Consider the following 45,752-nt stretch of genomic DNA (forward strand, 5'->3'; position numbering starts at 1 on the left):
GCGAAAGCGGCAGAAGAGGCCGAAGCTCAGGCGGCGGCGAAAGCGGCAGAAGAGGCTGAAGCGCAGGCGGCGGCGAAAGCGGCAGAAGAGGCCAAAGCGCAGGCGGCGGCGAAAGCGGCAGAAGAAGCTGAAGCCCAGGCTACCGAGCATACGTCGCAAGAAGCGGTTGTCGGTGAAACCACTGTTCACGAGCAGGAAAAACCGAAAAGTGAAGGCTTCTTTGCCCGCCTTATGCGCGGCCTCAAGAAGACTAAGACAAACTTTGGCACCGGTTTCATAAGTCTGTTCCGTGGCAAGAAGATTGATGACGATCTGTTCGAGGAGCTGGAAGAGCAGCTGCTGGTGGCCGATGTCGGTATGGACACCACGCTGAAAATCATTGAAAACCTGACTGAAAAAGCAGATCGCAAAGATCTTAAAGACGGTGAGGCGCTCTATGGATTGCTCAAAGACGAGCTGGGTGAGATGCTGGAGAAAGTCGAGCAGCCACTGGTCGTCGATACCAGCAAGAAGCCTTACGTGATCCTGATGGTCGGGGTCAACGGGGTGGGCAAAACTACCACGATTGGCAAGCTGGCCAAGCAATTCCAGGCTGAAGGCAAGTCTGTCATGCTGGCGGCCGGTGATACCTTCCGTGCAGCAGCAGTTGAGCAGTTGCAGGTATGGGGTGAGCGAAACAATGTGCCTGTCGTGGCCCAGCACACCGGAGCCGATAGTGCGTCAGTTATTTTTGATGCGATTGAGTCGGCCAGGGCCCGCAATGTGGATGTCGTGATTGCCGATACGGCAGGCCGTCTGCAGAACAAGGGCAACCTGATGGAAGAGCTGCGCAAGATTGTGCGCGTGATGAAGAAGGTTGATCCGCAGGCTCCGCATGAAATCATGCTGACCGTCGATGCCGGTACCGGCCAGAATGCGATCAGCCAGGCCAAATTGTTCAGCGAGGTTGCTCCGGTATCGGGGATAACGATCACCAAACTGGACGGTACGGCGAAAGGTGGGGTGATCTTTGCCGTGGCAGATCAGTTCAATATCCCAATTCGCTACATAGGTATTGGCGAAGGGATCGATGATCTGCGTCCGTTTGCTGCCAATGAGTTTATTGAAGCACTGTTTAGTGACGAGGAATAAGTCGTGATTCGGTTTCAGCAGGTAAGTAAGGCTTATCGTGGCGGGCGCCAGGCCCTGCAAAAAGTGGATTTCCATCTGCAACAGGCAGATATGGCGTTCTTGACCGGCCACTCCGGCGCCGGTAAGAGTACCCTGCTGAAACTGATCTGTGCGATTGAACGGCCGAGTGATGGCCAAATCTTTTTCAACGGTCATGAAATTACCCGGATTGATAATAAGCAGATCCCTTTTCTGCGCCGTAATATCGGGATTATTTTTCAGGACCACAAGCTGCTGATGGACCGCAGTGTCTATGACAACGTTGCGATGCCGTTGCGGATCGAGCTGGCATCGGAAAACGAGGTCAAGCGGCGAGTTTCGGCCGCGCTGGACAAAGTGGGTTTGCTCGACAAGGCTCGCTGCCTGCCGATGCAGCTGTCCGGCGGCGAGCAGCAGCGGGTGGGCATTGCCCGTGCGGTGGTAAACAAGCCGCGGCTGTTGCTGGCCGATGAACCAACGGGCAACCTCGATGCGGCACTGTCTCATCAGGTGATGCAGCTGTTTGAAGAGTTTAACCGGGTAGGGGTGTGTGTATTGATGGCAACCCATGATACTTCCTTGCTCACAACCCATAACTATCGCCGCTTTGATCTTCAGCAGGGGCATTTGAGGGAGGTAGCACGACGTGGCGCGTAAGCAAACGGGTTTCTTTGCGGTGCACAAACAGCAATGCAAGGGCGCACTGGTCGAGTTGATGCGACGTCCGCTTGGCAACATTCTGACCCTCGCAGTGCTGGCCTTTGCACTGACGCTGCCTGCCAGTTTTTACCTGCTGGCCAAAAATGTCACCCTGGTGGCACAGGCATGGCAAAACCCGACTCAGCTGACCCTGTATCTCGAACAGGGCACCCCGGCGTCGGCTGCTGCCCAGTTCAGTGAGCAGTTGCAGGGCTGGCCGGAGGTGGATTCGGTAAATTATATTTCTCCCCAGCAGGGGCTGGAAGATTTTCGCGAGCATGCCGGTTTTGATCAGGCACTAACCCTGCTGGACGAGAACCCGCTGCCGTCGGTGGTTGTGGTTCGCCCGGTGGCGGCATGGCAAAGCAATGACAAGGCGGTGGAGCTGGCAGCCAAGATCCGCAGTGAGCCGCAGGTCGATGAAGTGAGGCTGGACAGCGACTGGCTGCAGCGGCTGGCGGCCATTAAAGATCTGGCAATCACCATGGCATTGCTGATGTCGGGACTGATGCTATTTGCCGTTTTCCTGATTGTCGGCAACACATTGCGACTACAGGTGCAAAACCAGAAAGACGAAATTCAGGTGATGAAGCTGGTCGGTGCGACCGACAGTTTCATTCTTCGACCTTATCTCTATACCGGGGCCTGGTACGGCCTGATAAGCGGGACCGTGGCTTGGGTATTGACGGCGATTGTTACTATACTGCTGGATGGCGCGGTGGCAAAACTGGCGGCGCTGTATGACAGTAGTTTCCGCCTGGTAGGATTACGTTGGGACGAAACCCTGATTTTACTGATGATTGCCTCGTTCCTCGGTCTGCTTGCAGCACGTTTGTCTGCCGGACGCCATTTGAAAGAAATTGAACCTATCTGACGTTTTTGAATCTATAAATGGTGTAAATTACGCGACCGACTTGCAAAGGTGGCTGTTTTCTGGGCATCATTGCAGGTTCAGGTAATTTCCCATTGGTTTAAAAAACACACGAGGTTTGTTGAATGGCACAAGAGATGACTTCAATGGCTTTAGTTTCTGCCGATAGTCTGGATGGGTATATCCAGAGTGTTAACAGCTATCCGATGCTGTCGGCCGAGCAGGAACGCGAGTTAGCTGAGCGTCTGCATTATGATGGTGATATTAACTCGGCGAAAAAGCTGGTTATGTCCCACCTGCGCTTCGTTGTGCATGTTGCACGTGGCTATTCAGGCTACGGCCTACCAATGGCAGATTTGGTCCAGGAAGGTAATATCGGCTTGATGAAGGCGGTAAAGCGCTTTAATCCTGAAGTCGGGGTTCGCCTGGTGTCCTTTGCCGTCCACTGGATCAAGGCTGAAATTCATGAGTACGTGCTGCGTAACTGGCGTATCGTGAAAGTCGCAACCACCAAGGCTCAGCGTAAGTTGTTCTTTAACCTGCGTAAGTCCAAAAAGCGCCTCGGCTGGTTCAACAATGATGAAGTTCAGATGGTCGCCGAGCAGCTGGGTGTCGAGGCAAGCGAGGTCCGTGAGATGGAGTCGCGACTGGCGGCGCAGGATCCGACCTTCGAAATGCCGTCTGAAGATGATGATCGCGATAGCGGTTACACGGCACCGGTGTATTACCTCGAGGACAAGTCGTCCGATGTTGCCCTGAGTTATGAAGAGAACAACTGGGAAGCGCATGCCAATAACCGCTTGTCCCTTGCTTTGGGCAGTCTGGATGAGCGTAGCCAGCATATTGTCCGATCTCGCTGGTTAGATGAGCAGAAGACCACCTTGCAGGAGCTTGCTGATCATTATGGGGTTTCTGCCGAAAGGATCCGCCAGCTGGAGAAAAATGCGATGAAGAAACTGAAAGAAGCGGTCGGAGAGGCGATCTAAAGATCCTCGCAAACTATCCACAAAGATAAATTTTTGAAAACCGGCCTGGAGCCGGTTTTTTTCTGCCTGATTTCTGAGAGATACCTCACATTTGTGGGTAGAGCTGTGCACTACAAGGCTAGTTATCCACAGCTTTCGATCGGATCCGATCTACATGTAGTGGATCCAAATGCCGAGAAACACATTATCAACGCTATTCACAGTTTTTTCCACAGCTGGTGGTAAATTGATCAGTTGCTGGGGGCAGGGTTGTGGACCGTTGATCTGACGCCTTGTGGTGCCTGATGTTGCAGTGGGTTGCTAATGGCGGTTAAAGCCCTACTTTCTGTGCAAGGTTGTGAGTAACTTTGTGCGGTACAATAAATAGCAGCAAAAATACGGCTGGTATTTTTTGCCAGGATCCTGAACCGGGACGATCGTCACGTTTTCGGGGCTGTCGAGAAGATCCGGTCATTTGGATCAACAAAATAACCAAGCAGGCTATTGCGATAGGTAGCTTGCGCCAGACAGAGTGAGGCAGTCGATGGAACAGTTTGAGCATATTTCGGTAGAGCAGGCATATACATTATTACAACACGCCGATTCAGAGGCTGTACTGGTCGATATTCGCGATCCGCAGTCATTTGCCTTGTCACACCCGGAGCCTGCCTTCCACCTGACCAACGATACAGTGGTCGAGTTCATGAATGAGGTCGATTTCGAGCAACCTGTGATTGTCATGTGCTATCACGGTATTAGCAGCCAGGGGGCGGCACAATACTTGATTAATCAAGGCTACGAAACAGTGTATAGTCTTGATGGTGGTTTCGAGGCCTGGCGACGTCAGGCGTATCCTTGTATTCAGCAGGCGTAGTCTCTCAGAACGGAGTAATAGATGCATCGGTTAGCCGGATTAAACAATGCCCGCCAGGCCCAGGCCTTTATCGACTATATGGCGTCCCGCGGAATCGCCTTGGTATTGGCCCCGGAGCCGGAGGGAATGGTTGCTATCTGGCTGAAGGAATCCGAGCATCTGGTGGAAGCACAGGCTGAGCTCAATATGTTTTTGGCCAATCCGCACGACAGGAAATACCAGGCTGCTTCGTGGAAAGTCGCCGAATCGCGGACAGCGAAGTTTTACTACAATAGCCCGGGCCTGCTGGCTCTGGTCAAGTCCGGGGCAGGCCCTTTTGGCCTGATGGTCATGGTCGTTGCCATTGGTATCTACGGACTTTGGCTGTTCGGGTTACAGCAGCCAGTCTTCGAGCTGCTTCATTTTCCGGTTATGAATGGCGATCAGTGGCAGGTATGGCGTTTTTTCTCCCATGCTCTTATCCATTTTTCGACGGTGCATATTATATTTAACTGTCTGTGGTGGTGGCTTCTGGGCGGGCAGCTCGAGCGCCACAGCGGGAGCTCAAAACTGATTCAGGTGTTTCTCGTTTCAGCTCTGATCTCCGGTTTTGCCCAGTTTTGGCTCCATGGGCCGAATTTTGGCGGTCTGTCTGGTGTGGTCTATGCGTTGATGGGCTACATCTGGTGGATGGGCTGGCTGGCACCGCAACGGGGATTGGTGCTCCCTAATTCATACGTCGTTTTCATGTTGGTTTGGCTGGTACTGGGCTTTGCCCAGCCGTTTGGGATGTCAGTCGCCAATATGGCACACTTGTTTGGCTTGTTCAGTGGTTGTGGTTTGGCGCTTGTCGATGCCAAGCTGCATAAAAAGGCGAATAATTAACCACTATTAAGATCAAGCCTGTCAGCCTTAGTTAACTTAATCTGTTGATCGGCCTGCCTGTATCAATTTTTTATGAAAAAATTAGAGTAAAAGCACCAAAGCTGGAAATTAAATCTTCGTTTTTGATTCTTTTCACATTTATTTATCTTCATTCGCGCAATAATTTGCATACCTTGAGCGATATTGCTTATTTTCGCTCGCCCTATATGCGTTTACGCAAACCATCGCTAAAACAACAACAACATTTTTAAGGAACATCTTATGTTTGGCATTTTTAAACCCGCCTTGCATACGGAGCGTCTGGCTGATGGCCAGGTCGATCCCGTCTACAAGCGACTCCGTTGGCAACTATTCGCTGGTATTTTCTTTGGCTATGCCGGTTACTACCTGGTTCGTAAAAACTTTAGTCTGGCAATGCCTTTCCTGATTGAGGAATACGGCTATAGCCGTGGTGATCTGGGTGTGGCTCTGGCGGCTGTTTCCATCGCCTACGGTTTGTCTAAGTTCTTGATGGGTAGTGTCTCTGACCGCTCTAACCCAAGGTATTTCCTTGCTGCCGGTTTGACGATGTCGGCCATAGTGATGCTGTGCTTCGGCTTTATGCCATGGGCGACCGGCAGTATTGCCGCCATGTTCATCCTGTTGTTCCTTAATGGCTGGTTCCAGGGCATGGGTTGGCCGGCCTGTGGGCGGACAATGGTGCACTGGTGGTCACGCAAAGAGCGTGGTGAGGTGGTATCGGTATGGAACGTTGCCCACAACGTGGGTGGTGGTCTGATTGGTCCTATGTTCCTGCTTGGTTTGTGGGCATTCAATGATGACTGGCGTACGGCCTTCTACGTACCGGCTTTCTTTGCCTTGCTGGTGGCAGCCTTTACCCTGTTGGTGATGCGTGATACCCCGCAGTCTTGTGGCCTGCCTTCGATTGAAGAGCATAAGAATGATTACCCGGACAACTACGATGAATCTCATGAGAAAGAGATGACCGCGAAGGAAATCTTCTTCAAGTATGTGTTTAACAACAAGCTGTTGTGGTTCATTGCGATTGCCAATGCGTTCGTTTACCTGATCCGCTACGGTGTGCTTGACTGGGCTCCGGTATACCTGAGTGAAGTCAAAGACTTCACCGTTGATAAGTCTTCCTGGGCTTACTTCCTGTACGAGTGGGCAGGTATTCCGGGTACGCTGCTGTGTGGCTGGATGTCGGATAAGTTCTTCAAGGGACGTCGTGCTCCTGCCGGTATTCTGTTTATGGCGCTGGTTACCGTGGCTGTCCTGGTCTACTGGTTCAACCCGGCCGGTAACCCGATGATTGATATGATGGCACTGGTTGCTATCGGCTTCCTGATTTATGGTCCGGTAATGCTGATTGGTCTGTACGCACTGGAACTGGCTCCGAAGAAAGCGGCGGGTACTGCTGCAGGCCTGACTGGTTTGTTTGGTTACCTGGGTGGTGCGGTCGCTGCGAATGCGATTCTGGGCTACACCGTTGACCACTTCGGTTGGGACGGCGGCTTCCTGGTACTGACCTCGGCTTGTGGCCTGTCTATCTTCTTCCTGACACTGGCATTGATCGGTGAAAGTAAGCTTCACAAAGAAGCTATTGCAGGACAAGTAGAGCAAAATGCGTGATTGAGATCGCCATCATTGGCATCTTGGTAACGCTCTAGGTAATATGACAAGGCTTCGCATTCGCGGAGCCTTGTTGCAACTAGGAGCAGCGTTAGTCGTGAAGCAAAGCAAACGTCACCAGGAAATCATCGATCTCGTTAAAACCCAGGGCTACGTCAGCACTGACGATCTGGTAGAGCGTTTTAATGTCAGCCCGCAAACTATTCGTCGCGATCTCAATGAATTGGCAGCAGATAACAAAATTCGCCGTCATCATGGAGGCGCCACCATCCCGTCAAGCTCGGTAAACACGTCATACAGCACCCGTAAAGTGATGCAGCTGGCCGAGAAAGACTGTATTGCCAAGGCCATGGTGGAGCATATTCCTGATGGTGCCACCCTGTTTATCGATATCGGGACCACACCTGAAGCCGTAGCCCGTGCTTTGCTTGAGCATAACGACCTGCGCATCGTAACCAACAACCTGAATGTTGCCAGTATCCTGACCGGCAAAGATGACTTTCGCGTTATCTTGGCGGGCGGAGAGGTCCGTAACCGGGACGGTGGTATTGTTGGTGAGGCGACGCTCGACTTTATTTCGCAGTTCAGGCTGGACTTCGGCATCATGGGGATCAGCGGGATTGATCTGGATGGTTCCCTGCTGGACTTCGACTACCATGAAGTGCGGGTAAAGCAGGCAATTATCGAAAACAGTCGTTGTGTCATGCTGGGTGTCGACCATACCAAGTTTGGCCGTAATGCGATGGTCAACCTTGGTGATATCAGTCAGATCGATATGCTGTTTACGGATCAGAATCCGCCTGAAGAGCTGGCTAAGCGTCTGGTTGAAAATGAAATTCACATCGAAATTATCAATTAGGTGGGATCAGCCTAGTCGCTGACAGCTAATTAAATCAACATCATAGCTGCGGGCTGCCATAATGGCAGCCCGTTTTTTTGTGTCAAAATTGTTACTCCCATCGCTTCGGTGTAACAACTCGAAAATAAAAATGATGATCTTCCGCAAAATCTCGTCTATTATGCTCGATAACGAACATTTATGAGCGTTTGTGAACTTTTTATTTTCGATTGAGGTGGTGGTATGAGGGTAGCAGCAACTGAAGTATTGGATCTGATTGTCGTCGGTGGCGGGATTAACGGTGCAGGTATCGCGGCCGATGCGGCCGGACGTGGCTTACGGGTCGGGCTGTTTGAGGCCAGTGACTTTGCGTCTGCAACGTCATCTGCCAGCTCCAAGTTGATCCATGGCGGCTTGCGCTACCTCGAACATTATGAGTTTCGTTTGGTGGGTGAGGCACTGGCAGAGCGCGAGGTGTTGCTGCGCAAAATTCCGCATATTGCCCGTCCGATGCGATTCCGCCTGCCACATCGTCCCCACCTGCGCCCGGCCTGGATGATCCGTGCCGGTCTGTTTCTTTATGATCACCTGGGCAAGCGGACGACACTGCCGGCGAGCCAGGGGCTGAAGTTTGGTCCGGAGTCAGTATTGGTACCTGAAATTACCAAGGGGTTCGAATATTCTGATTGCTGGGTTGATGATGCCCGCCTGGTGGTACTCAATGCGATGGAAGTGGCTGCTCGTGGTGGTGAGGTGCGTAACCGTTGCAAGGTGGAGAAGGCTGAGCAGCATGATGATCTTTGGCAAGTCACCATCCGCGATATGCTGACTGGCGAGACATTCGAGCGTAAGGCGCATGCACTGGTTAATGCCGCAGGCCCGTGGGTGAAGGCATTTTACGATCAGAGTCTGGAGGCGCCGTCTCCGCGCAATATCCGCCTGATCAAGGGGTCGCATATTGTCGTTCCCCGTGTTCACGACGAACCTCAGGCGTATATTCTACAGAACGAGGATAGCCGCATTGTTTTTGTGATCCCTTATTTGGACCGGTTCTCGATTATCGGCACGACTGATGTCGAGTATCAGGGTGATTCGCGTGAAGTGGCGATTGACGATAATGAGATCAACTACTTGCTTGAAGCGTATAACCATCACTTCGTCAGCAAGCTCAAACGTGAGGACGTGGTCTGGACTTACAGCGGAGTAAGGCCGCTTTGTGATGATGAGTCAGACTCACCGCAGGCCATTACCCGTGATTACACACTGGAGCTGGAGCAGGAAGGTAACCAGCCGCCGCTGCTGTCGATCTTCGGTGGCAAGCTGACGACATACCGCAAGCTGGCTGAGGCGGCAATGACCAAGCTGGCACCGTTCTTTCCGCGTATGGGTAAGAGCTGGACGGCAGAGTCCTATCTGCCGGGTGGCGAGGCTGATTTTGACGGTGAGCAATTGGCAACCCACCTGAAAATGCAATGCCCGTGGCTGTCGCGTTTTACCGTGGAGCGTCTGGCAACCAACTACGGTAGCTATGCGGTTAAGGTCCTTGAAGGGGTGACGTCAGAATCTGATATGGGGCGGCACTTTGGCGAAGGGCTGTATGCCCGCGAGCTGGACTATTTGATGGAGCATGAATTTGTTCAGGTTGCCGAGGATGCACTGTGGCGCCGCAGCAAGCTTGGTTTGTACCTAAGCACCGAGCAGCAACTGGCCGTGGCAGACTATATTCAGGCAAAGCGGCCATCACACACGGTAGCTGCGGCATAGCCAACAGTTCCGAATAGTAAAAAGGCGCTCGATGAGCGCCTTTTTTAGTTGGAATTCGGGGTAACGGCTTACTGATACAGGTACTTGGTAAACAGTAGCTCGGTGAGGATACGTTGTCTTGTTTCCATGATCAGCAATTCATTGACTTTGTTCAGGCAGGCCTGGCGAATTTCCTCTCTGCCGGCTAAGGATTTGATCCTGGCTTCGGGCTGCTGACCGATAATGTTGATAATGGCATCGCGGATCAGCGGTGCATGGTGCTCCAGCTTGGCGATCAAATCCGGATCGGACACCATCAGGTCAACCTGTAGTCTCAGGTAGCCGATTTTCTTCCCTTGGGTGACATAGTTGGTGGTGATGTCAGGCTCAAGAGTAAAATATGTATATTGAGGGGTTGCCGTTTCGGCATCTTCAGCCGAGGCATAAAATGGGGCCAGCAGGGCTGCAATAAATAGGGTGAAGCCAAAGATTGTCGGTTTCATTATTTTACTCATGGATTTACAGCCTTTTCAGGCAATGAATTACTTTCTTTCGATCGTAACGATATTCGTACCCGTTACAGCTTGCTACAATAGTGTTTCCTTATGGTAATAAATTAACCTGATTCTACCAAGTGTTAGATAACAGTTTGGTGGGGTTTATATTAGAAAGATGTCGAAATTCAAGCAGTTGTATAAGCCCTTGCTGGATCGTGCCCAGTGGCAGGCACCGGAAGAGACAGCCTTGGAAGGGACAGGGTTTGGGCATTGGTTGCTAGAACCGGATTCATTGTCACGACGTTTTCAGCGTCATTGTGACCACTTCACGGTGTCTTTGATTGAACAGACAAGAATTCATAAGTCACAGTTATCGGACGATGAAAGGGCATTGATCGGTGATGTTGACTGCCTGTTGCGTAAAGTGGTGCTGATGGGAGACGGGATCCCCTGGGTGTTTGCCCGCACGCTGATCCCGGCGTCGACGCTGACCGGACAGGAGAGTGATTTGGAACAGCTTGGCGAAATGCCGCTAGGGCTTCGGGTGTTCACCGATCGTAGTGCCCGCCGGGATGCACTGGTTGTCGCCAACGTCGGTACTTGTAACGACCCTCTATGGGCCCGACGCTCGAGGCTGTGGATTAACGAAAAACCGTTACTGGTCGCGGAGCTGTTTCTGGAAGCGGCCCCGGTCTATGCAAAGGAGAGTCAGAGTTGGAACTGAGCAAAGCAAAAGCGTATTGGCAACTGGCACGGTTTGACCGCCCCATCGGCAGTCTGCTACTGCTTTGGCCGACGCTATGGGCATTGTTTCTGGCGGCTGACGGGTTTCCCAATCCGCAGGTCTTGGTCGTATTCGTTTTCGGCGTGATTTTTATGCGGGCGGCAGGTTGTGTGATTAACGATTTTGCGGATCGGAATTTTGATGGGCACGTCAAGCGTACGGCCCAGCGCCCGATGCCTTCAGGCAAGATCACGGAGCGGGAGGCGCTCGGCCTGTTTGGTTTGCTGGTTCTGGTTTCGTTCTTGCTGGTGCTGACCATGAATAAGCTGACCATTATGCTGTCGGTGGTCGGTTTGCTGCTGGCTGCTGCCTATCCGTTTATGAAGCGCTATACCCACTTGCCTCAGTTGGTACTGGGGATGGCGTTTGGCTGGTCTATCCCAATGGCCTACGCGGCGCAGGCCGGCGAGTTGCCTGCCGTTGCCTGGCTGTTGTTTGTTGCCAATATTTTGTGGACCGTTGCCTATGATACCCAGTATGCGATGGTGGATCGTGATGATGATCTGAAGGTCGGCATTAAGTCGACGGCAATTTTGTTTGGCCGTTCCGATAAAATCATTGTCGGGCTGCTGCAGCTCGGGGCCTTGGTTCTGCTCATTGCGATAGGTGCCATGATGGGATTGCATCAGTTGTACTACTGGTTTTTGCTCCTGGCTGCTGGCCTGTTTGTCTACCAGCAGATGCTGATCCGCGAGCGCGAGCGCGATCCGTGCTTCAAGGCGTTTCTCAATAATAACTATGTCGGTATGCTGGTGTGCATCGGTATTGGTGCCGGTGTGAGCCTGGGGTAATGCCCTGTTACGGATGATAAAAAGCGCCGAAAGGCGCTTTTTTTATGTCTGGATTCTAGTGGGATGAGGGGGCCGCTGTGGCGGAGCATCTCGTGGGAAGGTTTTTGACTTCAGGTGACCCAAAAGCTGTACAAGCTGTCAGGGGGCAGTTTGCTTTATTGATGTGTTGTCTTTGCTATGTTTAAAAACAATAACTTAGAATTTTCCTTGCCGTCTGAGCAGCTTTTCGAGCAATTGTGCTACGGTAGGTAAAAAGCTGTTCATGCTGCACTCTTTTCTCTGTCATACAAGTTGGCGGGCTTTGGGATAGGTAACATGGCTTAGGTAACATGGCTGCACAGTGTTGATGGCCTTGGCCGTTGTCGGCAAAGCTAAAAAAAGCTGGCCTGCGAGGCCAGCTTTTTGTCTGTGGGATAAGTTGGGCCCGATGCGGGTTAGGCGCTCGGTTCAACCTCTTCGACTTTGTCTTCCCGGTTCATCACGGCCTGAATGGTCAGTTTGATTTCCGGAGAAACCAGGGCGGCGAGTAGTTCGGCCAGGGTTTCAACCGGGCGGGACACCGCATGGCATTCATCGTTGAGATAGCCTTCGCTACGCAGCGTCTTGACCAATGTGGCGAATACCCCTTTGTCAAAGAATTCCGGTGCATTGATACCATGGAGTCGGCTCAGGCGCTGGGCCATCATCTGGCTTTGCAGTTCCAGATCGCTCTTCATCAACTGAGGCTCGGAACGCAGTAGCGTAAGGGCGATAGCATAACGCTGAAGGGTTTCCGAGATGGTACGTGCCAGTAGCTGCAGCGGACCGATACGGGCATTGTTCAGCTCAATGTACTCACCGTCACTCAGTACCAGGCGCTGGCGTACCAGTTCCGCTACCTGACTGTCGATGATCTCACCAAGCGATTCCTTATCGTGACGCAGGAAGAGCTCGGCCTTGAGGAACGGATACAGCAGTTCGACCTGCTGGCGGAGCGCTTGCAGGCTCAGGCGCTGGTGCTGAACCACGATATGGGCGATCAGTGACGGCAGGGCGAACAGATGAATAATATTGTTGCGATAGTAAGTCATCAAAATCGATTGCTGACGGTCAAGGGAGATGATATCCCCAAGGCTGTCACGCTCGACAATAAACTTGTCCATTTCGACGGCATGCGCAACCAGGGTCGCTGCGTCTGACTCCGGCATGGTGCATTGCTCGGAATACGGCACATTGCGCAGTAGCTGCAGGTAGCAGTCGATTTGCTGTTCCAGTTCCTCGCGGCTCAGGGCACGTTGGCGGGCTGCCAAGAGTGCCAGTGCACACAGGGTCAGGGCATTGGTTGCCGCTGCATCATTGATGTGGGTCATCATCTTGTTGGCCAGGTCGTTGACCACCGGGTTGAGCCATTGTGGTCGCTGCGGTTCAATCGGATCGATGTCCTGGTGCCATTCCGGAGCATTCTCGTTGAGGTAATGGTTCAGGGAAATTGGCTCACCGAAGTTAACATAGCCCTGGCCGAGGTTGCGCAACTTGCGCAGGGTACGTAGTACCTGCCCGACATTTTCCTTTTCCTTGCGCTTGCCGCGCAGTTCCTTGGCATAGGTGGCTACTTCCATTACGTGCTCGTAGCCGATATAGACAGGGACCAGGGTAACCGGGCGGTTCAGGCCACGCAGCATTGCCTGGATGGTCATCGACAGCATACCGGTTTTGGCCGGCAGCAGGCGCCCGGTGCGAGAGCGGCCGCCTTCACTGAAGTATTCAACGGAATAGCCCTTGGCAAACAGCTCTGCCAGGTATTCGCGGAACACGGTTGAATACAGGCGGTTGCCCTTGAAGCTGCGGCGAATAAAGAAGGCGCCGCCACGTCGGAAGATCGGTCCGGCCGGGAAGAAGTTCAGGTTGATACCGGCTGCAATGTGCGGCGGTACCAGGCCTTCGCGGTAAAGCACGTAGGACAGTAGCAGGTAGTCCATGTGGCTGCGGTGGCAGGGCACATAGACAATTTCGTGGCCGTCCTGGGCCAGCTTCCTGACGCGCTGGGCATTGTGGATGTTCAGGCCCTGATAGAGCTTGTTCCACAGCCAGCCGAGGAAGCGCTCACCGCGCTTGATCAGCGAGTAGGAGAAATCTGCCGCAATTTCTTCCATCATATCAATGGCTTCTTTGCGGACCTTTTCAACAGGAACATCGCGGCTTTGGGCTTCTTCAGCCACGACCTTTTCAATGGCCTTGGAGGCCAGCAGGCGTTTGAACAGCACATGGCGGTCCGGTAGCTTAGGACCGGAAGCGGCCAGCTGCTGACGCGAGAAGTGGATTTTGGCCACCCGTGCCAGTTTGTGGGCGATGGAGTCATCGGTACCGTGGTGATCCGCCATGTAACGCAGGGAAACCGGGGTGCTCAGGCGCACCATACAGTCTCGGCCGCGACCCACGATAGTGAAGAACTTTTCCGGACCGTTGAGCGGTCGCAGAATCGGCTTCTGGTTTTCTTCCTTGCCGGGTTTGCGGCCCCAGAGAATCGCCGCCGGAACCACCTGGAGATCGAGCTCGGCATCCTGCTTGTGCTGTTCAAGCAGTGCGGTAAACAAATCGATGGATTCTTGCGGGAGCTCGCCGTCTGAGCCGAATACGCTTGGACCGTCGGAGATATAGACATAGCGTTTGTACGGCTTGCCGTCGATTTCCAGCGGTGCCAGCGGATCGGGCAGTCCCAGCTCCTCGGTACTGCTGCGCAGCGTCATCAGATCGGTATTGGAACGAAACGGTAGAATATAGATAATCGGTCGTTCTAAATCGAGTTCCAGATCAGCGACCGGATCAGAAGGTATTGAATGGGTTTTAACCAGCAGAGAAAGCGGCAAATTCAATAATTTTCGATAGATTTTCTGCCAACTTGACATATCTTTTACTAGCCTCGAATTCTTAATGCGAGGCAAGGATAGCAGAAAATGCGTGTCGTTTTGCAGCGATATACCACATACTTGCAGTTAAATATCACTTTGAAAGACATTTTCTACTAGGTCGCCGGGTTAGTTTTTGCCTATTTGTCGGTTAACCGGTTTTGACGGCAAACCATGACGAAAACCGGGCCTGTTGACCCCAGGTCAGACTTTCTGGGCAGGTAACGGAATCGAGGAAAATTGCTCTTTTCGTAAACAATTGTCTTTTCAACTTTGTTAACACTGGATATACTCACAGTGAACTGTATAAAAAGACAGGGTGAGTCATGAAGCCGTTAACGCCGCGCCAACAAGAAGTCTTTGATTTGATCAAAGCAAAAATTGAAGATTCTGGAATGCCGCCTACACGCGCTGAAATAGCCCGTGAACTTGGCTTCCGTTCTGCCAATGCTGCCGAGGAGCACCTTAAAGCACTGGCCCGCAAAGAAGTGATAGAGATTATTCCGGGGGCATCCCGCGGGATCCGCCTGCTTGTTAATAATGACGATGTCTCAGAGCAGGGCCTGCCGCTGATCGGCCAGGTGGCTGCGGGTGAGCCTATTCTGGCTCAGGAGCATGTCGAGACACACTACGAGGTGGATCCGGCGCTGTTTAAGCCACGTGCCGACTTCCTGCTTCGGGTCAATGGCATGAGTATGAAAGATATCGGCATTATGGATGGCGATCTACTGGCCGTGCATAAGACCCAGGATGTCCATAATGGCCAGGTCGTTGTCGCCCGTGTCGAGGATGATGTGACTGTAAAACGCCTCGAGAAAAAGGGTGCCCAGGTACTGCTGCATGCGGAAAACGAGGAGTTTGCCCCGATAGTCGTTGACCTGAACCATCAGCAGCTATCGATTGAAGGCATTGCTGTTGGTGTGATCCGCAATGCTGACTGGATGTAGTTTTTTGTCCGGTAACAGCCTCTGCCAGCAGCATATAATTCACGAATATTGCGCTACGTGAAAAACGGCTCATTATTTGTGTAGAATACTTTGCAATAGCTAATGATAGTCATTATCATCTCCGAACGATCAGATGGAGGTGATAATGACCAACTCTTCCCGGTACCACATACCTACTGCCTTGCTCCAACCTCTCTGGCTGCGTAGCCGCGAGAGCCTGGAGGATGATGGTCTGATCTATGATCCAGTTGCTGCTGCCGCGTGCAGCCAGTGCTACCTCAAGCCGGACTGCCTGTCGGGTAATGTCACCGAGCGCCAGCTGCTTCATGCGACCCTGACCCTGCAATGTGACCGTCAGGTGCAGCAATTCTTGCGCCGTCACCCCAACGGCTGGATCATCAATGTCGGGGCCGGTCTCGATACCCGTTTTTATCGTCTCGACAACGGCCGTTGCCGCTGGTTCGAGCTAGACACTGACGAGAACCTGTTATGGCGTGAACGCTTGTTCCACCGCAGTGAACGCTACACGATGCGTCCCGGCTCTGTGACCGATCTCTCCTGGCTTAAGTCACTGCCTGCAATGAATAATGCGCCGGTAATGCTGCTTTGCGATCAGGCCCTGCTGCAGTGCAGTGGCAGTGAGCTGGTGCATTTTGTCCAGCGAATTGGCTGTCATTTTAGTCAGATTGAGGTTTGTCTGGTGGTTGCCGGCGATCGTTGTGGCTCGGCAATTGCGACCAGGATGGGAGCGGGCGATTATCGTCATGGCTATAAGGATCCGGTCCGTCAGGTCTTGAACTGGCTGCCCTGGGCAGAACTGATCAGCAGCCACAGTCCGCTGGACCACGACTGTACTCGTTGGCGGTCATGGCAGCGCTGGATCGCAAAAATTCCTAGTTTAAAATATCGCCTGACACCGGTATTGGTACATTTCCGCTTGTAGATTCGTACTTTGTCCTACGAACACCCTCTCTACGCCTGTCTTTTGACTGTGATACCTCTTTTGCGCACTTGATTTTTTTCCGTGTAATTTATTGCTCCTTTTTTCGATCCTGTCCTAAGTTAAATGTAAACAAAGTGTTACTTGGTTCGCACTATTTTGCCCATCAAAAGAGGGACCAGTGCATTTATTGACCTGCTCTTGAAGTAAATCAGGACGATGGAAAGGAGGGATCCGGGTGAAGAATCGCCATTTGATCTGGGGATCACTGGTTGCGGCGCTGTCGCTGCCCGTGGTAGCCGAAACCGAAACAATGCGCTTGAACATGACGCAGGGTGTCACTGAGGTGAGCCAGCGTGTGTTTGATCTCCATATGACCATTCTCTATATCTGCATTGTCATTGGTGTGGTGGTATTTGGTGTGATGTTCTGGGCCATCATTCACCACCGCAAATCCAAAGGGGCCGTGGCCGCCTCCTTCCATGAAAGTACCAAGGTCGAAATCCTCTGGACCATCATTCCCTTCGCGATCCTGATTGTGATGGCGATACCGGCTACCAATACATTGCTGGCAATGGAAGATACCTCTGAATCCGATCTGACTATTCAGGTCACTGGTTCGCAGTGGAAATGGCACTATAGCTATTTCGGCGAAGATGTTGAATTTTACTCGCTGTTAGCAACAACAACAGCACAGATCGAGAACCAACGTGAAAAGCGGGATAATTACCTGCTCGAGGTCGACAGGCCGTTGGTGGTGCCGATCGGCAAGAAAGTGCGCTTTTTGATCACCTCGCAGGACGTGATCCACTCTTGGTGGGTGCCTGACTTTGCGGTGAAGAAAGATGCCAACCCGGGCTTTATCAACGAGGCCTGGACCCGGATAGACAAACCGGGCATCTATCGCGGCCAGTGTGCCGAGCTATGTGGCAAGGACCATGGTTTTATGCCGATTGTGGTGATTGCCAAGCCGCAGGCCGAATATGACCAGTGGCTGCAGGCAACTAAAATCGCCCAGCAGGAGGCGTATGAAGAAGAACAACGGTTGCTGGCAATGGAAATGTCGATGGACGAGCTGATGGAGCTGGGTGAACAGGTCTACGGTACCCGCTGTGCGATGTGCCATCAGATCAATGGTAACGGGATCCCCGGTGCCTTTCCTGGCCTTGCCGGTCAGGGCGTGTCTGTCGATCCGGCGAAAAAGCTCGAGCATATCAGTGTTGTCGTCCACGGCAAGAGCGGTACGGCCATGCAGGCCTTCGGGCCGCAGCTGAGCCTGAAGCAGCTGGCGGCGGTAATTACCTATGAGCGTAATGCCTGGGGCAACAATACGGGCGAGACGGTTCAGGCGGCAGAAGTTCAGGCTGTCCTCAATGGTGAAGAGCTTTAAGGGAGATTGAGAGAATGACGGATATGCTGCGTGAACAGACCGAGGTCGAAGAGACTCAGACCCATCACGAACACCATCAGACCGGGCTGAAACGCTGGCTGTTCACTACCAACCACAAAGACATTGGCTCGCTGTATCTGATCTTTAGCTTTGCGATGTTTCTGGTCGGCGGTGCCATGGCGATGGTGATCAGGGCCGAGTTGTTCCAACCGGGTCTGCAGCTGGTCGAACCGAACTTTTTCAACCAGATGACGACAGTTCACGGCCTTATCATGGTATTTGGTGCCGTTATGCCAGCCTTTACCGGGCTGGCCAACTGGATGATACCTATGATGATCGGGGCGCCGGATATGGCGTTGCCGAGGATGAACAACTGGAGTTTCTGGATTTTGCCCTTTGCCTTTTCGTTGCTGCTGGCTTCGTTGTTCATGGAAGGGGGCGGCCCTAATTTCGGCTGGACCTTCTATGCGCCGCTGTCGACGACGTTTAGCCCGGAAAGTACCGGCTTGTTTGTGTTTGCAATTCATATCATGGGGATCAGCTCCATCATGGGGGCCATCAACGTCATCGTCACCATAGTTAACCTCCGGGCGCCGGGGATGACCTATATGAAGATGCCGCTGTTTGTCTGGACCTGGCTGATCACCGCCTTCTTGCTGATTGCCGTGATGCCGGTGCTGGCCGGGGCGGTGACCATGGTGCTGACTGACAAGTACTTCGGTACCAGCTTCTTCGATGCGGCCGGTGGCGGCGATCCGGTAATGTTCCAGCACATCTTCTGGTTCTTCGGTCACCCGGAAGTCTACATCATGATTTTGCCGAGTTTCGGCATTATTTCCGCCATTATTCCCGCATTTTCTCGTAAGAAGCTTTTTGGTTACAGTTCGATGGTGTATGCCACGGCCTCGATAGCCGGTCTGAGCTTTTTGGTATGGGCACACCATATGTTCACCACCGGGATGCCGGTGGCGGCCGAGTTGTTCTTTATGTACTGCACCATGCTGATCTCGGTGCCGACCGGGGTCAAGGTCTTTAACTGGGTGGCCACCATGTGGCGAGGATCGCTGACCTTCGAGATACCGATGATGTTTGCCATTGCCTTTATCGTACTGTTTACCATCGGTGGTTTCTCCGGCCTGATGCTGGCCATTACACCGGCCGATTTCCAGTACCATGATACCTACTTTGTGGTTGCACATTTCCACTATGTCCTGGTGTCGGGGGCGATTTTCTCCATCATGGCGGCCGCCTATTACTGGCTGCCCAAGTGGACCGGCTACATGTTTGATGAAAGGCTGGCGAAATGGCACTTCTGGTGCTCGATTGTCTCGGTCAATATTCTGTTCTTCCCGATGCACTTCCTTGGGCTGGCCGGGATGCCGCGCCGGATCCCGGATTATGCGCTGCAGTTTGCCGACATCAACGCGGTTGTCAGTATCGGCGGATTCCTGTTTGGCCTGTCACAGCTTATTTTCCTGGCCGTGATCATTAAATGTGTCCGTGGCGGCGAGAAGGCGTCGGCCAAGCCGTGGGACGGGGCAGAGGGCCTCGAGTGGACCGTGGCCTCTCCGGCGCCGCACCATACTTTCTCCACACCACCGAAGGTTGACTAGGGAGTATTATGAGCAAGCCGTCCGAGTCGTCACGGGAAACCAACAACACCCGCCGATCTGCCTGGTCGCTGGTGGGCATGGCTGTTGCCATGTTCGGCTTCGCTTTTGCACTTGTGCCGCTGTATGACGTGTTCTGCGATATTACCGGCATCAATGGCAAGACGGCGGATACCCCGGCAGCATCCAGTATGAAGGTCGATACCCAGCGGCAGGTGACGGTGGAGTTCGTTGCCTATATCAACCCGGGAATGGAATGGACCTTCGAGCCCGAAGTGCGCCGGATGGTGGTCCATCCCGGTGAAACCCAGACTATCAACTATGCCGCCCGCAACCTGACCCGGCAGGCGAGCATCGGCCAGGCTGTGCCTTCGGTCACCCCGGGCCTCGGTGCCCAGTACTTTAACAAGATTGAATGCTTTTGCTTTAACCGTCAGCCGCTTGAGGCGGGGGAGTCGGCACAGCTGCCTCTCATCTTCTATGTTGACCCGGCTCTGCCCGAAGACATCAACACCCTGACGTTGGCATATACCTTATATAACGCCCAGCCGACAGCCACGGCACAAACGCAATGAGGTAGAAAGATGGCGAATCCTTACACTGAACATGATCAATCAATGAAAGCGCCCCATGAAAACTACTATGTGCCCGAGGCCAGTATCTGGCCCATTGTCGGTGCCGCCGCCCTGTTTCTGATTGCCCTTGGTGCCGGTGCGACGGCTGGCGATCTGTTTAACGGCCAGGGGCCGTGGATCCTGCTGTCAGGCGTCGGCTTGTTGCTGCTGATGCTGGTCGGCTGGTTTCGGGATGTTATCCGCGAGTCCATGGGCGGGCTGTACAGCAGCCAGATGGATCGTTCGTTCAAGCAGGGGATGAGCTGGTTCATCTTCTCGGAGGTGATGTTTTTTGCCGCCTTTTTCGGGGCATTGTTCTATGCCCGGATGATTGCCGTCCCCTGGCTTGGCGGCGCGGGCAACAATGCGATGACCCATGAGGTTTTGTGGCCGGAATTTATTGCCCAGTGGCCCTTGGTGCTGACGCCGGGGGGAACAGAAACCCAGGGGATGGGGCCGCTGGGACTGCCGCTGTATAACACGATGATCCTGCTAACCTCGTCGGTGACGGTCCATATTGCCCATACCGCCCTGGAGCAGGGTGACCGCCAGCGGCTGACGCTGTTCCTGCTGCTGACGGTGTTGCTGGGCTCGCTGTTTGTCTACCTTCAGGGGGTGGAGTATATCCACGCTTACCAGGATATGGGATTGATGCTGGATTCCGGTATTTACGGCAATACTTTCTTCCTGCTTACCGGGTTTCACGGCCTTCATGTGACACTGGGAACCCTGATCCTGTTTATTGTCTGGCTGCGGGTGTTAAGGGGCCATTTCTCGTCCGAGAAGCATTTTGCCTTTCAGGCCGGAGCCTGGTACTGGCACTTTGTCGATGTCGTATGGCTCGGGCTGTTCGTCTTCGTCTATATCCTGTAGGGCGCTATATAAGGACATCGGCGCACTATGCTTTCGGGGATCAGTACGGCCTTGGGTTTGGCGTGATGTACCCGCTGGCGATTGCGAGCATCAGCAGGGCGAAAACGATGACAGAAATCATCACTCGCCGTCCCAGAAAGTGACTCATCGGCTGTTTGCCCTGGTTGTTGAGCATTGCCGGCAGGGCACGGAACAGATTCAGAACAATAAACACCAGCAGGCAGATAATAATCGCTTTTAGCAGCATAGGTACTCCAACAGATCACAGGTGAACATGCGAAGGATAGGTTTCATACTATTTACTGTGGCGGTACTGGTGACATTGGTCAAGCTTGGTATGTGGCAGTTGTCGCGGGCGCAGGAAAAAGAGGTGTTGAGTTCGGTACTCAAGTATCGCAGCGACCAGGTGTATTACAGCCTGGCCAGTCTGCCCGGTGATCCGCGCTGGTATAGCTTGATCCTGCATGGCGAGTTTGATCACAGCAAGGCGGTGCTGCTGGATAACCAGCTTTATCGTGGCAGACCGGGCTATCATGTTTTGTATCCCTTTGAGGCAGATAACGGCTGGGTGTTGGTGAATCTCGGCTGGATTGCAGCCCCAGATTATCGGGAGCAAATCCCGGTGCTGCCCGAACACCATGGCGAGTTACGAATTTCCGGGGTGATCGCGCCACCGTCGTCATTGCTGGAATTGCGTTCGGCCCCGCTGGAATCTGACTGGCCGCTACGGGTGCAAAATCTGCATATCGACCAATTGAGCGAAAAAATGGCATTGCCGCTCAAACCTTGGATATTACAGATCGACCCTGACAACTCGGTCGCCCTGCAACAGACATGGACCCCGGTTGTTGTCGGCCCCCAGAAGCATTACGCCTATGCGGTGCAGTGGTTTTTGATGGCTGTTGCTATCACCGGGCTGGCCGCCTGGTGGTTGAAACGGAGCAAGGTATGAAGAAACACGGAACGTTGTTGTTGCTACTCAGTGCGTTTTTGCTGCCTGTGGCACTGGCCAAGCTGGTACTCGATTTGAACTGGTACCAGGGCGGGGTGACCAATCGTGGTGAATTACTGTCGACACCGGTCGCCGCCGACTGGCTTGGCCAGAAAGGCAAGTGGCAGCTGGTCTACCTGATGCCGGATGATTGCGATGAGCTGTGTGCCGGAGCACTGTTTAACCTGAGGCAAATTCCGCTCGCCGTCGGGGCCGGGCAGGATAGGGTGGGGAGCGTGCTGCTGGTGACTGAGGCCAGCCAGACCGCAGGCGACCAGCTGCAGGGGGTGGAACAGGTGCTGGCACCAGATCATGTGATAGAGCAGCTCCGGACGCTGGAATACGGTGCCCGGGCTATCTATATCGCCGATCCCCTCGGTAATGTCATGATGGCCTATCCTCTGGTCAAGGGGCGTGCTGCGATTCTCGCTCAGGGCAAGGATTTGCTGCGTGATCTGAAGCGGTTGTTGAAGGTATCGAAGATTGGCTAAGGAGTGGCTATGGGGTTGTTTCGTTTTAAATATCTTGTCTATGTCACCTTTGCGCTCTCTCTCTGCGTGATTGCACTGGGGGCCTATACGCGGCTTACTGAAGCCGGGCTTGGCTGTCCGGACTGGCCGGGATGTTATGGCTTTGCCACCGTTCCCCAGACCAGTGAGCAGCAGCTTCAGGCTCTGGCGGCATTTCCCGACAGCCCGGTCGATATCGAGAAAGCCTGGAACGAGATGCTTCACCGTTATCTGGCTGGTACGCTGGGGATCTTTATTCTTCTCGTTAACCTGATTGCCTGGCGGCGCCGGAATACCCCGCGGGGTTTGCCGGCGCTACTGCTGGGTACGGTGATCTTCCAGGCGGTGCTCGGAATGTGGACGGTGACGATGTCATTGATGCCGGTGGTGGTGATGGGGCATTTGCTGGGAGGATTTACCACTGCGGCCTTGCTGCTGTTGCTGGCGCTGCGAGTACGCCGTCGCGAAGCCCGGATTGTCAGTCAGTTTCACCGGCATTCCTCATCCCATTCACTGACGGGGGCATCACTGCTGGCTGCCGCGGCCTTGGCGGTGACTATCGGCCAGGTAGCGCTCGGGGGCTGGACAGCAGCCAATTATGCGGCTGTTGTCTGTACCCAGTTGCCGATATGTGAAGTGGACTGGCAGCAGCATTTCGATGTGTCGGCCTTCAACCCGATCCAGCCAGAGCACGACAGCTACCAGTACGGCGTCCTGAACTTTCCCCAGCGCGTCTCGATTCATGTCGCACACCGGCTGGGGGCGGTGATAACAACCGTGGTGCTGCTGGTACTGGTTTGGCGGTTGTGGCAGTTTGCCATTCTGCGCGGGCTGGCACTGGCTGTCAGCGGCGTCTTGCTGCTACAGCTGTCACTGGGGATCACCAATATTGTTGCCAGCCTGCCGCTGTTGGTGGCTGTTGGGCATAACGTAGTCGGGGCAATGCTGCTACTGACGCTGGTGGCAGCAAACTACCAAATTTACAGCTATCGGACACCGCTTCGAAGTCATTGGAATAATGCTAGGGAGGGCTGAAATCATGGCTAAAGTACAGTTGGCTGGCAGTGCCAGCCTTAAAATAACCCGTCATCGCCAGCGGGTCTGGCAGGATTACCTGACCATGACCAAACCCAAGGTGGTGGCAATGCTGTTACTGACGGCTCTGGTGGGGATGTGCCTGGCCGTCTCCGGAATTCCGCCGCTGAAAGCGGTGGTGTTTGGCCTGGCGGGGATCGGTTTGCAGTCGGCTGCGGCAGCAGCCTTTAACCACGTGCTTGATCGTCGCTTTGATGCCAAGATGGCCCGGACCCATCATCGCCCTCTGGCCAAGGGGCGGATTGAAACCCCCAAGGCAGTCGCCTTTGCTTCTGTCCTGATGGTGGCCGGTTTTGCCTTGCTGTGGCAGTTGAATGCGCTGACGGCCTGGCTGACCTTTGCCAGCCTGATCGGTTATGCCGTCATTTATACCGTGTGGCTAAAACATGCGACGCCGCAGAATATCGTGATCGGCGGTCTGGCCGGAGCGGCACCGCCGCTGCTGGGCTGGACGGCGGTAACCGGGCAGCTTGACCCGCATGCCCTGTTGTTAGTGATGCTGGTGTTTACCTGGACCCCGCCGCATTTCTGGGCGCTGGCTATTCACCGCCGGGATGACTATGCCAAGGCCGGGATCCCGATGTTGCCGGTTACCCATGGGATTGCATTCACCAAGACCATGGTGCTGCTCTATACCGTATTGCTGGCGCTGGTTGGTTTGTTGCCGTGGCTGACCGGAATGAGCGGTGCCCTGTATCTGATCGGTAGTACGGTGCTGAATCTCGGTTTCGTGGCCTATGCTGCCAAGTTGAAGTTTGCCGACTCTCCCGGCCACGCATGGGCAACGTTCAAGTATTCCATCTGGCACCTGCTGGCGCTGTTTGTGGTATTGCTGGCCGATCACTGGTTACAGGCCTGGTGGTAAAACTTGTTTGTAGACATCTATGTAAGGCTTTGCTGATACTGGGTGATATTTGTCTACAAGCGATAAAAAAACTTATCCATGGCGTATCAGGAAGCTGTTAGCGCAAACAAAGAGTTATATTTTTTCAACTCTAATTGGTCAATTTTGCGGCAAAAAAGGGCTACACATGGGGCAGGCTATTTGTTTAAAATGCGCTCAATTATTGAACAGGTAGTGTAAATGAAACAAGCAATAGTTGGCTTCATATTGGCCGTTATGGCGCTGGGCTGGGGAACCTCCGCACTGGCGAGTATGCAGGGCAAGACGCTAAAAGTCACCGCGACGGCCTATAATTCGGTACGGGCTCAAACCAACAGTAACCCCACTATTGCGGCCTGGGGGGATCGCCTGAAGCCGGGGATGAAGGTGATTGCCGTATCCCGTGATCTGCTGAAGATGGGGATCACCCACGGTACCAAGGTAAAAATTTCTGGCCTGCCTGGGGAGTACGTGGTGCTGGATAAAATGAATAAGCGCTGGAGCCGTAAGATTGATATCTATATGGGCAAGGATATTCAGGCAGCCAGAAACTGGGGGCGCCGCTCGGTGACGATTACCGTCATTGAGTCGTAACAACCAGGTGCCAAGCCATTAGGCGAAGAACGAAGCAAAGTACGACAGATATAAAAAAGCGAGAACCTCGGTTCTCGCTTTTTTATACTGCGGTTGGGCAGTTAGTAGTAAGAGTGCTCACCACGGGCGTGCTCAGTAACATCACGCACACCGGTCAGCTCACCGCTGAACTGAGCCAGCAGCTCTTTCTCGATCCCTTCCTTCAGGGTGACATCGACCATTGAACAGCCGTTACAGCCGCCACCGAACTGAAGGATAGCGACACCCTCTTCCGTGATCTCTGCCAGAGAGACATGACCACCGTGGCCTGCCAGCTGCGGGTTAACCTGAGTCTGGATAACGTAGTCGACACGCTCCATCAGCGAGGCATCGTCAGACACCTTGCGAACTTTGGCGTTTGGCGCTTTCAGCGTCAGCTGCGAACCCATTTTGTCGGTGACAAAGTCAATTTCCGCATCTTCAAGAAACGGTAGGCTTAGCTCGTCGATAAAGGCTGAGAATAGCTCAAGTTTAATCTCAGTATCGCTGGCTTCGACGGCTTCCGGTGGGCAGTAGGACACGCCGCACTCTGCGTTTTGAGTACCAGGGTTAACCACGAATACTCGGATGTTAGTGCCTTCCGGCTGCTGGGCAAGAAGTTTGCCAAAATGCTGTTGAGCACTTTCAGAAATAGTAATCATAGACACGACGTAATACCTGACTTATTTAGTAAGACTAATTCTATTCTACTCTTAGACGCCCTTTGTATCACCCCCTAATCGTTGTGACTATGCTTTAATCACATTTCTGGCTACTTTCTGCGATTATTTCCGTGGCGGGGTATAGCAGAGACAGTAGATATCGACCTGCCGGACCCCGCCGCGCTGGAGTAGGCGCGTCAGCTCTGCCACCGTACTGCCTGTGGTGACGACATCGTCGACGATGGCGACATGCTCAGGCAGCTGCTTTGCTTTAAGTATAAAGGCTTGGTTGAGGTTTTTCTTACGCTCACTTTTGCTCAGCTGGCGCTGGGCCGGGGTATGGCGGGTTCGGCTTATCGCATTGTGCAGGCACAGACTGTCTGTTTCACGGGCCACCGCCCGGGCCAGCAAGGTACTTTGGTTGAAGCTGCGGGAAAGTCGGCGCAGCGGGTGAAGCGGAACCGGGATGACGACGGGGGCCGGGTGGGTGATGTGTCGGCCAAGCAGGCGTCCGAGCGGCTCGGCCAGCCAGAACTTACCGCCGAACTTGAGCTGGTGTACCAGCTGGCGCAGGGGAAAGTCATACTCGCCGAGCCGGTAGAATTGCTGCCAGGGCGGCGGCTTCGACAGACAACGGCCGCACTGGCTGGATGGCTGCAGTGTGGTGGCGCCGCATCGGGCGCAATAGGGAGGCCGGGGAAAGCGGCCAAGACAGTGCCGGCACCAGAGTTGTTCATGTCGGCATAGCGGCAAGTGGCATAGCTGGCAGTGCTGGTTGGGCCATTGAAAGATTGATCTTAGCGAGAAAGGGGATAACATCCTAACTATCCTGTCGGGCTGATTATTGCCTGTTCGTGCGATTCATAGAGGGAAGTGTAAATGACAGCCAAGCTACACTGGCAAACTGAAGGCCAAGGTTCGGATCTGGTTCTCATTCATGGCTGGGGCATGAACGGGGCCGTTTGGCAGCAGCTATTGCCATTGCTGACGCCACATTTTCGGGTTCACTTGGTCGACTTACCCGGCTATGGTCACAGTCGTGAACATCATGCAGGCAATATTGAAGAAATGGCATACCAATTGCTTGAAAATTCACCAGAGTCTGCAATTTGGTTGGGCTGGTCCCTTGGCGGGCTGGTGGCTACCCAGGCTGCCATTCAGGCACCTGAACGGGTAAATGCACTGGTAACGGTTGCCAGTTCCCCGCGTTTTGCAGCCGAAAACACATGGCGAGGTATTAAGCCCCAGGTACTGAACGATTTTCAGCGCCAGCTGAGTGATGACTTCCAGCTGACTGTCGAGCGCTTTATGGCGCTGCAGGCAATGGGAAGCCCGACGGCAAGGCAGGACATCAAATTGCTGAAGCAGGCGGTGCTATCGCGTCCCCTGCCCAATCCCAAGGCGCTGGCGTCCGGATTGCAGTTGTTGGCTGATGTTGATTTACGCGAGCAGCTGGATCAGATTTCGCAGCCCTGGCTGCGCTTGTACGGGCGGCTTGACGGCCTGGTACCGGTGAAGGTTGCTGCCGAACTGGATGCGCTGGCGCCCCGGTCCGAGCGGCAAGTGTTTGCCGCGGCATCGCATGCTCCGTTCATCTCGCACCCCGAGGAGTTTGTGAAGGCACTACGTACCTTCATCGGATAGGCTTAACGGAATACTGGTCATGTGTGGCGCATCGGTAACATTTTATTAAACTTTTCGAAAATGATGCCGATACATTAAAAATGGAGTTGCTCTGTAAAGGAGAGAGGCCATAATGACAGTAGGAAGTGTTGCGAATACAAATGTTTATTCGCCTGCGACGCTAAAAGCGTCGGCTGCAGCTTCAGCCAAGACCAATGAAGGGAGTCAGACGGCTGAGCAAACCCGTTCCGTGAAAACCGGCGAAAGCTCCGTATCGATCTCCGAGGAGGCGAAACGCATGCAGGCGGCAGACACGGGCAAACAGAAAACTGAAGCTGATGATGGTACGCAAACGACGCAGCTCGCTGAGTCGTTCGCCTATGGTGCATTGGGTATGGATCACCCCGATGAAGTGAAGCAAAATACCGATGATTTCTATACTGCAGGGCAAGTGCTGTCAGCCCTGGGTACGGTAGCGACGGTGTTGCTTGCAATCGCCTGATTGACCCCGTCAGCTGATGCCCGGAGAAGAGCGTCAGCATGATTGTTTCCCCAATACAGGTAGGAGCGCCAACCGTAGCTCCTTCAGTGAACCCGCCTACCGAACAGGTCGCGCGGGATAATCGTGTTCGTGAAAAAATCGTCCCACCGACCCAAACCGCCGAATCTGCGCGGGAGAAACCACTCAGCAGCGATGAAAAACAGTTAAAAAAGCCTTCCTGGGATCCCAGCGAGCATCCTGACTATCATGAGCTTGCCGTCACCGAGCAACAGTACGGCTATCAGGAGGATTTCGAGCAGCTGGTCAAGGCGCTGTCAGCCGATAGCTATATGGCTGATGTGAGCGAGCTGGGCTATTCCATGCACATTCAGCTGCCGAGAGATTTGCTTGAGGAGCTGGAGAAAATCAGCCAGGTCGAGCGAACCAAGGGGGTTGTCGCCCACCGCTATGCACAGGCCACCGTGCCTAACCCGCCGACGGAATATCTGGTGGTGTTGTAGGCATTGATTCCGCCCCTAGAAAGAGCAGGTCGAGGAAAAGCAAGAGCAGAGTACTTCTTGAGACTGTGAATCTTGGTCTGCAGACCCTATAAAAAAAGAGCCAGCATGAGAATGCTGGCTCTTTTGCTTTCACTCGAGGCTTGTTTCTAGCCCACCGTTACTATTTACTTCTTTTTCGCGTTGGCAAAGGCCGCGGCAAAGGCACCCCCCATCGCACTGTTATTGCTTTGACCCTGGTGACTGCGGTTGCTATTGCCACGCGGCTGGCGTTGCTCGCGAGGTTGCTGGCGCTGGCCTTGCGGTTTGCGGGCAGGCTTCTCCTGTCCCGGCTCGTCATTGAGGCGCATAGACATGCCGATCCGCTTACGTTGCAGGTCGACTTCCATCACCTTCACCTTGACGATATCACCGGCCTTGACGACCTCGCGCGGGTCTGACACAAACTTGTCAGACAGTGCCGAGATGTGGACCAGTCCGTCCTGGTGGACACCGACATCGACGAAGGCCCCGAAGTTGGTGACATTGGTGATCACGCCTTCCAGAACCATCCCCGGGATCAGATCTTTGACCTCGTTGACGCCTTCGGCAAATGTCGCCGTCTTGAACTCCGGGCGCGGATCGCGGCCCGGCTTGTCCAGCTCGCTGATGATATCGGTGACTGTCGGCAGACCGAACTTTTCATCGGTATATTCGGCAGGCTTGAGTCCGCGGAGGAAATCGCTGTTGCCGATAATGGCATCGACCGGCTTGTCGTTGCTGGCGGCAATGGCTTTGACCACCGCGTAGGATTCCGGGTGTACCGCCGAGCTGTCGAGCGGGTTCTTGCCGTTCATGATGCGCAGGAAGCCGGCACACTGCTCGAAGGCTTTCGGCCCGAGGCGCGCCACTTTCTTCAGGGTGGTACGGGCATCAAAACGGCCGTTCTCGTCGCGGTAGCTGACAATATTCTGGGCAATGGTGGTGTTCAGGCCTGCAACCCGGGTCAGCAGCGCCGGTGAGGCGGTGTTGACATCGACACCAACGGCGTTTACACAGTCTTCCACTACCGCATCCAGACGCTTGGCCAGCATGCTTTGGCTGACATCGTGCTGGTACTGGCCGACACCGATGGATTTCGGGTCAATCTTCACCAGCTCGGCAAGCGGGTCCTGCAGGCGGCGGCCGATAGACACGGCACCACGCAGGGAGACATCCAGGTTAGGGAACTCGTTGGCTGCCAGCTCCGAGGCCGAGTAGACCGAGGCACCGGCCTCGCTCACCATCACACTCTGGACTTTCAGGTTGTTGTCTTTGAGCAAGTTGGTGACAAAGCTGTCTGTTTCACGTGAAGCAGTGCCGTTACCAATCGCGATCAGGTTGACGTTATGTTTGGTGATCAGTGCTAACACCGTCGCTTCTGACTGGGCAACCTGACGCTGCGGCTGATGCGGGTAAATAGTGGCTGTATCGAGCAGCTTGCCGGTTTGATCGACAACGGCTACCTTACAGCCGGTACGCAGGCCCGGATCCAGCGCCAGGGTGATACGCGGCCCGGCCGGCGCTGCCATCAACAGGTCTTTGAGGTTGTCGGCGAAAACCTGCATGGCACCGTCTTCGGCTTTCTCGCGCAGTGCGCTCATCAGCTCGGTTTCCATGTGCATCAGGATTTTTATCCGCCACGCCCAGCTAATCACCTGTTTGCGCCAGGTATCGGCAGGCTGGCTGCCGAGGGTCACGCCATAGTGATCGGCAATCATGATTTCGCAGTAAGAGCCGCGGACACCTTCTTCCTGCTGGGGATCGGCGTTCAATGATAGCTGCAGAAAACCTTCGTTCCGGCCGCGGAACAGGGCCAGGGCACGGTGCGACGGAATGTTTTTCAGCGGCTCGTTGTATTCGAAGTAATCCTTGAACTTGGCGCCTTCCTGCTCTTTGCCATCAACCAGGCGGGAGGTCAGCTCGGCATTGCTTTGCAGGTGGCGGCGAACTTTGTCCAGCAGCGCGGCGTCTTCGGCAAAGCGTTCCATCAAAATGGCACGGGCACCATCAAGGGCAGCCTTGGTGTCGCCAACGCCCTTGTCGGCATCCACATAGCCTGCTGCTGTGGCTTCCGGCTCCTGGCTAGGTTGCTGCCACAGGGTGTCGGCAAGCGGAGCCAGGCCGGCTTCAATGGCAATCTGTCCTTTGGTACGGCGCTTTGGCTTATAAGGCAGGTACAGATCTTCAAGGCGGGTTTTGCTGTCGGCCCCGGTAATTTCTGCTTCTAGCTCTGGGGTCAGCTTGCCCTGCTCGGTAATTGACTTGAGGATAACCTGGCGGCGATCGTCCAGCTCGCGCAGGTAACCGAGGCGGGATTCCAGGTTACGAAGTTGGGTATCGTCCAGTCCTCCGGTGACTTCCTTACGGTAGCGGGCAATAAAGGGCACCGTGTTACCGTCATCTAACAGAGTGACTGCTGCTGTGATTTGCTCGTTGCGAACATTCAGCTCGCTGGCAATCATCTGATTAATAGCGTTGCTCATCCGTTGTATCTCTTGGTTGTCGTTAACCCGCCCATTCTACGGAGGAATGGAGGAGTAGCAAGGCGTGATCTGTTAAGAGTGTGTCAGTGTCCGTTAAGCGTAGGCGGTTGGGAGCAAGAATGCGATATGGCTTCAGAGCGAGGGGAATCGCGCTTTACTCACGAGTCAGCGGTCAATATAGGTGCCAACTCGTGAAAAGCGGGGGAAAGGGTTACAGAGACGGCTCCGATTCACCGGCACCGCGGCGGGAGGTATCGCTGGATTCGACCAGGATTGCGCCGGCAGCCTGTTTGATCCGCTGCCAGTGGGCTTCATCGACGGTGATGCCTTCCTGCCAGGCTTGTGCCTGGGTTTCAGCCAGGGTCTGCGATGAGATATGGTGATCGAACTCGGCAGCGGAAGGCAACGGGATAGGCTGGGTGCTGATCTCAATCCTCAGGCTATGCAGGCACGACGGCTGCTTGGCTGGCCGGGCAGAGACAAATAGCTCGGGATTGATGCAGCCTTTGTTAAGGACATACACGACATGCTTGGGAGCATGGCCGTTGTGCCAGGAGGCTTTGACCGATAGTCCCTTGGCAGCCAGCTTGACCAGCTCGCCAAAGGCCAGCCAGCGGTTGTGGCATTGCTGGATATCGAGGGTAATGTTGTTTCGGCCAATCAGTTTTTCAAGGGTGAAATCAAGCACTGTCGGCAGGTGACAGAGAATGCTGCAGCCGTGCAGGTTGGCTGTGAGCTGGGCTGCAGAGGTGGCATCGACATCCACCGGACAGTCGCGCTCCTGCTGCAGGAAGTCAAGTGCCTTGACGAAGTGTTCGATGCCGTTGAGGCCGACCATTTCCAGGTCGGCAACCATGTTGGCAATCATGTCGGCTTCACCACAGCTACGTCGCAGGCCGGTAAAGGCTTTGCCTGTCAGTACGACCAGTTCGTTGTGTGAGACTTGCATCATGCGTTGTCCTCCGGCTGAGAGCTTGTGTTGGCAGTGGTGTCGGTAGCTGTGTCGGTGACTGGCAGTAGCGGGAATAGCCATTCGCCGTCATGTATTTCATCGCTCAGGGGAGCCCCCTGGAAAAAGGTTACCCGTACCCAGCGGTCCGAGCGCGGGTCAAACTTGGTGGCACCAAACATGGCCAGCTTACAGCGCAAGAGATGCATCGGCAGTGCCGTCTGGCTGAGCACGTTCATCTGAATGTCGCCCATCGGGCAATGGCCAAGGGTCCAGGTGCGCCGGGCAATGGAGCGGAACTGTGGCTGCTTGAGCAGAAACTCCGCCAGCGAGCACTGGCCGGATTCTGCCGATAGTACTTGGTTCAAGCGGTAAACCTGACGCGCAACATCAAGCCCGAGCTCACGGTCCTCGCCCGGCTCCTGACCCCGGATGCCCATTCGCGGTTCTTCCTTGTCCTCCGAGCGGTACCAGAACCAGTAGCTGTTTTCCGGCTGGTTGAAATTGATATCCAGCGCCCAGCGGTACCGGCTGGCGAGCAGCTGCTGCAAATCGCCGACGGTAATACCCGGGCTCAGGGCTAGATTCTCATCGGCATTCATGGTGTTTTCAAAGTTGTCGACATCCTCGGGGTAGAGCTCCAGCAGGCAGGCCAGGGCAATCTCCTGTGCCTCGTAGCTATAGCGTTGATTCTGCTCCAGCCAGTGCTGCCAGACTTGATGCTGTTTTGCTGCGACGGGCAGCGAACGGATCACCGCCTCGAGGTCACTGACAGCCTGGTGGTTCAATGTCCGCTGGTGGTCGTCAATCGTAATGACCTGCTGCAGGTGCAGGCAGGCGCGCTGGAGCAGCGGAATTATTGTCTTGCAACCCGCCGGAGTGACTGACTTGCCACTGATAGCGGCGACGGCTTTTTCCCGCTCGGACAACCATTGATCGACGATGCGGGGGTGGTTGATGAGGTATGGTGCCATGCCCAGTCCGGTTGCATTGCCGACACCCAGATATCGCTGGAGGGGGCGTGCAAGCTCGACGGCCTTATCGCCACCTTGCTGCCGGGCAAGAAAGTGGATCCAGTCGAGGCTGAACTGGCGCAACATATACACGGCGCACATCTGGGCGCTAAAGGAAAGGTTGAAGTCGCAGTTGTTTTTTAAGATCTCGAAGTCGGCAATACCAAACTTGCCGTTACCGTAAACGGCGGTGGTACGCAGAATATAGCCGACACTGGCGAGTACCTGGCTGTCAGGCTGGCGGCCCCGGGACAGGGATTCGACCAGATGGTCAAACACCCGGACGCTTTTGTTGGCTCGTGCAAGTACCAGCACTTTGCTGGAGTTCCTGCCGGCTTCCTGGAGCGGCACATTGCTTTGCAGCTGGGTCAATAGCGCATCGTCTACATCGCCTTGTACCAGGGCGAAAGTGATATCCCACTTTTCCGCGATAACCCGGTCGTTACGCTCTTCATCGGCGATGGCATCGGAAAAGACTACCAGATGGTAGTGGTTCTCGGGTGTTTGCAGGCGATAGATCGCCGTACCGAATCCGAGCTCGGACAAAGCCCAGTGATATTGGCTAACTTGCCAGTGCTGATTGGCCATCCGGCGGATCAGGCTCCTGACGAAGCTGATCCGGGTCTGATGCATGGCGCCTAGTCGCTCCGGGGCCATGACGGTATCCGGGTGACGTAGCTGTGGTTGGGTTCCAGTACAACGATGTGCATCCATTTTGCTCACCATATCCAAGTTGTCTGAGCCGGTAACGGCTCATTATTTATTATGGAAGGCAGCTCGACAGGCTGCCTGACCTTAGCTGTAAAGCGTGGTGTAGGGCAGTGCGTGGCTTATAAGCCTTGTTCCTTTGCCATCTTGAGTGCCAGCTTTGGCGCGTCCCAGAGTGACGGCAGCAAGATAAGTGAAACAGGCACTGCGGTAATGACTATGAAGGATTGCAGGGCAGAGACCCCGCCTGATCCCAGCGAGATCAGGATGATTGCTGTCAGTCCCATCATGATCCCCCAGAAAGTACGAATAAACGCATTGGGCTCTGTCTCGCCGCTGATCACAACACTGATGGTATAGGTCATCGAGTCTCCGGTGGTGACGATAAAGATAGTCGTCAGGATCAGGAACAGGATAGAGACAATTAACGGGAACGGCAGCTGCTGGGTGATGGCCAGCAGGGCACCCGGCAGGTTGAAGCCTTCGAAGGCTTTGCTCACCGAGCCCGGATCGGCAATCTCAAAGGCAATCCCGGAGCCACCGACGATAGTGAACCAGAAGCAGGTGATTAGCGGAGCAATGATGCTCAGTGTCATAACCAGTTGGCGAATGGTGCGGCCGCGAGAAATGCGGGAGATAAAGATGGCCATCATCGGGCCGTAACCCAGGAACCAGCCCCAGAAGAATACCGTCCACCAGCTGAGCCAGCCTTCGTCACCGCGGTAGGTTGCCATCGGTACGAAGTTGTCGAGCATGGCACCGACACCCTGCAGGTAGCCGTTAATAATAAAGCCCGTCGGGCCAACCAGTAGCAGGTAGGCCATCAGCGCAACGGCCAGAATGATGTTCCAGCGGCTGAGGATCTGGATCCCGCGGTTTAGCCCGCTCAGCGCCGACAGTGTATAGATTGCGATGGCAAAAAGGATAATGATGAACTGGGTGGTGAAGCCATCGGGAATATCGAACAGCGAGTTCAGGGCAAAGCTGATTTGCAGGCCAAGGAAACCGATAGGGCCGATGGTGCCGGCTGCAACGGCAATGATACAGCAGGCATCGATGGTGTTGCCCATCGCCCCTTTCAGTGCGCGCTCACCCAGCAATGGGTACAGCAGGGTGCGAGGCTGAAGCGGCAGTCCTTTGTCATAGTGCAGGTGCATCAGGACGATGGAAGTCAGGCTGCCGGTAATGGCCCAGGCCAGGAATCCCCAGTGCATGAACGACTGCGACAAGGCATTGATGGCGGTCTGCCACGGGCTGTCAGGCACGCCATACAGCGGCGGCGGGCTGACATAGTGGGCAATCGGCTCTGCCGCCGCCCAGAATACGCCACCACCGGCGAGCAGGGTGCAGAGCAGGATGGCTATCCAGCGGAAGCTGTCGATTTCCGGTGTATCCAGACGTCCCAGTCTGACATGGCCGGTTTTACCTGCGGCAAGGGCAAGGCCGATCAAAAAGGTCAGTAGCAGCAAGATTTGCCAGTACGGGCCAAAAAAGGTAACCGACCAGGAGAAACCGGTATTGACGAAGGTGGAGAGCAGGGCATTGTCATACAGGGCGAGGGCAACGAACAGGGCGATAAACCCACCGCTCAGCCATTGCACCGGGCTTTTCAGTCCCAGTTTGTCTGATGCGGTTTGCTGCTTTGCCGATGGATGACGGGTCATAGGCTGTGCTTTAGCTGTGTTCATGATGTCGGACATACAATGTCTCCAGACGTTATCGGATTTGCATGGGCAAAAAACGTAATGGTGACGGCCTGCGTAAGAGTATAGTTATGGGCAGGCGGTCAGTTATTTGGCGGGCGCAAGGCCGTCTTTCAGGAAGCTGAACCAGTTTCCTCCCATGATCTGGCTTGTTTCCGTGTCGCTGAATCCTTGTTTCAACAGGCCGTTATAGATGTTCTCCATCCCTTTGTTGTCACAGAACCAGGGCAGAGCATCCGGCCAGCCGGCATTGCTGGATGAGCCTTCGCCATAGTCCATGGCCTTCGACCAGCGGCCGTTTCGCATCCACTCCAGCACTGCCTGCGGTTGGTTGAGGCAAAGATCGCTGCCGATACCTAGGTGTTCCACCCCGACCAGATTTGCGGTGTCGGCAATCATCTGACAGAAGCGTTCCAATGAGCACTGGCTGCCGTCCGGCAGGTGAAACGGGTAGAGGCTGAAGCCCAGCAGGCCGCCGCGGCTGGCCAGCGACTTGATGACCTCGTCGGATTTGTTGCGCAGGGCGTCGTGGGCCGAGGCCGGGTTGGCATGGCTGATACAGATTGGCCGGGCTGACAGGTCAATCGCCTCTAGGGTCGAGCGCTCGGCACTGTGTGACATATCGATGATCATCCCGACCCGGTTCATCTCCGCAATGGCCTGCTTGCCAAAGCGGGTGACCCCGCTGTCTTCCTGCTCATAGCAACCCGTCGCCAGCAGGCTCTGGTTGTTGTAGGTGAGCTGCATGATCAGCAGCCCCTGCTTGCGCATGACCTCGATCAGGCCTATTTCATCATCTATCGGCGAGCAGTTCTGGGCCCCGAAGAAGATACCGACTTTTCCTGCTGCCTTGGCAGCCTCTATATCGGCCATGCTCATCACCGGCATGATGAGGTCGCTGTGTTGCTCGAAGTGGCGGTTCCACTCGGCAAAACGGGTAAGGGTTTCGCGGGCGGTTTCGTGATACACCAGCGTGGCATGTACCGCGGTGATCCCGCTGGCCTTGAGCGTTTCAAAGTAGGCTCGATCCCAGTTGCAGTACTGCAGCCCGTCGATGATGATGCGATCCTGATACATAGAAGCTCCTTAGTAAGGGCGCTGGTAGGCAGTTTTTACTACGGTGTAGAACTCTTTGGCGTACTGGCCCTGCTCGCGGGGACCAAAGCTTGACTGCTTGCGGCCACCAAACGGAACGTGATAGTCCGTTCCTGCCGTTGGCAGATTCACCATGACACAGCCTGTTTGTGCCTGTTGCTTGAACAAGGCACTGGTCCGCAGGCTCTGGGTAATGATGCCGCCGGTCAGGCCGAAGCGGGTATCGTTGACGGTGGCAATGGCTTCATCCAGATCGGCGACACGAATAACGCTGGCCATCGGGGCAAAGACTTCTTCCTGGTTGACGTCCCAGTGGTTCTCGGTACCAAGGAATAGGGTGGGGGCCATGTAATAGCCGTCATGTTCCAGGCCGAGCTTTTCGCCGCCGAAGGCCAGCTCAGCACCGTGCTGGCGGGCCTTTTCAATCCAGTCCAGGTTTGACTGCAGCTGGTTGCCATCGACTACCGGCCCCATGAAGACCCCGTCTTCGAGGGCATGGCCGATTTTGAGCGTACTCATGCGCTTGATGAGTGCCTCGACATAGGCATCATGGATGCTGTCAACCACTACCAGCCGTGACGAGGCAGTGCATTTCTGGCCAGCGCCGGAAAAGGAACCCATGATGGTTGCCTCGACAGCTGTGTGGATATCGGCATCGTCGGCAACGACCAGGGCGTTCTTGCTGCCCATTTCAAGCTGACAGCGAACAAAGTTGGGGGCTGTGGCGGCAGCGACCTTACGGCCGGTATCAACCGAGCCGGTGAAGCTGACGGCATTGATTTGATCGGAGTTGATCAGGGTATTGCCAACCTCGGAACCACTGCCAAGCACCAAATTGAAAGTCCCTGCCGGCATGCCCTGGCGGTGAATAATTTCAGTCAGGGCAACGGCACTGGCTGGCGTCAGGTTGGCCGGCTTCCAGATCACGCTGTTGCCGAAGGTTAGTGCCGGGGCAATTTTCCAGGCCGCTGTGGCTGTCGGGAAGTTCCAGGGCGAAATGATAGCCACGACGCCAACGGCTTCCCGGCTGACTTCGACCGAGACTCCCGGACGAACAGACTCGGCAATATCACCCATCTGACGCAGCACTTCGGCCGCGTAGTACTGGAAGAACTGACCGGCACGGTAGATTTCTCCGCGCCCCTCGGCAAAGGGCTTGCCTTCTTCGCTGGAGAGCAAGGTACCGAGCTCGTCACAGCGGGCGATCAGCTCGTCGCCGATGGCTTGCAGTACTTTCTGTTTTTGTTCCAGCGGCGTTTTTTCCCACTCGGGCTGTGCCGTTCTGGCGGCATCGATAGCATGCTGAACCTGCTGCTGGCTGGCCTGGGCAAATTCCCCGAGGTTCTGGCTGATATCCGACGGGTTGATGTTGCTGATAGTCGTTGTGCCTGACTGCCATTCACCGGCAATGTAGAGGGCTTTTTCTGCGTCAAATGTCATGGGACTGTCCTTGAAATAGTGCGTGATCTGATCTGGGTTTCTGATCAACCTTTATTCGTAGTGCTAGATCTGTCTGTCATTGATCACCGACGGCAGTGTAGACGACCAGTTCGACAAGCATCTCTTCCCGTGCCAGCCCGGCAACAACAACGGCGGCACGGTTAGGGTAAGGGGCGTTGAAATAATCGGCGTAAATCTTGTTGACGGTAGCCAGGTAGCTACGGTCGGTCACATAAATCAGTACCTGGAGGACGGCATCGGTAGAAACACCTGCGCATTCCAGGGTATGGACCAGGTTATCCAGGGTCTGGCGGGTCTGGGCTTCAATTCCGCCCTCGACGACGCTGCCGGACTGATCGATAGGTATCTGTGCGGTGTATAGGGTGCCGTTGTTGACGACAGCCCACTCCAGAGGGGCCTTCGAGGCAAACAGTGATGTAGGGACGGCTTTCTTTGTTGTGGCTGACATATCTCACCTGTGATGTAACGAAAATGTTTCAATATGGTTAAATAATGCACATAATAGGGTGATAAATCGAATGGTTTATTTCTGACACTTGATAAGTTTTTTTTATCAAAAGAGACGGTGAATTGATCGTATTGCAGGTATCAATAAGGACAATGATATGGATATGAAGCTACAGCAGCTGAAGCATTTTTCGCTGGTTGTGCAGGAGGGGGGCTTTCGGGCGGCTTCCGCCAAGGCGAACCGTTCTCAGGCGGCGCTGTCGACGTCGGTCAAAGAGCTGGAAAAAATCCTTGGTCAGCCTTTGTTTGAGTCTGGCCATAAAGCCAAACTGACCCCTTATGGTGAGGTCTGTCTGCCGAAAGTCGATCAGTTTCTTCGGTTATATCAGGCGCTGGATAGTGACTTGCGGGCAGCGGCTATCGGTCAGCAGGGGCAGGTTAGGATTGCCTGCGTGCCGTCGGTGGCGGCAAAGCTGATCCCCAAGGTGCTGGCACAGTTCAGTACAAGCTATCCGCAGGTTGAGGTATCGCTGGTTGATGATAATGCCGCCGGGGTTGAGGCAAGGCTGCTGGCCGGGGAAGTTGACCTGGCGCTAGGCAACTGCCTGCATGTTAACGACGAGCGGATTGATTTTACTCCTTTGCTGTCTGATCGGCTGGGGGTGGTGTGCTTGCAGGATCATCCCATCGCGGCAATGGCCGACGGGGTGAAGTGGCGCCAGGTCACGGCGTTTCCGTTTATCAAAAATGGCACCTGTAAGCTGCTGGATCCGACACCGGCCCGGGTCCTGAGTGAAAGCGCGCTGTATACCGTGGAAAACATTACTTCTTTGTTTTCGGTATTGTCGCTAGGGATTGGGGTCACGACACTGCCCAAACTGGCGTTTCCCGAGACCGAAACGCCGCTGGTGTGGCGGCCTCTGGTCGATCCTAAAGTGGAGCGGCAGATTGGGATTTTCCGTCTGTTTGACCGCCACATTTCGCCGGCGGCCAATGCATTCTATGCCCTGTGCTGCGAGCAGTTGCAAGACCGGGAATATGCGCAGTAAAGAGCTTGTAGTGAGCTGTCAGGTATAGCGGATGCTGTTGACGAACCATTCTTTCTTGCCGGCCGGGGTGTTGACCTCGAACTCGTCGTCGACCTCTTTTTTCAGCAGCGCCCTCGCCATCGGCGAGTCGATGGAGATATAGTCATTGCGGCCATAGATTTCATCCGGTCCGACAATGCGGAAGGTTTTGGTTTCGCCGTCATCGTTCTCGATCTCGACCCAGGCACCGAAAAAGACTTTGCCGTCCTGCTGCGGGGAATAGTCAACGACCTGGACGATTTCCAGCCGTTTGCGCAGAAAGCGTACCCGGCGATCAATTTCCCGCAGGCGCTTCTTGTTGTACTGGTAGTCAGCGTTTTCGCTGCGATCGCCCAGGCTGGCAGCCCAGGTGACTTTCTTGGTCACTTCCGGCCGTTCTTCCTTCCACAGGAAGTCTAATTCCTCTCTGAGCTTGGTATACCCCTCGCGCGTAATCAGGTTGGTTTTCATGGTGTGGATCCGAATCTGGTTGTAGGCTGGATAAATCTTCTAACGCTTTGACGGTGAGGTCAATCTCCGCACTCGAATTGCGACTGTTTCATCACCCTTCGATTTTTTCTGGAAAGCGGCGAAATAAGCTGGAAAAGAAAGAAGAAAAGGCGAGAGATATTGAAATCCTCTCGCCTTTGGTTGGTAGGGTAACAGTCGACCAGATAAACGTTAGTATTTAAATTTGTTCAGCTTATCTTCCACGTCGCTGGTTTGTGTCAGCATCCCCTTTGCCTCCTGGCTGGAAGTTTCCGCGCTCTGGGCGGCCTTGCCGGTGATATCTGTGATCGCACTGATATTACGGTTGATATCCTCCGTGACCTGATGCTGCTCCTCAGCCGCGGTGGCGATCTGGCAGACCATCTCCTGCATGGTCGAGGTGGTTGCCATCAACGCCTCAAGCTCCATGACCGCGGTGCGACTGCTTTCGATGCTGTTGCGGCTATAGGTCTGGCCGTTGGAAATCGCTTCAACGGTCAGCTGTATCTGGCTCTGGAAGCGGTCGATCATCTGCTGGATTTCTTCCGTCGAGTTCTGCGTCTTGGAAGCCAACTGGCGAACCTCATCGGCAACAACGGCAAACCCGCGGCCGTGCTCGCCGGCACGGGCGGCTTCTATCGCGGCATTTAACGCCAGCAAGTTGGTCTGATCGGAAATGCTGCGAATTACCTCGAGAATGCTGCTGATCTGGTGGCTCTGGGTCTCCAGCTCAACAATGGTCTCCGTGGAGCGCTCCATCTCCTCTCCGAGCTGGCTGATCATGCTGGCACTGTCATTGACCACGTCGCTACAGCGTGTGATCGCCTGGTTGGCTTCTTCCACCGAGCTGGCCGTATTGGCCACATTGTTGGCGACCTCGCTGGCAGTACAGGCCATTTCATTGATGGCGGTGGCGACTTGTTCCAACTCCTGGCGTTGTTGTTGCACGCCCTGGTGCGAGGTTTCGGCGATACCGGCCGAGCGGTTGGCAGACAACTTGAGGTTTTCTACCGAGCCGGCAATATCGCGGATCATCCCCTGGAGCGAAGCCATAAGGGTGTTAAGCCCATGCATCAGCGAACCGGTTTCGTCTTTTCTGGTGACATTCAGGCGATAGGTTAGATCGCCGCCGGCCTGACCGAGCTGGCGGACGATATCCACCACTTGCTGAATCGGGGTGGAAATCCGCTTGGCCATCACATATAGCATTCCAAGGGCAAAGAGGGAGATCACTACGCCTGCAATCAGCTGACTGTTGAGGAAGTCTCCGAACGAGCTGTTCAGCTCGCGCTGCAGGGCATTGATATCCGCTAGCAGCTCAGCCTTGGGGACCGAGATCCACAGCATCCACGGTGTATCAGTATTGCCGACCCGGATTGGTGTCACCAGGCTGGAGAATTCCTCTGTCGAGTTCCAGATTTGCTTGCCGGCCTGGAACTGGGCTTTGCGCTGGTTCCAGTCAGACAGTACCTCGCCGAGCGGGGAGACGGGGTTGGTATCCCCGGCGACCACCCCGCGGTAGGTGATAATACTGACATGGGAGTTCGGACCGAACTTATCGCGCTGAAGCTTGAGTGCCAGCTCGTTGATAAAGTTGACCGACAAGTCTATGCCGAGCATACCAATAGTACGGCCGTTAGCCTTGATCGGGGTGACCAGGTTGGCCATTAGCACCTGCTTGCCCTGCACATCATAGGCCCAGGGGTCGATCAGACAGCTGCGCCCGGTTTCCAGCGGACAGAGATACCACTCGCTGACGCGGGTACCTGTTTTGGTCTGGTCCTGAATATAAAAGCGATCGGAATCTACCGCCGAGGGCTTGAGCTGGTTATCGCTGCCGCGGGTCCAGTAGACGTTGAACTGGCCCTTGCCGTCGATGGACTCATAGGTCGAATCTTTGCCGTCCCAGGCGTCGGGTTCGAAAGCGATATAGGCACCCAGGAACTTCTGGTTACCGGCCAGCAGATCACGGACCATCAGCGAGAGGTCTTCGCGACTCAGTCTGTTTGGCTTGTCAGTCGCCCCTGCCATACCCGAGACGACACTGGCCATGGCTTCTGCCGAGTTCATGGCGACCGAGAGCTGGTTTTGGATCTGCTCGGAGTGAAATTTGCTGGTTTCCTCCAGCAGTTCGGTCAGCGTGCTGTCGGCAAAGTTATAGGTTTTGCTGTGCACCATGTCCTCTAGATGGCCGGAGTATTTCAGTCCGACCAGGAGTACCGCGACGAGCGAGAAAAACAGGCAGCTGGCTGCGCCGAGTATGATCTGATGACGTATAGAATTGAGTGAAATCATAATGCTATTCCGGCTTTGACGAGGTTGGCGGCATCCTTGGCGATCACTTTATGCATTGCTGTGGTCGGGTGCAGGCCGTCCCAGTACAGGTTGTTGTTCGGCTTGGCAATGACCTTGCCACTGGCGTAGCTGTAGGCTTCACCGGTGACATCGGTGATGGTGACAGCCAGGTTGGCATCATGGTACTGGCCGTTTTGTTTTACCTCGTTGATCACCTTGTCAAACGCGGCAAAGGCGTCGAAGTGGAAAATCTTGATGTCCGGATGGGTTGACGCCAGTTTTTCCAGACCGGCTTTGAGTGCCTGGTTGTGCTGGCCGATAAACTGGTTGGCTTTGTTTTGCTGGCCGGCAAACCATGGCGCATCGACAAAGTTGGGAATGTTTGCCGCGAGGATTTGCGTGGCCCCTGCGTCAATCAGGGATTCGATATCTTTCAGGGCAAGGGCGGCGGCCTTGTCACCGCTCTGGCCGAGATCGCCAAACAGGGTGAACCATAAGTTGTTGGTGCCGCTCATATAGCTTACCAGCTCACTGCCGCTGAACTGCCCTTTGTTGTGAATGCGTTGCTGAATTTGCAGGCCGCTGTTTGACAGCACGTCAAGGCCGGAGTTGGCGGTGAAGCCGTTGGCGGCATCAATATCGAGGAAGCGGCCCGGTCCGGACATGGCTCCACCGGTTGCCCAGTTGGTCCCGGCCAGCGGCTGATCCTGGTATTGGTAGCGGACTTGTTTGCCGTCCGAGCCGGTTAATACCAGAGTGCTTTCAATGCGGCCGTGGGCGCGTGTCGGGGCCGGCATATCGAGAAAGGTCGCCAGGTATTCGGTCCAGACCGGTCCGTTGCTGAATCGGCCGTTGACGTTGGGTTCCAATGCCCGGATACCGATATTACCGGAGGTCGCCTGGTTCATATCGACAGTGATAAGGTGCTTGTTGCCCATATCGGACAGGCTGTCCCCGAAGTTTGAGATCGCATTAAAATCCGCGGCGTGCAGGCTCAAAGGTAAAAGAGTAAGAAGAGCAGGTACTGTAAACTTGTTCATATTGTACTTATCTGTTTGTTTGACGTAGTGGAGGAAGCATTGTTGTTATGTCGGACGGGCATGTTTTCACCCGGATGCAGATAAAAACTATTGCACTGCATGTTTTATCTGTTCGTATTTGCTCAGTGCAAATAGTTGATTTGGTCGGATTATATGGAAAGGTTTTCTATTATCAAATTTATCAATGGGTAAGGATAAATATTCCTGACTTATGAGTTAACTTTGACTCGTTATGGTGTGGATGGTGTTATTGGCGGTGGAAATTAGATCGAATTCGCATCTTTCCGCCGGGATGGTGAACACACGACATACTCTGTAACAATTTGGGGTATGATTTAGCAGCACTGTTCAGCGTCTATCAGCTGTTGTCGAGTAAGATATGAAGAGATTTCGATATATTGTCGATGCAGGTAAGGTGAGATATGCAGGAAAATTTCAAGATTCTGGTTGTTGATGATGATATGCGCCTTCGCGCACTGTTGGAGCGTTACTTGTCGGAGCAGGGCTTCCAGGTCAGAAGCGTGGCCAACGGTGAGCAGATGGACCGCTTGTTATCACGTGAAACTTTTCATCTGATGGTGCTTGATTTGATGCTGCCGGGTGAAGACGGCCTGTCGATTTGCCGTCGGTTGCGTAATGCCAACAACATGCTGCCAATCCTGATGTTGACCGCCAAAGGTGATGAAGTTGACCGTATTGTCGGCCTCGAGGTCGGGGCGGATGATTATTTGCCAAAACCGTTTAACCCGCGTGAGCTGCTGGCCCGGATCCGTGCTGTGTTGCGTCGCCAGACCATAGAAGCACCCGGGGCGCCGAGTGTTGACAGTAAAATCATTGAGTTTGGTGAGTTCCGGTTAAACCTGGGTACCCGTGAGATGTTCCGCGGCGAAGAGTCGATGCCGCTAACGTCCGGTGAATTTGCGGTGCTCAAGGCGCTGGTCACCAATGCGCGTGAGCCGATGTCCCGCGACAAGCTGATGAATATGGCCCGTGGCCGAGAGTACTCGGCGATGGAGCGTTCGATTGATGTACAGATTTCCCGTTTGCGTCGGATGATAGAGGAAGATCCGAGCCGGCCACGCTATATCCAGACCGTGTGGGGGCTAGGGTACGTCTTTGTTCCTGACGGTAGCGAGGCCTAAGTGAGGCAATAATGATGCGGATGTCACCGCGCAGTACATTTACCCGTACACTGATTCTTCTGGCTGGGTTGCTGATTGCCAGCCAGATTTTTTCTTATCTGGCTGTCCTGAATTATGCGCTGCTGCCCAGCTTGCAGCAGTTCAACCGTATTCTGGCCTATGAAGTGCGGCTGATGCTGCGTGAGGATGTCGAGCTGGCCGACGGCCAGACCTTCCACCTTGATCCCCCTGTCCGCCGACAGTTGCTCGAGCAGCTTGGGGTGACACTGCATCTCGAAGACAGCCCCGATCTGAGCGAATATGAACAGGCGACCCGTATCGAGTACCTCAGTGAAGAGATGACCCGTGAGCTCGGTGCACCCACCGAAGTCCGGTTGGTGTTGGGCACCGACAGTTATGTGCTGTGGATGCGGTGCGATGCGATGCCGGGTTACTTTATGCGGATCCCGTTGTCGGAGTTGCAGGAGGAGGATTTCTCGCCTCTGTTTCATTACAGCCTGATCATCGCCTTTATGGTGATCGCCGGTGGCTGGCTCTTCATCCGGATCCAGAACCGGCCCTTGGTTGCGCTGGAGCAGGCAGCCCTGCAGGTGGCCCGCGGTGAAACGCCGCCACACCTGCCGGAAAGAGGGGCATCGGAAATTCGTGCGGTAACCAAGTCGTTTAACCGGATGTCCGAGGGGATCAAGCAGCTGGAAGATGACCGGGCACTGTTGCTGGCCGGGGTCAGCCATGATTTGCGCACCCCGCTGACCCGGATCCGTCTGGCGACAGAAATGATGTCGCCGGAAGATGGTTATCTGGCCGAGAGCATGATTAAGGATACCGAGGAGTGTAACGAGATCATCAGTCAGTTCATGGATTACCTGAAGTCGACCAAGAAGCTGGAGGAAGAGGATCTGGATTTGAACCTCTTGCTGCAGGAAGTGGCCGAGGCGGAAGGGGGCTATGAGCGTGATATTGAGTTCGAGCAGGGTGATATTCCCGGTATCGTGCGTGCCAATGCCGTGGCAATCAAACGCTCGATGGCCAACCTGGTTGTCAATGCGATCCGCTACGGTAACGGTTGGGTCAAGCTTTCCAGTGGGGTAACCGCTGATCGCAAAACGGCCTGGTTCTGTGTCGAGGATGACGGCCCCGGTATCGAGCCGGATCAGGTTGCCAAGATGTTCCAGCCTCTGACCCGGGGTGACACAGCTCGGGGCAGTGAAGCCGAGGGGACTGGACTGGGTCTGGCTATCGTGCAGCGGATCATCGATCAGCATGAAGGGGCGATTATGGTGACCAACCGCAGTGCCGGAGGCTTGAAAGTACAGGTTAGCCTGCCGCTGGTGATCAGCAAAAAATAGCTAAACCGGAATTTATCCTGAAAAAGCAAACGTCAAAATCAAAGCGAGAGCCAAGAGGCTCTCGCTTTTTATTGTGCGCCGAGCATGGCGTTGTTCTAGGAGGTGAAAGTCCTCTACGGGCTCAGTCGAGCGAGAACCGTTAGCCTATGC

44 protein-coding genes are annotated in these 45,752 nt (G+C 54.5%); 29 read left to right on the plus strand and 15 right to left on the minus strand.

What is annotated here, in order from left to right; translation table 11 throughout:
- The 9 genes from ftsY to glpD form a co-directional block, all read left to right on the plus strand.
- Positions 1 to 1,131: signal recognition particle-docking protein FtsY (ftsY, locus tag BIT28_RS17980; protein ID WP_175577560.1), on the plus strand; the 1,131-nt coding region annotated here is incomplete at its 5' end.
- 3 nt (positions 1,132 to 1,134) lie between these two features.
- On the plus strand, positions 1,135 to 1,806 hold the full coding sequence (ftsE, locus tag BIT28_RS17985) for a cell division ATP-binding protein FtsE (protein WP_075766261.1): 672 nt from the start codon (positions 1,135 to 1,137) through the stop codon (positions 1,804 to 1,806).
- Entirely contained in the window at positions 1,796 to 2,722 is a 927-nt protein-coding gene (gene ftsX / locus BIT28_RS17990; RefSeq protein WP_075766263.1) for a permease-like cell division protein FtsX, read from the plus strand. Before ftsE ends, ftsX begins: the two co-directional genes overlap by 11 nt.
- A 122-nt stretch (positions 2,723 to 2,844) precedes the next feature.
- The gene (gene rpoH / locus BIT28_RS17995) at positions 2,845 to 3,705 is read left to right on the plus strand and encodes an RNA polymerase sigma factor RpoH (RefSeq protein ID WP_075766265.1); all 861 of its coding nucleotides are present in this window, start codon (positions 2,845 to 2,847) and stop codon (positions 3,703 to 3,705) included.
- Between the two features lie 523 nt (positions 3,706 to 4,228).
- Complete coding sequence (glpE, locus tag BIT28_RS18000) at positions 4,229 to 4,558, plus strand: thiosulfate sulfurtransferase GlpE (protein ID WP_075766267.1); 330 nt, start codon at positions 4,229 to 4,231, stop codon at positions 4,556 to 4,558.
- 21 nt (positions 4,559 to 4,579) lie between these two features.
- Positions 4,580 to 5,422, plus strand: a complete 843-nt coding sequence (glpG, locus tag BIT28_RS18005) for a rhomboid family intramembrane serine protease GlpG (RefSeq protein ID WP_075766269.1) — start codon at positions 4,580 to 4,582, stop codon at positions 5,420 to 5,422.
- A 261-nt stretch (positions 5,423 to 5,683) separates the two neighbouring features.
- On the plus strand, positions 5,684 to 7,054 hold the full coding sequence (gene glpT / locus BIT28_RS18010; protein ID WP_075766271.1) for a glycerol-3-phosphate transporter: 1,371 nt from the start codon (positions 5,684 to 5,686) through the stop codon (positions 7,052 to 7,054).
- Positions 7,055 to 7,151: 97 nt separating this feature from the next.
- Positions 7,152 to 7,913: a DeoR/GlpR family transcriptional regulator gene (locus BIT28_RS18015; protein ID WP_075766273.1), complete on the plus strand. Its 762-nt coding sequence runs from the start codon at positions 7,152 to 7,154 to the stop codon at positions 7,911 to 7,913.
- Positions 7,914 to 8,135: 222 nt separating this feature from the next.
- Positions 8,136 to 9,656 carry a glycerol-3-phosphate dehydrogenase gene (glpD, locus tag BIT28_RS18020; RefSeq protein WP_075766275.1) on the plus strand — a complete coding sequence of 507 codons (1,521 nt, stop codon included), beginning with the start codon at positions 8,136 to 8,138 and terminating at the stop codon, positions 9,654 to 9,656.
- 68 nt (positions 9,657 to 9,724) lie between these two features.
- Here glpD and BIT28_RS18025 read toward each other — a convergent pair whose 3' ends face one another.
- Positions 9,725 to 10,150, minus strand: a complete 426-nt coding sequence (locus BIT28_RS18025; protein WP_425439643.1) for a flagellar basal body-associated protein FliL — start codon at positions 10,148 to 10,150, stop codon at positions 9,725 to 9,727.
- 157 nt (positions 10,151 to 10,307) lie between these two features.
- Here BIT28_RS18025 and BIT28_RS18030 point away from each other — a divergent pair, with 157 nt between their 5' ends.
- Both BIT28_RS18030 and ubiA read left to right on the plus strand, forming a co-directional pair.
- Positions 10,308 to 10,856, plus strand: a complete 549-nt coding sequence (locus BIT28_RS18030) for a chorismate--pyruvate lyase family protein (RefSeq protein ID WP_075766277.1) — start codon at positions 10,308 to 10,310, stop codon at positions 10,854 to 10,856.
- The gene (ubiA, locus tag BIT28_RS18035; RefSeq protein ID WP_075766279.1) at positions 10,847 to 11,707 is read left to right on the plus strand and encodes a 4-hydroxybenzoate octaprenyltransferase; all 861 of its coding nucleotides are present in this window, start codon (positions 10,847 to 10,849) and stop codon (positions 11,705 to 11,707) included. Before BIT28_RS18030 ends, ubiA begins: the two co-directional genes overlap by 10 nt.
- Before the next feature lie 434 nt (positions 11,708 to 12,141).
- Here the strand turns inward: ubiA and plsB are convergent, their stop codons facing one another.
- Positions 12,142 to 14,592, minus strand: a complete 2,451-nt coding sequence (gene plsB / locus BIT28_RS18040; protein ID WP_075766281.1) for a glycerol-3-phosphate 1-O-acyltransferase PlsB — start codon at positions 14,590 to 14,592, stop codon at positions 12,142 to 12,144.
- 326 nt (positions 14,593 to 14,918) lie between these two features.
- Here plsB and lexA point away from each other — a divergent pair, with 326 nt between their 5' ends.
- From lexA to BIT28_RS18070, 6 genes are all read left to right on the plus strand, one after another.
- Positions 14,919 to 15,539 carry a transcriptional repressor LexA gene (gene lexA / locus BIT28_RS18045; protein WP_075766283.1) on the plus strand — a complete coding sequence of 207 codons (621 nt, stop codon included), beginning with the start codon at positions 14,919 to 14,921 and terminating at the stop codon, positions 15,537 to 15,539.
- A gap of 145 nt (positions 15,540 to 15,684) precedes the next feature.
- Positions 15,685 to 16,482 carry a class I SAM-dependent methyltransferase gene (locus BIT28_RS18050; protein WP_075766285.1) on the plus strand — a complete coding sequence of 266 codons (798 nt, stop codon included), beginning with the start codon at positions 15,685 to 15,687 and terminating at the stop codon, positions 16,480 to 16,482.
- A 265-nt stretch (positions 16,483 to 16,747) separates the two neighbouring features.
- Entirely contained in the window at positions 16,748 to 17,869 is a 1,122-nt protein-coding gene (coxB, locus tag BIT28_RS18055; RefSeq protein ID WP_245823772.1) for a cytochrome c oxidase subunit II, read from the plus strand.
- Positions 17,870 to 17,883: 14 nt separating this feature from the next.
- Positions 17,884 to 19,482 (plus strand): cytochrome c oxidase subunit I, encoded by a 1,599-nt coding sequence (gene ctaD / locus BIT28_RS18060; protein ID WP_075766289.1) that lies wholly within the window; start codon positions 17,884 to 17,886, stop codon positions 19,480 to 19,482.
- An 8-nt stretch (positions 19,483 to 19,490) separates the two neighbouring features.
- Positions 19,491 to 20,054 carry a cytochrome c oxidase assembly protein gene (locus tag BIT28_RS18065; RefSeq protein ID WP_075766291.1) on the plus strand — a complete coding sequence of 188 codons (564 nt, stop codon included), beginning with the start codon at positions 19,491 to 19,493 and terminating at the stop codon, positions 20,052 to 20,054.
- Positions 20,055 to 20,063: 9 nt separating this feature from the next.
- Positions 20,064 to 20,966: a cytochrome c oxidase subunit 3 gene (locus BIT28_RS18070; protein ID WP_075766293.1), complete on the plus strand. Its 903-nt coding sequence runs from the start codon at positions 20,064 to 20,066 to the stop codon at positions 20,964 to 20,966.
- 40 nt (positions 20,967 to 21,006) lie between these two features.
- Here BIT28_RS18070 and BIT28_RS18075 read toward each other — a convergent pair whose 3' ends face one another.
- Positions 21,007 to 21,213, minus strand: coding sequence for a DUF2909 domain-containing protein (locus BIT28_RS18075; RefSeq protein ID WP_075766295.1), 207 nt, complete (start codon positions 21,211 to 21,213; stop codon positions 21,007 to 21,009).
- A 27-nt stretch (positions 21,214 to 21,240) separates the two neighbouring features.
- On the opposite strand from BIT28_RS18075, the gene BIT28_RS18080 reads away from it, so the two are divergent.
- From BIT28_RS18080 to BIT28_RS18100, 5 genes are all read left to right on the plus strand, one after another.
- Positions 21,241 to 21,918: an SURF1 family protein gene (locus tag BIT28_RS18080; protein ID WP_083651942.1), complete on the plus strand. Its 678-nt coding sequence runs from the start codon at positions 21,241 to 21,243 to the stop codon at positions 21,916 to 21,918.
- Entirely contained in the window at positions 21,915 to 22,448 is a 534-nt protein-coding gene (locus BIT28_RS18085; protein WP_075766299.1) for a cytochrome oxidase, read from the plus strand. The genes BIT28_RS18080 and BIT28_RS18085 overlap by 4 nt, the downstream gene beginning before the upstream one ends.
- Before the next feature lie 9 nt (positions 22,449 to 22,457).
- Entirely contained in the window at positions 22,458 to 23,501 is a 1,044-nt protein-coding gene (locus tag BIT28_RS18090; RefSeq protein WP_075766301.1) for a COX15/CtaA family protein, read from the plus strand.
- Positions 23,502 to 23,505: 4 nt separating this feature from the next.
- Complete coding sequence (cyoE, locus tag BIT28_RS18095; RefSeq protein WP_075766303.1) at positions 23,506 to 24,426, plus strand: heme o synthase; 921 nt, start codon at positions 23,506 to 23,508, stop codon at positions 24,424 to 24,426.
- A gap of 219 nt (positions 24,427 to 24,645) precedes the next feature.
- On the plus strand, positions 24,646 to 25,038 hold the full coding sequence (locus BIT28_RS18100; RefSeq protein WP_075766305.1) for a 3D domain-containing protein: 393 nt from the start codon (positions 24,646 to 24,648) through the stop codon (positions 25,036 to 25,038).
- A gap of 101 nt (positions 25,039 to 25,139) precedes the next feature.
- Here the strand turns inward: BIT28_RS18100 and nfuA are convergent, their stop codons facing one another.
- Together nfuA and BIT28_RS30280 are read right to left on the minus strand one after the other, a co-directional pair.
- Positions 25,140 to 25,718 (minus strand): Fe-S biogenesis protein NfuA, encoded by a 579-nt coding sequence (gene nfuA / locus BIT28_RS18105; RefSeq protein ID WP_075766307.1) that lies wholly within the window; start codon positions 25,716 to 25,718, stop codon positions 25,140 to 25,142.
- A 123-nt stretch (positions 25,719 to 25,841) separates the two neighbouring features.
- On the minus strand, positions 25,842 to 26,114 hold the full coding sequence (locus tag BIT28_RS30280; RefSeq protein WP_342743781.1) for a ComF family protein: 273 nt from the start codon (positions 26,112 to 26,114) through the stop codon (positions 25,842 to 25,844).
- Between the two features lie 54 nt (positions 26,115 to 26,168).
- Between BIT28_RS30280 and BIT28_RS30285 the strand changes: the two genes are divergently transcribed.
- The 4 genes from BIT28_RS30285 (at position 26,169) to BIT28_RS18125 (ending at position 28,343) form a co-directional block, all read left to right on the plus strand.
- Positions 26,169 to 26,465: a hypothetical protein gene (locus BIT28_RS30285; protein WP_342743782.1), complete on the plus strand. Its 297-nt coding sequence runs from the start codon at positions 26,169 to 26,171 to the stop codon at positions 26,463 to 26,465.
- Positions 26,466 to 26,597: 132 nt separating this feature from the next.
- The gene (bioH, locus tag BIT28_RS18115) at positions 26,598 to 27,362 is read left to right on the plus strand and encodes a pimeloyl-ACP methyl ester esterase BioH (RefSeq protein ID WP_075766311.1); all 765 of its coding nucleotides are present in this window, start codon (positions 26,598 to 26,600) and stop codon (positions 27,360 to 27,362) included.
- 112 nt (positions 27,363 to 27,474) lie between these two features.
- A complete protein-coding gene (locus BIT28_RS18120) occupies positions 27,475 to 27,843 on the plus strand; it encodes a hypothetical protein (protein WP_075766313.1) in 369 nt (122 codons plus the stop codon).
- A gap of 38 nt (positions 27,844 to 27,881) precedes the next feature.
- On the plus strand, positions 27,882 to 28,343 hold the full coding sequence (locus BIT28_RS18125; RefSeq protein WP_075766315.1) for an ATP-dependent Lon protease: 462 nt from the start codon (positions 27,882 to 27,884) through the stop codon (positions 28,341 to 28,343).
- A gap of 164 nt (positions 28,344 to 28,507) precedes the next feature.
- On the opposite strand, the gene BIT28_RS18130 is transcribed toward BIT28_RS18125, so the two are convergent.
- The 7 genes from BIT28_RS18130 to BIT28_RS18160 all read right to left on the minus strand — a co-directional run bounded on the left by BIT28_RS18130 (position 28,508) and on the right by BIT28_RS18160 (position 38,221).
- A complete protein-coding gene (locus BIT28_RS18130; RefSeq protein WP_075766317.1) occupies positions 28,508 to 30,844 on the minus strand; it encodes a Tex family protein in 2,337 nt (778 codons plus the stop codon).
- Between the two features lie 211 nt (positions 30,845 to 31,055).
- Complete coding sequence (locus tag BIT28_RS18135) at positions 31,056 to 31,796, minus strand: DUF3726 domain-containing protein (protein ID WP_342743783.1); 741 nt, start codon at positions 31,794 to 31,796, stop codon at positions 31,056 to 31,058.
- Entirely contained in the window at positions 31,793 to 33,520 is a 1,728-nt protein-coding gene (locus BIT28_RS18140; RefSeq protein ID WP_075766319.1) for a hypothetical protein, read from the minus strand. Before BIT28_RS18140 ends, BIT28_RS18135 begins: the two co-directional genes overlap by 4 nt.
- A 116-nt stretch (positions 33,521 to 33,636) precedes the next feature.
- Entirely contained in the window at positions 33,637 to 35,214 is a 1,578-nt protein-coding gene (locus tag BIT28_RS18145) for a BCCT family transporter (protein WP_075766321.1), read from the minus strand.
- A gap of 90 nt (positions 35,215 to 35,304) precedes the next feature.
- Entirely contained in the window at positions 35,305 to 36,294 is a 990-nt protein-coding gene (locus BIT28_RS18150) for a membrane dipeptidase (protein WP_075766323.1), read from the minus strand.
- Positions 36,295 to 36,303: 9 nt separating this feature from the next.
- Positions 36,304 to 37,752, minus strand: coding sequence for an aldehyde dehydrogenase family protein (locus tag BIT28_RS18155; protein ID WP_075766325.1), 1,449 nt, complete (start codon positions 37,750 to 37,752; stop codon positions 36,304 to 36,306).
- Between the two features lie 76 nt (positions 37,753 to 37,828).
- Positions 37,829 to 38,221 carry a RidA family protein gene (locus tag BIT28_RS18160; RefSeq protein ID WP_075766327.1) on the minus strand — a complete coding sequence of 131 codons (393 nt, stop codon included), beginning with the start codon at positions 38,219 to 38,221 and terminating at the stop codon, positions 37,829 to 37,831.
- A 157-nt stretch (positions 38,222 to 38,378) separates the two neighbouring features.
- Here BIT28_RS18160 and BIT28_RS18165 point away from each other — a divergent pair, with 157 nt between their 5' ends.
- Positions 38,379 to 39,269: a LysR family transcriptional regulator gene (locus BIT28_RS18165; RefSeq protein WP_075766341.1), complete on the plus strand. Its 891-nt coding sequence runs from the start codon at positions 38,379 to 38,381 to the stop codon at positions 39,267 to 39,269.
- 18 nt (positions 39,270 to 39,287) lie between these two features.
- Here the strand turns inward: BIT28_RS18165 and greB are convergent, their stop codons facing one another.
- From greB to BIT28_RS18180, 3 genes are all read right to left on the minus strand, one after another.
- Positions 39,288 to 39,758: a transcription elongation factor GreB gene (gene greB, locus BIT28_RS18170; RefSeq protein WP_075766343.1), complete on the minus strand. Its 471-nt coding sequence runs from the start codon at positions 39,756 to 39,758 to the stop codon at positions 39,288 to 39,290.
- Between the two features lie 210 nt (positions 39,759 to 39,968).
- Positions 39,969 to 42,071 carry a methyl-accepting chemotaxis protein gene (locus tag BIT28_RS18175; RefSeq protein ID WP_075766345.1) on the minus strand — a complete coding sequence of 701 codons (2,103 nt, stop codon included), beginning with the start codon at positions 42,069 to 42,071 and terminating at the stop codon, positions 39,969 to 39,971.
- Positions 42,068 to 43,111, minus strand: a complete 1,044-nt coding sequence (locus BIT28_RS18180) for an SGNH/GDSL hydrolase family protein (RefSeq protein WP_075766347.1) — start codon at positions 43,109 to 43,111, stop codon at positions 42,068 to 42,070. Before BIT28_RS18180 ends, BIT28_RS18175 begins: the two co-directional genes overlap by 4 nt.
- Positions 43,112 to 43,533: 422 nt before the next feature.
- Between BIT28_RS18180 and ompR the strand changes: the two genes are divergently transcribed.
- Positions 43,534 to 44,253, plus strand: coding sequence for an osmolarity response regulator transcription factor OmpR (gene ompR, locus BIT28_RS18185; protein ID WP_075766349.1), 720 nt, complete (start codon positions 43,534 to 43,536; stop codon positions 44,251 to 44,253).
- A gap of 14 nt (positions 44,254 to 44,267) precedes the next feature.
- On the plus strand, positions 44,268 to 45,602 hold the full coding sequence (envZ, locus tag BIT28_RS18190) for a two-component system sensor histidine kinase EnvZ (RefSeq protein ID WP_075766351.1): 1,335 nt from the start codon (positions 44,268 to 44,270) through the stop codon (positions 45,600 to 45,602).
- Positions 45,603 to 45,752: the final 150 nt, after the last annotated feature.

The organism is Photobacterium proteolyticum (genome assembly GCF_001939735.1).
GTDB lineage: Bacteria > Pseudomonadota > Gammaproteobacteria > Enterobacterales > Vibrionaceae > Photobacterium > Photobacterium proteolyticum.

Excerpts from the sequence above, each read along its gene's own strand:
- BIT28_RS18140 (WP_075766319.1), bottom strand. The coding sequence starts at position 33,520 with ATGGATGCACATCGTTGTACTGGAACCCAACCACAGCTACGTCACCCG.
- rpoH (WP_075766265.1), top strand. The coding sequence starts at position 2,845 with ATGGCACAAGAGATGACTTCAATGGCTTTAGTTTCTGCCGATAGTCTG.
- BIT28_RS18125 (WP_075766315.1), top strand. The coding sequence starts at position 27,882 with ATGATTGTTTCCCCAATACAGGTAGGAGCGCCAACCGTAGCTCCTTCA.
- BIT28_RS18085 (WP_075766299.1), top strand. The coding sequence starts at position 21,915 with ATGAAGAAACACGGAACGTTGTTGTTGCTACTCAGTGCGTTTTTGCTG.
- cyoE (WP_075766303.1), top strand. The coding sequence starts at position 23,506 with ATGGCTAAAGTACAGTTGGCTGGCAGTGCCAGCCTTAAAATAACCCGT.
- BIT28_RS18100 (WP_075766305.1), top strand. The coding sequence starts at position 24,646 with ATGAAACAAGCAATAGTTGGCTTCATATTGGCCGTTATGGCGCTGGGC.
- envZ (WP_075766351.1), top strand. The coding sequence starts at position 44,268 with ATGCGGATGTCACCGCGCAGTACATTTACCCGTACACTGATTCTTCTG.
- glpG (WP_075766269.1), top strand. The coding sequence starts at position 4,580 with ATGCATCGGTTAGCCGGATTAAACAATGCCCGCCAGGCCCAGGCCTTT.
- BIT28_RS18075 (WP_075766295.1), bottom strand. The coding sequence starts at position 21,213 with ATGCTGCTAAAAGCGATTATTATCTGCCTGCTGGTGTTTATTGTTCTG.
- BIT28_RS18050 (WP_075766285.1), top strand. The coding sequence starts at position 15,685 with ATGACCAACTCTTCCCGGTACCACATACCTACTGCCTTGCTCCAACCT.
- bioH (WP_075766311.1), top strand. The coding sequence starts at position 26,598 with ATGACAGCCAAGCTACACTGGCAAACTGAAGGCCAAGGTTCGGATCTG.
- BIT28_RS18070 (WP_075766293.1), top strand. The coding sequence starts at position 20,064 with ATGGCGAATCCTTACACTGAACATGATCAATCAATGAAAGCGCCCCAT.
- BIT28_RS18090 (WP_075766301.1), top strand. The coding sequence starts at position 22,458 with ATGGGGTTGTTTCGTTTTAAATATCTTGTCTATGTCACCTTTGCGCTC.
- plsB (WP_075766281.1), bottom strand. The coding sequence starts at position 14,592 with ATGTCAAGTTGGCAGAAAATCTATCGAAAATTATTGAATTTGCCGCTT.
- lexA (WP_075766283.1), top strand. The coding sequence starts at position 14,919 with ATGAAGCCGTTAACGCCGCGCCAACAAGAAGTCTTTGATTTGATCAAA.
- ompR (WP_075766349.1), top strand. The coding sequence starts at position 43,534 with ATGCAGGAAAATTTCAAGATTCTGGTTGTTGATGATGATATGCGCCTT.
- BIT28_RS18175 (WP_075766345.1), bottom strand. The coding sequence starts at position 42,071 with ATGATTTCACTCAATTCTATACGTCATCAGATCATACTCGGCGCAGCC.
- BIT28_RS18080 (WP_083651942.1), top strand. The coding sequence starts at position 21,241 with ATGCGAAGGATAGGTTTCATACTATTTACTGTGGCGGTACTGGTGACA.
- glpD (WP_075766275.1), top strand. The coding sequence starts at position 8,136 with ATGAGGGTAGCAGCAACTGAAGTATTGGATCTGATTGTCGTCGGTGGC.
- BIT28_RS18165 (WP_075766341.1), top strand. The coding sequence starts at position 38,379 with ATGGATATGAAGCTACAGCAGCTGAAGCATTTTTCGCTGGTTGTGCAG.
- greB (WP_075766343.1), bottom strand. The coding sequence starts at position 39,758 with ATGAAAACCAACCTGATTACGCGCGAGGGGTATACCAAGCTCAGAGAG.
- BIT28_RS18025 (WP_425439643.1), bottom strand. The coding sequence starts at position 10,150 with ATGAGTAAAATAATGAAACCGACAATCTTTGGCTTCACCCTATTTATT.
- glpE (WP_075766267.1), top strand. The coding sequence starts at position 4,229 with ATGGAACAGTTTGAGCATATTTCGGTAGAGCAGGCATATACATTATTA.
- glpT (WP_075766271.1), top strand. The coding sequence starts at position 5,684 with ATGTTTGGCATTTTTAAACCCGCCTTGCATACGGAGCGTCTGGCTGAT.
- ctaD (WP_075766289.1), top strand. The coding sequence starts at position 17,884 with ATGACGGATATGCTGCGTGAACAGACCGAGGTCGAAGAGACTCAGACC.
- nfuA (WP_075766307.1), bottom strand. The coding sequence starts at position 25,718 with ATGATTACTATTTCTGAAAGTGCTCAACAGCATTTTGGCAAACTTCTT.
- BIT28_RS18150 (WP_075766323.1), bottom strand. The coding sequence starts at position 36,294 with ATGTATCAGGATCGCATCATCATCGACGGGCTGCAGTACTGCAACTGG.
- BIT28_RS18145 (WP_075766321.1), bottom strand. The coding sequence starts at position 35,214 with ATGTCCGACATCATGAACACAGCTAAAGCACAGCCTATGACCCGTCAT.
- BIT28_RS18120 (WP_075766313.1), top strand. The coding sequence starts at position 27,475 with ATGACAGTAGGAAGTGTTGCGAATACAAATGTTTATTCGCCTGCGACG.
- BIT28_RS18160 (WP_075766327.1), bottom strand. The coding sequence starts at position 38,221 with ATGTCAGCCACAACAAAGAAAGCCGTCCCTACATCACTGTTTGCCTCG.
- BIT28_RS18030 (WP_075766277.1), top strand. The coding sequence starts at position 10,308 with ATGTCGAAATTCAAGCAGTTGTATAAGCCCTTGCTGGATCGTGCCCAG.
- BIT28_RS18065 (WP_075766291.1), top strand. The coding sequence starts at position 19,491 with ATGAGCAAGCCGTCCGAGTCGTCACGGGAAACCAACAACACCCGCCGA.
- BIT28_RS18155 (WP_075766325.1), bottom strand. The coding sequence starts at position 37,752 with ATGACATTTGACGCAGAAAAAGCCCTCTACATTGCCGGTGAATGGCAG.
- BIT28_RS18130 (WP_075766317.1), bottom strand. The coding sequence starts at position 30,844 with ATGAGCAACGCTATTAATCAGATGATTGCCAGCGAGCTGAATGTTCGC.
- BIT28_RS18135 (WP_342743783.1), bottom strand. The coding sequence starts at position 31,796 with ATGATGCAAGTCTCACACAACGAACTGGTCGTACTGACAGGCAAAGCC.
- BIT28_RS18180 (WP_075766347.1), bottom strand. The coding sequence starts at position 43,111 with ATGAACAAGTTTACAGTACCTGCTCTTCTTACTCTTTTACCTTTGAGC.